The organism is Paraburkholderia sp. GAS334 (assembly GCF_050436625.1).
Classification (GTDB): domain Bacteria; phylum Pseudomonadota; class Gammaproteobacteria; order Burkholderiales; family Burkholderiaceae; genus Paraburkholderia.
In genome coordinates, this window is record NZ_JBNDMO010000004.1 from 173,014 (window position 1) to 230,202 (window position 57,189).

52 protein-coding genes, 2 pseudogenes and 1 riboswitch (2 of these 55 cut by a window edge) are annotated in these 57,189 nt (G+C 61.8%); of the genes and pseudogenes, 25 read left to right on the forward strand and 29 right to left on the reverse strand.

The window, feature by feature from the left end; all coding sequences use genetic code 11:
• A protein-coding gene (locus P3T21_RS09720) for a crotonase/enoyl-CoA hydratase family protein (protein ID WP_429255719.1) crosses the window boundary here: on the reverse strand, positions 1–236 show its 5' portion. 652 nt of this gene lie to the left of the window's left edge; the window shows 236 of its 888 coding nt (coding positions 1–236); it begins with the start codon at positions 234–236; its stop codon lies off the left edge, out of view.
• 538 nt (positions 237–774) lie between these two features.
• Complete coding sequence (locus P3T21_RS09725) at positions 775–2,238, reverse strand: M20 family metallopeptidase (RefSeq protein ID WP_429255720.1); 1,464 nt, start codon at positions 2,236–2,238, stop codon at positions 775–777.
• A 156-nt stretch (positions 2,239–2,394) separates the two neighbouring features.
• Here P3T21_RS09725 and P3T21_RS09730 point away from each other — a divergent pair, with 156 nt between their 5' ends.
• The 3 genes from P3T21_RS09730 (at position 2,395) to P3T21_RS09740 (ending at position 4,769) form a co-directional block, all read left to right on the forward strand.
• On the forward strand, positions 2,395–2,715 hold the full coding sequence (locus P3T21_RS09730) for a superinfection immunity protein (protein WP_429255721.1): 321 nt from the start codon (positions 2,395–2,397) through the stop codon (positions 2,713–2,715).
• Positions 2,716–2,742: 27 nt separating this feature from the next.
• Complete coding sequence (locus P3T21_RS09735) at positions 2,743–3,897, forward strand: epoxide hydrolase family protein (RefSeq protein ID WP_429255722.1); 1,155 nt, start codon at positions 2,743–2,745, stop codon at positions 3,895–3,897.
• 65 nt (positions 3,898–3,962) lie between these two features.
• A riboswitch (ZMP/ZTP riboswitch) is annotated at positions 3,963–4,085 on the forward strand.
• A gap of 51 nt (positions 4,086–4,136) precedes the next feature.
• Complete coding sequence (locus tag P3T21_RS09740; protein ID WP_429255723.1) at positions 4,137–4,769, forward strand: LysE family translocator; 633 nt, start codon at positions 4,137–4,139, stop codon at positions 4,767–4,769.
• 9 nt (positions 4,770–4,778) lie between these two features.
• Here the strand turns inward: P3T21_RS09740 and P3T21_RS09745 are convergent, their stop codons facing one another.
• The 11 genes and pseudogenes from P3T21_RS09745 to P3T21_RS09795 all read right to left on the reverse strand — a co-directional run bounded on the left by P3T21_RS09745 (position 4,779) and on the right by P3T21_RS09795 (position 14,218).
• Positions 4,779–5,060, reverse strand: a complete 282-nt coding sequence (locus tag P3T21_RS09745) for a YodC family protein (protein WP_429255724.1) — start codon at positions 5,058–5,060, stop codon at positions 4,779–4,781.
• An 809-nt stretch (positions 5,061–5,869) separates the two neighbouring features.
• Positions 5,870–7,369 carry an MFS transporter gene (locus P3T21_RS09750; RefSeq protein WP_429255725.1) on the reverse strand — a complete coding sequence of 500 codons (1,500 nt, stop codon included), beginning with the start codon at positions 7,367–7,369 and terminating at the stop codon, positions 5,870–5,872.
• A gap of 31 nt (positions 7,370–7,400) precedes the next feature.
• On the reverse strand, positions 7,401–8,027 hold the full coding sequence (locus P3T21_RS09755; protein ID WP_429255726.1) for a TetR/AcrR family transcriptional regulator: 627 nt from the start codon (positions 8,025–8,027) through the stop codon (positions 7,401–7,403).
• Between the two features lie 24 nt (positions 8,028–8,051).
• Positions 8,052–8,261 carry a hypothetical protein gene (locus P3T21_RS09760; protein ID WP_429255727.1) on the reverse strand — a complete coding sequence of 70 codons (210 nt, stop codon included), beginning with the start codon at positions 8,259–8,261 and terminating at the stop codon, positions 8,052–8,054.
• Between the two features lie 10 nt (positions 8,262–8,271).
• Positions 8,272–8,472, reverse strand: a complete 201-nt coding sequence (locus tag P3T21_RS09765; protein WP_429255728.1) for a hypothetical protein — start codon at positions 8,470–8,472, stop codon at positions 8,272–8,274.
• 479 nt (positions 8,473–8,951) lie between these two features.
• On the reverse strand, positions 8,952–9,665 hold the full coding sequence (locus tag P3T21_RS09770; protein WP_429255729.1) for a TetR/AcrR family transcriptional regulator: 714 nt from the start codon (positions 9,663–9,665) through the stop codon (positions 8,952–8,954).
• Between the two features lie 253 nt (positions 9,666–9,918).
• Positions 9,919–11,283 carry an MFS transporter gene (locus P3T21_RS09775; protein ID WP_429255730.1) on the reverse strand — a complete coding sequence of 455 codons (1,365 nt, stop codon included), beginning with the start codon at positions 11,281–11,283 and terminating at the stop codon, positions 9,919–9,921.
• 68 nt (positions 11,284–11,351) lie between these two features.
• Positions 11,352–11,612, reverse strand: a pseudogene (locus tag P3T21_RS09780) (hypothetical protein); the annotation flags it as partial.
• 62 nt (positions 11,613–11,674) lie between these two features.
• Positions 11,675–12,940 (reverse strand): CaiB/BaiF CoA transferase family protein, encoded by a 1,266-nt coding sequence (locus tag P3T21_RS09785; RefSeq protein ID WP_429255731.1) that lies wholly within the window; start codon positions 12,938–12,940, stop codon positions 11,675–11,677.
• 1 nt (position 12,941) lies between these two features.
• Positions 12,942–13,718, reverse strand: a complete 777-nt coding sequence (locus P3T21_RS09790; protein WP_429255732.1) for an enoyl-CoA hydratase/isomerase family protein — start codon at positions 13,716–13,718, stop codon at positions 12,942–12,944.
• Between the two features lie 203 nt (positions 13,719–13,921).
• On the reverse strand, positions 13,922–14,218 hold the full coding sequence (locus P3T21_RS09795; protein WP_429255733.1) for a DUF1330 domain-containing protein: 297 nt from the start codon (positions 14,216–14,218) through the stop codon (positions 13,922–13,924).
• Positions 14,219–14,380: 162 nt separating this feature from the next.
• On the opposite strand from P3T21_RS09795, the gene P3T21_RS09800 reads away from it, so the two are divergent.
• The 9 genes from P3T21_RS09800 to P3T21_RS09840 all read left to right on the forward strand — a co-directional run bounded on the left by P3T21_RS09800 (position 14,381) and on the right by P3T21_RS09840 (position 24,322).
• Positions 14,381–15,787 carry an NAD-dependent succinate-semialdehyde dehydrogenase gene (locus tag P3T21_RS09800; RefSeq protein ID WP_429255734.1) on the forward strand — a complete coding sequence of 469 codons (1,407 nt, stop codon included), beginning with the start codon at positions 14,381–14,383 and terminating at the stop codon, positions 15,785–15,787.
• A 117-nt stretch (positions 15,788–15,904) separates the two neighbouring features.
• Positions 15,905–16,789, forward strand: coding sequence for a 3-keto-5-aminohexanoate cleavage protein (locus tag P3T21_RS09805; protein ID WP_429255735.1), 885 nt, complete (start codon positions 15,905–15,907; stop codon positions 16,787–16,789).
• Positions 16,790–17,119: 330 nt separating this feature from the next.
• Positions 17,120–17,551: a tautomerase family protein gene (locus P3T21_RS09810; protein WP_429255736.1), complete on the forward strand. Its 432-nt coding sequence runs from the start codon at positions 17,120–17,122 to the stop codon at positions 17,549–17,551.
• A 393-nt stretch (positions 17,552–17,944) separates the two neighbouring features.
• Positions 17,945–18,964: a zinc-dependent alcohol dehydrogenase family protein gene (locus P3T21_RS09815; RefSeq protein WP_429255737.1), complete on the forward strand. Its 1,020-nt coding sequence runs from the start codon at positions 17,945–17,947 to the stop codon at positions 18,962–18,964.
• Between the two features lie 105 nt (positions 18,965–19,069).
• Entirely contained in the window at positions 19,070–19,696 is a 627-nt protein-coding gene (locus P3T21_RS09820) for a TetR/AcrR family transcriptional regulator (protein WP_429255738.1), read from the forward strand.
• Positions 19,697–19,840: 144 nt separating this feature from the next.
• A complete protein-coding gene (locus tag P3T21_RS09825) occupies positions 19,841–20,692 on the forward strand; it encodes a YciI family protein (protein WP_429255739.1) in 852 nt (283 codons plus the stop codon).
• A gap of 316 nt (positions 20,693–21,008) precedes the next feature.
• Positions 21,009–22,334, forward strand: coding sequence for an epoxide hydrolase family protein (locus P3T21_RS09830; RefSeq protein WP_429255740.1), 1,326 nt, complete (start codon positions 21,009–21,011; stop codon positions 22,332–22,334).
• Positions 22,335–22,742: 408 nt separating this feature from the next.
• The gene (locus P3T21_RS09835) at positions 22,743–23,135 is read left to right on the forward strand and encodes an MAPEG family protein (protein ID WP_429255741.1); all 393 of its coding nucleotides are present in this window, start codon (positions 22,743–22,745) and stop codon (positions 23,133–23,135) included.
• Between the two features lie 134 nt (positions 23,136–23,269).
• Positions 23,270–24,322, forward strand: a complete 1,053-nt coding sequence (locus P3T21_RS09840) for an alpha/beta fold hydrolase (RefSeq protein ID WP_429255742.1) — start codon at positions 23,270–23,272, stop codon at positions 24,320–24,322.
• 370 nt (positions 24,323–24,692) lie between these two features.
• Here the strand turns inward: P3T21_RS09840 and P3T21_RS09845 are convergent, their stop codons facing one another.
• Positions 24,693–25,256 (reverse strand): PadR family transcriptional regulator, encoded by a 564-nt coding sequence (locus P3T21_RS09845; RefSeq protein ID WP_429255743.1) that lies wholly within the window; start codon positions 25,254–25,256, stop codon positions 24,693–24,695.
• A gap of 268 nt (positions 25,257–25,524) precedes the next feature.
• Here P3T21_RS09845 and P3T21_RS09850 point away from each other — a divergent pair, with 268 nt between their 5' ends.
• From P3T21_RS09850 to treF, 4 genes are all read left to right on the forward strand, one after another.
• Entirely contained in the window at positions 25,525–26,433 is a 909-nt protein-coding gene (locus P3T21_RS09850; RefSeq protein WP_429255744.1) for an NAD(P)H-binding protein, read from the forward strand.
• A gap of 25 nt (positions 26,434–26,458) precedes the next feature.
• Positions 26,459–26,815 (forward strand): YciI family protein, encoded by a 357-nt coding sequence (locus P3T21_RS09855; RefSeq protein WP_429255745.1) that lies wholly within the window; start codon positions 26,459–26,461, stop codon positions 26,813–26,815.
• A 140-nt stretch (positions 26,816–26,955) separates the two neighbouring features.
• On the forward strand, positions 26,956–28,212 hold the full coding sequence (locus tag P3T21_RS09860; protein WP_429255746.1) for an MATE family efflux transporter: 1,257 nt from the start codon (positions 26,956–26,958) through the stop codon (positions 28,210–28,212).
• Between the two features lie 1,120 nt (positions 28,213–29,332).
• Positions 29,333–31,147 (forward strand): alpha,alpha-trehalase TreF, encoded by a 1,815-nt coding sequence (treF, locus tag P3T21_RS09865; protein WP_429255747.1) that lies wholly within the window; start codon positions 29,333–29,335, stop codon positions 31,145–31,147.
• A gap of 458 nt (positions 31,148–31,605) precedes the next feature.
• Here treF and P3T21_RS09870 read toward each other — a convergent pair whose 3' ends face one another.
• Together P3T21_RS09870 and P3T21_RS09875 are read right to left on the reverse strand one after the other, a co-directional pair.
• Positions 31,606–31,989 carry a hypothetical protein gene (locus P3T21_RS09870; protein ID WP_429255940.1) on the reverse strand — a complete coding sequence of 128 codons (384 nt, stop codon included), beginning with the start codon at positions 31,987–31,989 and terminating at the stop codon, positions 31,606–31,608.
• Between the two features lie 24 nt (positions 31,990–32,013).
• Positions 32,014–32,184: pseudogene (locus tag P3T21_RS09875) on the reverse strand (TetR family transcriptional regulator); the annotation flags it as partial.
• Between the two features lie 154 nt (positions 32,185–32,338).
• Here P3T21_RS09875 and P3T21_RS09880 point away from each other — a divergent pair.
• A complete protein-coding gene (locus tag P3T21_RS09880; protein ID WP_429255748.1) occupies positions 32,339–33,061 on the forward strand; it encodes a hypothetical protein in 723 nt (240 codons plus the stop codon).
• Positions 33,062–33,295: 234 nt separating this feature from the next.
• On the opposite strand, the gene P3T21_RS09885 is transcribed toward P3T21_RS09880, so the two are convergent.
• Positions 33,296–34,141 (reverse strand): isocitrate lyase/PEP mutase family protein, encoded by an 846-nt coding sequence (locus P3T21_RS09885; RefSeq protein ID WP_429255749.1) that lies wholly within the window; start codon positions 34,139–34,141, stop codon positions 33,296–33,298.
• Between the two features lie 196 nt (positions 34,142–34,337).
• On the reverse strand, positions 34,338–34,763 hold the full coding sequence (locus P3T21_RS09890) for an OsmC family protein (protein WP_429255750.1): 426 nt from the start codon (positions 34,761–34,763) through the stop codon (positions 34,338–34,340).
• Positions 34,764–35,102: 339 nt separating this feature from the next.
• Here P3T21_RS09890 and P3T21_RS09895 point away from each other — a divergent pair, with 339 nt between their 5' ends.
• The gene (locus P3T21_RS09895; RefSeq protein ID WP_429255751.1) at positions 35,103–35,414 is read left to right on the forward strand and encodes a DUF4148 domain-containing protein; all 312 of its coding nucleotides are present in this window, start codon (positions 35,103–35,105) and stop codon (positions 35,412–35,414) included.
• A 105-nt stretch (positions 35,415–35,519) separates the two neighbouring features.
• Here P3T21_RS09895 and P3T21_RS09900 read toward each other — a convergent pair whose 3' ends face one another.
• From P3T21_RS09900 to P3T21_RS09925, 6 genes are all read right to left on the reverse strand, one after another.
• On the reverse strand, positions 35,520–36,074 hold the full coding sequence (locus tag P3T21_RS09900; protein WP_429255752.1) for a carboxymuconolactone decarboxylase family protein: 555 nt from the start codon (positions 36,072–36,074) through the stop codon (positions 35,520–35,522).
• Positions 36,075–36,151: 77 nt separating this feature from the next.
• Positions 36,152–37,480 (reverse strand): aspartate aminotransferase family protein, encoded by a 1,329-nt coding sequence (locus P3T21_RS09905; protein WP_429255753.1) that lies wholly within the window; start codon positions 37,478–37,480, stop codon positions 36,152–36,154.
• Positions 37,481–37,612: 132 nt separating this feature from the next.
• Positions 37,613–38,473 (reverse strand): MurR/RpiR family transcriptional regulator, encoded by an 861-nt coding sequence (locus tag P3T21_RS09910; protein ID WP_429255754.1) that lies wholly within the window; start codon positions 38,471–38,473, stop codon positions 37,613–37,615.
• Positions 38,474–38,540: 67 nt separating this feature from the next.
• Complete coding sequence (locus P3T21_RS09915; RefSeq protein WP_429255755.1) at positions 38,541–40,823, reverse strand: amylo-alpha-1,6-glucosidase; 2,283 nt, start codon at positions 40,821–40,823, stop codon at positions 38,541–38,543.
• 282 nt (positions 40,824–41,105) lie between these two features.
• Positions 41,106–41,897: an alpha/beta fold hydrolase gene (locus P3T21_RS09920; RefSeq protein WP_429255931.1), complete on the reverse strand. Its 792-nt coding sequence runs from the start codon at positions 41,895–41,897 to the stop codon at positions 41,106–41,108.
• A gap of 115 nt (positions 41,898–42,012) precedes the next feature.
• Entirely contained in the window at positions 42,013–43,059 is a 1,047-nt protein-coding gene (locus P3T21_RS09925) for a rod shape-determining protein (protein ID WP_429255756.1), read from the reverse strand.
• A gap of 416 nt (positions 43,060–43,475) precedes the next feature.
• Between P3T21_RS09925 and P3T21_RS09930 the strand changes: the two genes are divergently transcribed.
• Positions 43,476–45,080: a DHA2 family efflux MFS transporter permease subunit gene (locus P3T21_RS09930; protein ID WP_429255757.1), complete on the forward strand. Its 1,605-nt coding sequence runs from the start codon at positions 43,476–43,478 to the stop codon at positions 45,078–45,080.
• A 37-nt stretch (positions 45,081–45,117) separates the two neighbouring features.
• Here P3T21_RS09930 and P3T21_RS09935 read toward each other — a convergent pair whose 3' ends face one another.
• On the reverse strand, positions 45,118–45,867 hold the full coding sequence (locus P3T21_RS09935; protein ID WP_429255758.1) for an AraC family transcriptional regulator: 750 nt from the start codon (positions 45,865–45,867) through the stop codon (positions 45,118–45,120).
• A gap of 135 nt (positions 45,868–46,002) precedes the next feature.
• Here P3T21_RS09935 and P3T21_RS09940 point away from each other — a divergent pair, with 135 nt between their 5' ends.
• The 4 genes from P3T21_RS09940 to P3T21_RS09955 all read left to right on the forward strand — a co-directional run bounded on the left by P3T21_RS09940 (position 46,003) and on the right by P3T21_RS09955 (position 49,999).
• The gene (locus tag P3T21_RS09940; RefSeq protein ID WP_429255759.1) at positions 46,003–46,917 is read left to right on the forward strand and encodes a glutaminase; all 915 of its coding nucleotides are present in this window, start codon (positions 46,003–46,005) and stop codon (positions 46,915–46,917) included.
• A gap of 169 nt (positions 46,918–47,086) precedes the next feature.
• On the forward strand, positions 47,087–47,803 hold the full coding sequence (locus tag P3T21_RS09945; protein WP_429255760.1) for a PadR family transcriptional regulator: 717 nt from the start codon (positions 47,087–47,089) through the stop codon (positions 47,801–47,803).
• A gap of 27 nt (positions 47,804–47,830) precedes the next feature.
• Entirely contained in the window at positions 47,831–48,667 is an 837-nt protein-coding gene (locus tag P3T21_RS09950) for a siderophore-interacting protein (RefSeq protein ID WP_429255761.1), read from the forward strand.
• A gap of 75 nt (positions 48,668–48,742) precedes the next feature.
• Positions 48,743–49,999: an MFS transporter gene (locus P3T21_RS09955; RefSeq protein ID WP_429255762.1), complete on the forward strand. Its 1,257-nt coding sequence runs from the start codon at positions 48,743–48,745 to the stop codon at positions 49,997–49,999.
• A 75-nt stretch (positions 50,000–50,074) separates the two neighbouring features.
• Here the strand turns inward: P3T21_RS09955 and mmsB are convergent, their stop codons facing one another.
• The 4 genes from mmsB to P3T21_RS09975 all read right to left on the reverse strand — a co-directional run bounded on the left by mmsB (position 50,075) and on the right by P3T21_RS09975 (position 55,513).
• The gene (gene mmsB / locus P3T21_RS09960; RefSeq protein ID WP_429255763.1) at positions 50,075–50,968 is read right to left on the reverse strand and encodes a 3-hydroxyisobutyrate dehydrogenase; all 894 of its coding nucleotides are present in this window, start codon (positions 50,966–50,968) and stop codon (positions 50,075–50,077) included.
• Between the two features lie 26 nt (positions 50,969–50,994).
• Positions 50,995–52,530 carry a CoA-acylating methylmalonate-semialdehyde dehydrogenase gene (locus P3T21_RS09965; RefSeq protein ID WP_429255764.1) on the reverse strand — a complete coding sequence of 512 codons (1,536 nt, stop codon included), beginning with the start codon at positions 52,528–52,530 and terminating at the stop codon, positions 50,995–50,997.
• Between the two features lie 107 nt (positions 52,531–52,637).
• A complete protein-coding gene (locus P3T21_RS09970; protein ID WP_429255765.1) occupies positions 52,638–54,329 on the reverse strand; it encodes an AMP-binding protein in 1,692 nt (563 codons plus the stop codon).
• A 50-nt stretch (positions 54,330–54,379) separates the two neighbouring features.
• The gene (locus P3T21_RS09975; protein WP_429255766.1) at positions 54,380–55,513 is read right to left on the reverse strand and encodes an acyl-CoA dehydrogenase family protein; all 1,134 of its coding nucleotides are present in this window, start codon (positions 55,511–55,513) and stop codon (positions 54,380–54,382) included.
• Between the two features lie 241 nt (positions 55,514–55,754).
• Between P3T21_RS09975 and P3T21_RS09980 the strand changes: the two genes are divergently transcribed.
• Together P3T21_RS09980 and P3T21_RS09985 are read left to right on the forward strand one after the other, a co-directional pair.
• Positions 55,755–56,786 carry an AraC family transcriptional regulator gene (locus P3T21_RS09980; RefSeq protein WP_429255767.1) on the forward strand — a complete coding sequence of 344 codons (1,032 nt, stop codon included), beginning with the start codon at positions 55,755–55,757 and terminating at the stop codon, positions 56,784–56,786.
• A 65-nt stretch (positions 56,787–56,851) separates the two neighbouring features.
• Positions 56,852–57,189 carry the 5' portion of an NfeD family protein gene (locus P3T21_RS09985; protein ID WP_429255768.1) on the forward strand. 1,204 nt of this gene lie beyond the right edge of the window, so the window shows 338 of its 1,542 coding nt (coding positions 1–338); the start codon lies at positions 56,852–56,854; its stop codon lies off the right edge, out of view.

The following is a 57,189-nucleotide window of genomic DNA, read 5'->3' on the forward strand; positions in this document are numbered from 1 at the left end:
AACATCGTCGGAATCAGCGAGCCGGTCACCCAGAAGTCGATCGGCAGTCTGGATTCACGCGCGGACCGGGCAAGGCTCAGGATGTCGTGCACGAGTTCTATGTTGAAACACGGACGGGGTTGCGCACGCAACATCATCCACATAACGTTGCGGCCTTCTTCGTAGTAGGCGGAAATTTGTGACAGATTGCCGGCTTCAATGAAGGGACGGCAGGCGTGATGGTTACGGAGATTCATTTTGGTCCTCATCAGGTTTTTAAATCCAGGTAAAGCAATGGGAGCCTAAAACAGACCGGAATTCCGTGGGGAGCGGGGGCTAACAGATCGTGGCAAATCCTTATATGGATTTCCATACTTGCGAATGGCCGGAAGGAATGCGCTGCTCGCCGGGTAGCCCGCCGGAGAACGATTTCGTGTATACCGTTGTGCCCCGGCGATGCTTCTGCGGCACTGGAGGAATTCCTCCAGACGGACGATGGACTAAAGCCGGTTGAGAGCGTGTGGCGTTATTTTTGCCGAAATCCCATGCATTGTTTATTCAAATCGCATAGGTAAAAAGTTCACGTATTTGACTATATGTGGCGAATTGCGGATTTAATTTGCGCAAAGAAGCGTTTGCCCTCATTGCAGGCATTGCGCTTTACAGATAAGGGACCGGGAAAAGGAAGAGGTCTGGGCCGACGAGCGAACCAGATGGTTGCGTCGTCATCGAAAGCGGCGGGCGGCCGCCAACGCTTCAGCGCAGCGCCTACCCGCCTGAAAGGTCGCTAACGATTCACGGCGCGGCGGAGATCACTTCCGCGACGGTGGCCGTCAATTTCTTCGCATACGGCACGTGTAGAAATTCGTTCGGACCGTGTGCATTCGACTTCGGCCCGAGCACGCCGCACACCATGAACTGCGACTGCGGGAAGCCTTCCTTCAGCACGTTCATCAACGGAATCGTGCCGCCCTGCCCGATGTACGCGCAGTCCGCGCCATAGTGCTGCTGCGACGCGCCATTGAGCGCCGAAGCGAGCCACGGTGCGAGATCGGGCGCGCTCCATCCGGTCGCCGCGCCCTGATCCGGTTTGAACGTGACCTTCGCGTTGTACGGTGGATCGAATTCGAGCAGCGCCTTCAGTTCAGCGACGGCGTTCGCCGCGTCAATCAAGGGCGGAAGGCGCAGCGACAACTTGAACGCCGTGCGCGGACGCAGCACATTGCCTGCATCGGCGAGCGACGGCAGGCCGGATGCACCGGTCACCGCGAGCGACGGACGCCACGTTGAATTGAGCAGCGCTTCCTGCGGATCGGTCGTGGTGGGCAACACCTGACGGCCATCCTGGCCGCACGCCCACGGAATTTTTTTCCAGACGTCGTCGCCGAGAATCCGGGCCGTGGCTTCCGCTTCGCGCAGACGCTCAGCCGGAATCGCGCAATGAAATCCCTTCGGCAGCAGATTGCCGCTCGATGCATCTTCGAGCCGCTCGAACAACTGGCGCATGATGCGAAAGCTGGACGGCGTGATGCCGCCGTAGCCGCCCGAGTGAATGCCTTCGTCGAGCACCTGAACTTCCAGATCGCCCGCGACGAGACCACGCAGTGACGTGGTGAGCCACAACTGGTCGTAATTGCCCGCGCCCGAATCGAGGCAGACCACGAGGCCCACCTTGCCGAGCCGTTCACGCAGCGCGTCGACATACGGCAGCAGATCGTAGCTGCCCGACTCCTCGCAGGTTTCGATGATGCCGACGCAACGCGGACGTTCGACGCCCTGCGCGTCGAGCGCCGCAAGCGCGGTGAGGCTTGCGTAGATCGCGTAGCCATCGTCAGCGCCGCCGCGACCGTAGAGCTTGCCGTCTTCGAACCTGGGCGTCCACGGGCCGAGGCCGTTGCGCCAGCCGTCGAATTCCGGCTGCTTGTCGAGGTGACCGTACAGCACGATGGTCTCGGTGCTACCCGAACGCGTGGCGGCCGTTTCGAAGAAGATCACCGGCGTGCGGCCCGGCAGGCGCACGATTTCGAGCTTGAGGCCGCGCACCGGCTGCTGTTCGGCCCATTGCGCGGCGTCGGTCACCACGCGCTCGATGTAGCCGTTCTTGACCCAGTCGGGATCGAACGCCGGGCTTTTGGCCGGCACCGCGATGTAGTCGGTCAGCGCCGGTACGATCTCGTCGTTCCACTTGCGGTCGACGAATTCCCGGAGCGCGTCGTGATTGACCTGTTGCGCCTGTTGAGTGGTGTCGTCAGAAATCATGATGGCAGTCCCGCGCGTGCAAAGTCTCAATGATAGTCCTCGCGCGGCGATCACGAAACGTTTCATAAAGCACTTCATGCGTTCGACGGAACCGCTGCACAATGACGATGTTCGCGCGACAATGACTCGATACGTCACGCTTCCGGGAGCTGCTTCATGGGAATCAGCCTGATCGTTCAGATCATCGGGGCCGCCGTCGCGCTCGCGGTTTATTTCCTGCCGGCGATTCTCGCGGACCGTCGCAAGCGCCATGACCTGCTCGTCATTGCGCTCTTCAATGCCGTGCTCGGATGGACGGTGTTCGGCTGGTTGCTCGCGCTTTACTGGGCGCTTCAGCCGAATCCGCCGGCCAACGTCGCGGGCGAGGTGGTCGCGACACGGCGTATCGTGACCATGCGCGGTTTCTCGAAGAATCTGATCGAACGCGTGCAGATGCGCGCTTCGCGCACCTCGACGCGCGACCGGTCGACGAAGTAGCCACGCAGCACTGACCGGAGAGGCCCGATGCAGGTGACACCGTTCCTGATTGCGATCCCCGATACGCAGGTCATGGCGCTCAGCGCACGGCTGCAGCATACGCGCTGGCCCGATCACTACGACGGCGCGCCGTGGGCGCTCGGTGTCGATCCTGCGTACGTGCGCGAACTCGCGCATCACTGGGCGAACGGTTACGACTGGCGTACCGCCGAGCAGCGCCTGAACCGCGAGCCGCAGTTTGTCTCACAGGTCGGCGGGCTGAATATCCACTACGTGCATCGGCGTGGCGTCGGACCGAGACCGTATCCGCTCGTTATCACGCACGGCTGGCCGGGGTCGTTCATCGAATTCATGGAACTGCTGCCGCACCTGTGCGATCCGGCATCGGTCGGCGCGGACCCGGCCGATGCGTTCGACGTCGTGGTGCCCTCGCTGCCCGGCTTTGGCTTTTCGGAGCGACCCGTGAAGCCCGGCACGTCCGCGTTCGCGACTGCGGATCTATGGGCCGAACTGATGCACGGGCTCGGCTACGAGCGCTTCGGTGCGCAGGGCGGCGATCTCGGCGCGGCTGTGTCGATCGCGCTCGCGTACCGGCATCCGCAGCACGTCGACGGCATCCATCTGAATTATTTGCCGAGTTCGTATGAGCCACCGCTCACCGCCGACGATCCCCCCATCACCCCGCGTGAACAGACTTTTCTCGATGCAAAAGCGATGTGGGCCGCGCTCGAAGGCGGCTACGCGCATGTGCACAGTACGAAGCCACAGACACTTGCCACGTCGTTGAACGACTCGCCTGCGGGGCTTGCTGCATGGATCATCGAAAAATTTCGCGCGTGGAGCGACTGCAATGGCGACATCGAAAGCGTGTTTTCGAAAGACGAACTGCTGACGAATCTCTCGCTCTACTGGTATACGCAGACGATCGCGTCATCGATGCGTTTTTACTGGGAGATGCGATTGAAGCCGCTTCGTTTTGCACATGGCGAGCGGGTGCGTCCGCCGCTTGGCTTCGCGCGCTTTCCGAAGGAAATCAGCCGGCCGCCGCAATCGTGGATCGAACGCGTGTTCGATCTCACGCAATGGGCCGACATGCCGCGCGGCGGGCACTTCGCCGCGATGGAGCAACCTGCGTTGCTGGCTGAGGAAATCCGCCGGTTTTTCAGGCCGCTACGGCGTTGAGTCGGGCTGAACGCCGCCCTGTCTGCGCGCGTTTTTACACAAAACGCTGGCGCATGGAATAATGGCTGGGTCCGCGCAACTGGCGCTGCAAGATGGAGACACCATCGGGGAACGCGGACCGTGGGGTTTCATGACGCGTTTCCGCACGCGTTTTCCTCACGTTTTTGCCGCGCGCCTGGGCATTGCCTGATCGTTGTGGATCACTCCGCGCTATCGACTAATTTTTACGGAGCCATGCAATGCCGCATCTTTCCAGTCTGTTGACTTTCGGACTTGTCTCGCTCGGGATGGCGCTTACGCCTGGCCCGAACATGCTCTATTTGATCTCGCGCTCGATCTGCCAGGGCCGTACGGCCGGCCTGATTTCGCTTGGCGGCGTGGCGCTGGGCTTCGTGTTTTATATGCTGTCCGCGGCGTTGGGTATTACCGCGCTGCTGCTCGCTGTGCCCTTCGCATACGACGCGCTGCGTTTCGGCGGCGCGCTGTATCTGCTGTGGCTCGCATGGCAGGCCGTGAAGCCGGGCGGACGCTCGCCGTTTCAGGTCCGCGACCTGCCCGCCGACAGCCCGCGCAAACTCTTCGCGATGGGCTTCGTCACGAATCTGCTGAATCCGAAGATCGCGGTGCTGTATCTGTCGCTGCTGCCGCAGTTTATCGATCCGCAGCACGGCAGCGTGTTCGTGCAATCGCTGACGCTCGGCGTCGTGCAGATCGCGATGAGCCTCACCATCAACGCAATCGCCGCCGTGATGGCGGGATCGATCGCGATGTTTCTCGCGCAGCGTCCGACCTGGATGGTCATTCAGCGCTGGCTGATGGGAACAGTGCTCGCCGGGCTTGCGGTCAGGATGGCGACCGAGGCGCGTCGATAGCGCGAAGGCTTAGCGTCCGTAACCGAATCGCGCGAACTGCTGCAGTTGTACGGAGCCGGCCGGAATGGAGCGCGGCTCCGGCCGCACGCGGTCGAAAGCGAATACGTCCTGGCGCAATTCGCCCTGCTCGTCGAACCACTGGCAGACGAGCCAGTCCCCTTCAGCCAGCGCGACGGGACCGACATGGGTCACGGTCATGCGCGGGCCGCCTGACTTCAGGGTCACCACATCGCCGACGCGGTGCGAGTCGGGTTGCGGCGTATCAGTAGTGTCGAGGGTAGCGCTCAGCATAAGTATCCCCGGTGCGAAAACTTTGATTGCGTCCAGCTGTCGGTGCTGTTCTGCGTGAAGCGGCAGCGAACTATACGTCGCTGTTTGCGACTCGACGCCGCGCGATGGCGAACGCCGGTCAAGCAGCAGCAGAATCGACAGTCTGGTCTTGAACGTCAATCTGGCTGAATCGGTGAAACGGATGAAACGGAATTGCCGTGGCCATTACCCTGGCCTTTTGCGACTTTGAACGTGAACCGTGATTTACGCACTGTCGTTCACAAAACCAGCCTTCGTCTTCAATCCCGATCTGCGAATCCCGATCATCGGATTGACGTTAGATTTTAAAATGCCTGCCAAGATTAACAATCGAATTTTTTTCAGGCAAGCATTTTTTCGGTAAACGCGCTTTATTACTTTCGGGAACACTTTGAAACACGCGGGTCCGCATGCGCGGCGTGCCATGCCGGTCAGTGACGCACTGCCGCATATCCCTTACTGACAGGCGCTTGCAGCCATTCGACCGGATGCACAGATTGCGTGCTCATCGGCGCGACTTGCCCCTCGATGGCGCAACAATTTCCGGGCCGGCTTTTTATGATTAATAAAATCGCTATTATGTCCTTCGCGAAGCAAGGGGTTAAACCATCCTTGAACACCAGGTGCATATATGGATTTTTTCAAGCCATTAAATATTCACATGAAATCCATAAAACGTTTTCCGCATTGCAATAAATAACCCTGGCGATTTTGACATCCGTGTGTCAATCGCTCAATCAACGCCATTCAGCGCTTTAGCCAGGTTTGATTGCAATGCGGGATAGCCCGGATCAGGCGGGCCGAGCCGCCATCCGCTGATGCCGGACCAGCAGCACGCTCAAACCAATACACACGAACAGCAGCGCGGTCGTAATGCCGATACAGACCTGGAACGCGTGCGCATACGCTTCTTGGGTCGTTTGCTGGCCAAGTACCCCGAAAAAAGCCCCGCTGATCGCAGCCGTGCCGAACGCGGCGCCGATCTGCAACGTCGATGAAACCACGCCCGAGGCCAGCCCGGCCTTTTCCGATATGACTTCCGCCAGCACGATGCGCATCAGCGATGGCAGCACGAGCCCGTGTCCGATCCCGGCGCACACGAGGCTCACATAGAAGATCGGCTCCGGTACCGCGCTCTGGCCGGCCGCCCACGTCGTCACCGAAAAGCCCACTGCCAGCATCGCAAAACCGAGCGTCAGCACATGGCTGCCGATCCGCCGGACGATCGCCGGTGAGAAAAACGGTCCGACGATAAAGCCGGTCGCGAACGGCATGATCGCGATGCCGGAGGCGAGCGGCGTCCAGTGCAGCCCCGTTTGCAGATAGATGCCGTACGTCAGAAAGAACGCGCTTTCACAATAGAACAGGAACGCGAGCACGAGGCCGGTCGCAAAGGCCGGATTGCCGAACAGCTTCAGGTCGACGAGCGGATGGCCTGCCGCGCGGTCGATCCGCCTTTCCGTGACGATGAAGAGCGCCAGCACCGGCACGCTGAGCGCGAACATGACGAAGGTCCACGCGGGCCAGCCGGCTTCGCGGCCATGCGTCATCGGATAGATGATCAGCATCAGCAGGAGCGACAGCAGTCCGACGCCCTTCAGGTCGACGCCCGTGCGCACGGCGGGCTGGCTCTCGGGGACAAACTTCCAGGTGCCGAAAAACGCCAGAATGCCGACCGGGATGTTGATCAGGAAGATGATCCGCCAGTCGAGCCCGAACGGGTGGTACGTGATCAGCGCGCCGCCGCCGAGCTGCCCGACGATCGACGACAGTCCGAACACGAAGCCGTAAAAGCTCATGACTTTCGTCTGCCGATGCGCCGGCACGACCGCGCGGATCGTCGCGAGCACCTGCGGCGCCATCACGGCAGCCGCGATGCCTTGCACGATGCGCGAAATCACGAGCATATGGCCGCTCGTCGCGAAGCCGCACAGCGCCGACGCCAGCACGAACGCCGCCATCCCGCCCATGAACATGCGCTTGCGGCCGAACAGATCGCCGAGCCGACCGCCCGTGATCAGCAGCACCGCGTACGCCGAAGCGTAAGCCGATACGATCAGTTGCAACTGCGCATCGGTTGCGTTCAGTCCGCTGTGAATCGAGGGCAGCGCAAGGTTGACGATGAAGTAGTCAAGCGGCGCGAGGAATGCACCGATGAACAGCACGGCGAGCGCGAGCCCCTGTCGCTCGAAGCGCGGCGGCGAGGCGGCAACGGGCGAGCCCATCGCGCCAACACCCGCGGTGCATACCGCAGCGCCGGATGCAGAAGACTCTATACGCTCATGTTTCATGACCGATCGTTCAATAATTAGCGAAAAAAAATCAGACCAGGGCGCGCATGGCCAGATCGACGATGGATGTCAGTTGCTGTTCGTCACGCGGCGTTTTGCCGAGCACGCGCAGCCCCTGCGTAATACACAACAGGAATTCGCCCACGGCTTTTTCGTCGAGCGTGGGGTTGAAGACGCCGCTTGCCTGACCGCGGATCACTGCCGCCGAGAGCAGCGTGATCGTGCGACGCTGGATGGATTCGATACGTTCGCGCAATGCGACATCGTCTGGAGACATTTCGAGCGTCGCATTCGTGATGAAGCAGGTGCGCTGCGCATTCAGCGCCGACGCGGCGCGCACGTGATGCAGCAAGGCATTGCGCAGCGCCTCTTCCGGCGGAACGTTGGCGTTCAGACGTTCGGCGAGCCGTGCAATCGATCCATCCGCGTAGTGGTCAAGCGCAGCCAGCAGCAGACCGTGCTTGTCGCCGAATACGCCGTAGAGGCTTCCTCGCAGCACGCCGGTGGCCTTGCAGAGATCGTCGACCGAGGTGGCGTGATAGCCGTGATTCCAGAAAACCTGGCCAGCACTGGCAAGCACCGCCTGCGTATCGAACTCACGCGGCCGGCCGCGGCAGCCGGTGGCGGCCGGTTTTCTGGAGACGTCGGGTTTGTTCATCGACCGTATATTATGACTATGCGTTCAAGAATTCAAGACTGCTTTTCGCACAATCCGGTGGATGCCCATTGTCCCTGCACAATAGAAGCCAAAAAACGCGCAATAGCTGCGATTGAAAATGGCTTTACGCTTGCGCCGGCAGTCGTACACGCCATCCAGGCTCACGACGCTGCCCCGCAGATCGAGCCCTACCGCCCGGGCGATGCGCGTGAGCCGCGGCAGCGCTTCGCGCAACAGCGGCGATTCATTGCGATTGCCCCGGGGCCGACACGAACGGCGCGATCACGTTGCAGTTGCGGTCGCACAGGGCAACGACCTTGCAGCCCTTGACCTTCTTGTAGCCGCTGAAGCCGAGGTTGTCGCCTCCCTTCTTCGCGGCGCTCGTAGTGCCATCGCCATGGATGATGCGCGTATCCAGGCGATCGTCGCAATGAAGTTGGGACACCGAACTCTCGAAAATGGCATCAAAGCATCCGTCCGCTTCCCAGCGCCGGAAGGCTCGATAGATGCGCGTGTAATGGATCTCGGGGCGGCCGTGCCGATCCTTCCCGATGGGCAGCTCCTTCCATTGGCAGCCGAGAGATAGAGCTCCTTCAGGATGTAGTTGAAGATTGTGTGCGCGCTGAGCTTTCGCGCCGGGCCGCGACGGCCCTTGCTCAGATGCGGCCAGACAAATTGCTCGAACTCCTCGACCCTCAATCTCGTTGGAATCTCTTGCCACGATTGGCTTTGGGCCCTTTCGACCTTCAAAGCATCGGGATTCTAGCCGATTCGAGCTAGGCGGCCGGAACCCATGCCCCCTGGCGCTTTCAGCCGATTCAGCCGGCTGGAAAAAACCCGCAACCAGTTGCAGGGATTTCGTACACGTTCAGAACGATATTCCAGGGCGCGCCATCGGTGCCTCGTTCTCGACGGCGATCATGACTACGCTTTGACGCGCTTTCGAGCTGGGCGCGTCACCACTGGCTTCTGAAACTGCGCGCATTGCTGAATCACGCTCTGGAGATGATCCGGACCCGCCGTGATGGCGCCAAGTAGCGTCATCACGACGAAGTCGATCAACTTTGGTATCGCCACTTTCGTGTCCGCGCGCGGCGCGCGGTTCGCCAGGATCAGCGTGGCGAGACCATGCTCCATACTCCACGCGGCATGGGTCACAAGCTTGAGATCGGAGTGGGCCCAACCACTCTCGATAGCCAGCGTCTCGATCGTCTCGGAAAACAACCCAAAAGACCTGTTACTTTCCTCGGCGAGTTCTGGATACGCCTGATGCGCCACGATGCGAGGCCCGATCATCAGACTGAACAGCCCATTGTGGCGTTGCGCGAACTCAACGTACACCCGCATCATCCTGTACGCTTTGGCAAGCGCCGTATCCTCGCTGTCACGGATCGCAACGCGTAGCGCAGCGAGGTCACGATAACCGCTTGCAGCGATCGTGGCCAGTAGTTCGTCGATACCCGCAAAATGTCGCGAGGGCGCGGCTTCTGATACGCCCACCATGCGCGCGAGGTACCGCAGGCTTAAGTCTTGTGCCGATACCTCCATGAGCGCGCTGCGCCCCGCTTCGATGAGCGCGTTGCGCAGATTGCCGTGGTGGTAATCCGCATTCTTCGCGATAGATGGCTTGGGACTCACGTGACCTTCGTTCGAGGAGCAAAACAAGGAAATGATTATAAATTCTGCGCAGAGAGGCACGCAATATCGCGGATCACGCGCTAAACAAGCGTGTGTCGCTATACGCATTCTAGCGGCTCAGTTGCGCGGCTGGGCGTCGGGATACATCGCATGCCTGGTCGCTCAGAGGCGCGCAGTGCCCGGAGCGGCTTTTCGGTGCACACCGCGGGCACTTGCCATGAGCACCTGCCGCGCCCACGTCGGCATCGACTAATCACGTTGCGCTTTTAACCGATATATCGCCAACGCGCGATCGCCTCCTGGCAATGCGCTGCACGCCGAACAGAAGAACAACGACGCCAAGTGCCTGGACACAGGCCACCATGATGAATCCACTCGCATAAGTTCCCGTTGCGTCGCGAACATACCCGATCAGAAAGGGCGTAACGAAGCCAGCGACGTTGGCGACGGAACTGATTAACGGCACGCCAACCATCAGCGACTTACCGCTGAGCAGGCCGACAGACATCTGCCAGAAGAGCGTTATACCCGCCCCCGTTCCCGCGAAGCCAAGAACAAGCAGGAAGAAAGTCGCGGTGGCACTACTGTGCCAGACAAAAACGAGCGCCGAGAGGCTTACCGCGGTGAAGACCGACGCCAGCGCACAGAAGAGCCGGCGGCGATGCGGGGCGCCCCCGATGCTGCAGATGAGCACATTGCCCAATGCTCCCAGGATGCAGGCACCCGCAACTGCGCGGCCAATCTCCTTGTACCCGCCGAATCCCGCCTCGCGAAGTATCGTCGGGGAGAAGAAAAACAGTGCCGCCGTGGCGGCAAGGAGGCAGAAGTAGGCGGCGCTCAGGATCCAGACAGCGGGGTTGAGTAACAGGGGACGCTCGTCTACGTCGATGTCATCTATCGTTTCGGCATTCTTCCTGAGATCGTCCTCGATGAGCATACGCTGTCGCGCCGAAAGCCACTTCGCGCCGCCGGGCAGATCCGGAAGTATCACGAACGCGACGCACGCCAACACGATCGTAGGGATAGCCTGAGTGAAGAACATCCATCGCCAGCCCTGAAAGCCGGCCAGTCCGTTTATGTGCTCGAGCACGAATCCCCCTGTCAAGCCAATCGCGACCGTCGAGAAGAGCGACCCTGAGTGGAAAATGCTGAAATTGCGGGTACGCCTTTTCCCCGGAAACCACGCATTGAAGTACAACACAACGCCTGGGTAGAAGCCGGCCTCGAACACACCGAGCAGGAACCTCAACGCATAGAACGTCGGTGCGCTGTTGATGAACGTCATCGCAACACTCGTGATGCCCCAGCCGCCGGCGACACCGGCAAGCACCGCGCGTGCACCGAACTTCTTTTGCAACATGGTCGTAGGCACGCCGAACAGCACATAGCCGACGAAGAAAAGCCCGGCGCCCAATCCATATACCGTTTCGCTGAATCGCAGATCCACGACCATCTGCAACTTCGCAAAAGCAACGTTCGAACGACTGACCCACGCCAGCATCCATAAGCCAAACAGTATCGGCAATATCCTCCATTGCGCCGAAGCGTAGGCCTTCCGCAACAGGTCGTTGTCATCTGATGATGACCCGTCTACACAGGATTGCTTCACCACTTCCATTCGGTTCTCCGACGTGTTGTGTTGATACCGGTAATACGGGGCGGACTGCAGCTATCAAAGGTCGCCGGTCACTTCTGCGACACGGTCTCGCGAACCGCCCGTTCCGTGGACGAATGCAGCAGCGCAAACAGTTCGCGTCGCAATGCCGACGAGGACGTCCGTCCCAACGCCATCCATGCATTCAATGTGTTCTGCCGCAGTGCGTCGTCTTCGGGCGAATGCAGCTCAATTGCATCCGCGTCGAGCAATCGATGCACATCAAGAACCGCATCGCCGATACGCACACCCATTCGCGGCATAAGATTTGCCTCTGTACGCAATACGCCGAGGGGAAGGTTCGCGCTTGGGCACGGGCTACCGCCCGTTAGCGCACCGCAACACGTAGTTGCGTTTAGTCGGACCGTGCTTCCGCAAGAGCAGCGGCGTCGATCTCCTTCACGGACGGTGGCGGGCCGCCGACCAGAATGCCCGCGTCAATCGCGTTACGAATCTCGCCTTCCGACAAGCCCGCGCCGCGAAACACCTGCTCGTTGTGTTCGCCGCGAAACGCCGGCTCGCTGCGCATTCCAAGCTCATCATCGGAAAAGCGCCATGGATAGCCGTGGATGAGATAGGAGCCGCCGCGGCGATCCGGGATCTCGTGCACCGCACCCCACTGCTTCGCCCAATCGGTCTCGGCCAGTTCCTTCAGGGTACGGATCTGGCCGATCGCGATCTTGGCCTCGTCGAGCTGGGCATCGAGCGTCCTGAGATCGCGGAACGAGAGCATCCACGTCTGGATCACTGCATGCAGTGTCTTGTAGTTCTGCAGGCGGCGCTCGGCGGTACTAAAGCGCGGGTCCTGCGCAAGGTCCATACGGCGCATGGCGCGCAAGTAATTCAGAAACGTGTTGCTGCCGATGATGCTTTGCGCCGCCACGAACTCTTCGCCGCGGGGGCCAACGAAATGCGGGCCATCGGATGCGCCGAGGATGCCCGGCTCGGCGCCCGTATCGATACCCGCGAGATCGAGGTGGGCGCGTTCGTTGATCGACATCATCACGGCAGCCATCGCGACGTCGATGTATTGCCCGCGTCCGGTTACTTCACGTTTGCGCACCGCCGCGAGCACGGCGATCGTCGCTTGCAGGCCCGCATAGACGTCCGCGTGCGACAGCGGATCGGTCCACTTGCGGCCGTCGCCCGCGCTGTCGAAATGGCGCAGCGTGTTGTGCGTAAATCCCGCTTCGGCCTGCACGGTCGGCGCGTAGGCCATGCGCGACGCCCAGGGGCCGCGCTGACCGTAGCCGGTGATCGACACGTAGACCAGCTTTGGATTGCGCCGGGAGAGCGTGTAGTAGTCGAGTCCGAACCCCTTGAGCGTGCCTGCCCGAAAATTCTCGACGATGATGTCCGCTTCGTCGCACAGGCGCAGCACAAGCTCGCGTGCGCGCGGTGCGTTCAGATCGATGCTGACGTTGCGCTTGCCGCTATTTTGCTGCGCGTAGTAGCCCGACATGCCGTCGCGATTCGGGAACGCAGCACGCGACACATCGGGTCGCGGCGGCTCGATCTTGATGACGTCGGCGCCGAGATCGGCCAGCGTCCGGGCGCACAGCGGACCTGCCAGCACCCGGGAAAAATCGACGACCTTGAGTCCTTCGAGTGGTCCGGCCATGTCAATTTCCTTCGAAAGTGGCGGTACCTGGACCGGAGGTTTCGAAGGCCTCCAGTCCACGCTTGAGATCCTGCGACGCCCAGATCGGCTTTTGCAGTTCGAACATCGCCTCGTCGGCAGCAGCGACACCCTCGTTGACCGCGACCCGTACGAGCTGCTTGGTTGCGGCATGGGCGATGGTCGGGCCGGCCGCCAGTTCCTGCGCAACGGACAGCGCGACTTCATCGAGTTTGTCGTCGGGCACAACGAGATTGATCAGGCCCCAGCGTTCGAGCGTCGCTGCGTCGTAACGGCGGCCGAGCATCGCGAGCTCCTTCGCGCGCGCCGGGCCGGCCCGCATCACCTGACGCTGGATGCCACCGAGCAGCGGATTCAAGCCGAGCGCGACCTCGACTGATCCGATTTTGGCCGATTCGGCGACCACGCTGAAGTCGCAGGCGAGCGCCACTTCGAAGCCACCGCCAAGGCATGTACCGTTCACCGCGGCAACGATCGGGATCGGTAGTGTCTCGAAGCCGCGAAGCACTTCAAGCGGATCCATCAGCCCCTTGCCTTGCCTGGCAATGCGATCCGGAAAAAGCGCCACTTCGGCACCGGCCGAGAAGTGCCGCAGACCGCTGCGCAGCAGGATCGCGCGCGAGCCGCGTTTCACCGCCTCGTCGAATTCATCGAGTAGCGCGCGATACAGCGTCGGCCCCATCAGGTTATGTGGGCGACGGTTCATCGTGAGAACCGTCACATGACCTTTGAGTCCTTTAAGAACAATTGCTTCGTCCATTCTTGCTCCATTTCGTCAGGTTCAAGTGTTTAACGATCTACATGTTAACAACAATAACATTTGAGTGACGCATTGATACCAGCGTTTTCCCTGACTGCAAAAAGTAAGGAGTGGAGAGGTTCGTTTCTCTGTCGTAGCAAAGACAATCAGACTGCGGCGAGACTCGACAGTGCGCTCGGCCTCGGTAGCCTCCAGTGAGCATTTCACTCGTCGACGCCTGCGACGACGCGCGCGTCCCTTTCGGCACCATCTCCCAGTACGGCCAACGCCTCCTGATAGGCCTCGCTCTGATAGGCGGCAAGAGCTTGCTCGAAACTCGGGAATTCGACTACGACGGTCCGCTCCTTCAGACCCGCTTCGAACGCAAAGACCTCGCCGCCTCGCACCAGGAACTTTCCGCCCGCCGCTCTTACCACTGCTGTCGCACGGGCGCCGTACGCCGCGAGCTTGCTCGCGTCATGAATCGCTCGATACGCTGCCACCCAATATCCTTTGGTCATTTCGCTTCCTCAGTTGAAAGAATACCCGACTATAGTAACATCGTTAACATTGAAATCTATGAGGGTTATTCCTGGCCTCAAAAACGGGTGCAAAGGATGAGATAACGGTGTTAACATGAAGCCATGCGATGACCCGATGCCAACCTTTTCGCGGAGAACCTCATGCCGTACACGACTATCAATCCTGCTACCGGCGAACTGCTCGCCACCTACGACGACATATCCGACCAGTTGCTCGAAGCGAAGCTCGCTGCCGCGCATCGCGCTTTTGAAACCGACTGGCGCCGCCGTCCGGTCAGCGATCGGGCACGCATTGTGTCGCGCGCCGCGGCGCTGCTGCGGGAAAAGGCCGACGAATACGCCGGCTATCTGACGCTGGAAATGGGCAAACGTAGCGGCGAAGCGCGCAAGGAAGTGGAATCGTCGGCGAGCATTCTCGACTACTACGCAAAGCATGCGCATGCGTATCTGCAATCACGCCCGCTCGCGGAAGCACCCGGCGCAGCCGTGCATATCGAGCCAATCGGCGTGCTCTTCGGCATTGAGCCGTGGAATTTCCCGTATTACCAGATTGCGCGTGTAGCCGGACCGCAACTGATGGTGGGCAACGTCCTGCTGCTCAAGCATGCGGAAAGCGTGCCGCAATCGGCGTTGGCCTTCGCTCGACTGTTCGAGGAGGCAGGCGCGCCCGAAGGCGTATATACGAATCTGTTTATCTCGATCGAGCAGGCCGGCCGCGTCATCGACGATCCGCGCGTCCAGGGTGTGACGCTGACGGGCAGCGAGCGCGCCGGCGCCGCCGTCGCCGAGCGTGCCGGCCGCAATCTGAAGAAGGTCGTGCTCGAGCTGGGCGGCAGCGACCCGTTCATCGTGCTCGAGGATGCGCCGCTCGACTGGGCGATCCAGAGCGCGGTCGCGGGCCGCATGCTCAATGCGGGTCAATGCTGTGTTGGTTCCAAGCGCATCATCGTGGTCGGCAAGGCGCGCGGCGACGCTTTCCTCGAAGGCTTCGCGAACCGGATGGCAGCGCTCGAGACAGGCGATCCAGCCGATCCGGCGACCGCCGTCGCCCCGCTTTCGTCCGAGCGCGCGTTGACGCTGCTGCTTGAGCAGATCGATCGCGCGGCTTCGCACGGCGCGCGCATCGTGTGTGGCGGCACGCGCGTCGAGCGCCCGGGCTTCTACTTGCAACCGACTGTTCTGACCGACATCTCGCCGCAAAATCCGGTCTTCGCCGAAGAACTGTTCGGCCCGGTCGCCGCCTTCCACGTCGTCGAGGACGAAGCCGCCGCGATTGCGCTCGCCAACGGCACGCCGTACGGTCTCGGTGCGTCGGTGTTCACCGCGGATACCGAACGCGGCGAGCGGGTTGCCGCGCAGATCGACAGCGGCATGGTGTTCATCAATCAGCCGTTCGGCACGGCGGCGGAACTGCCGTTCGGTGGCGTCAAGCGTTCAGGTTTCGGCCGAGAGCTTTCTCAGCTGGGCTTCGACGAATTCGTCAACAAAAAGCTGATCAGGGTTGCCCCCGTCGGGGCGGCACCGTTCGGCCCCGCGCGGGCCGCCTGAACGTACCTCGGCGCGCCGTCCACTCATTGTCATTTCCGTCGACGGGCGCCCGACGCTGGTCACATGGCGAGGGGCGCGATTGTGGCGCTTCATTCTTTTTTCCTTTGAACGAACACTATGACAAGCAAGACGATTATCAGTTGCGCGCTCACTGGAAGCGACGATACCCCGCGGCTGAGCCCTGCCGTGCCCGTGACGCCCGAGCAGATCGCAAATGAGGCCATTGCTGCATGTGAAGCCGGTGCGAGCATCGCTCACATTCATGTTCGTGACCCCAGAACTGGCGTTCCAAGCACTGAGCTGTCGCTCTACACAGAAGTCGTTTCTCGTATCCGCGATAGTGGGTGCCCGATATTGATCAATCTCACGACGGGCCCGGGCGCACGTTTCGTTCCAAGCGACGAAGACCCGAACCGGGGAAGTGAATTGAGTACGATGATGACGCCTGAGGCTCGCGTCCGGCATGTGCTCGAGTTGCGTCCGGAAATCTGCACGCTGGACGTAGCGACCATGAACTTCGGCAATCGCGCATTCGTGAACGTGCCCGACCACCTGGTCAAGATGGCAACCTTGATCGAGGAAGCAGGCGTGAAGCCGGAAATCGAGGTATTCGATCTCGGGCACTTGCGCCTCGCGCGCCACCTGATCGAAACGCAGGGGATTCTGCAGGCTCCGCTGTTCCAGTTGTGTCTTGGTGTTCCATGGGGAGCGGCCGCCGACACCGAAAGCCTTCTTCAGATGAAGCGGTATCTGCCCGAGAACGCGCATTGGTCGGCGTTCGGCATCTCGCGCGCCCAATTTCCGATCGTGGCACAAAGCGTGATTCTTGGCGGGCATGTCCGCGTCGGCCTCGAGGACAATCTTTATCTTGCCAAAGGGGAACTGGCGCCAGGCAACGCAGCGCTGGTCAAACGTGCGGTCAGTATCGTCAAAAGCATCGGCGCAGACGTGGCAACGCCTGACGAGGCTCGCAGCAAACTCTGCCTTCCCCGTCGCCAATAGAACAGGTGGAGAGCGTGCTACGGTACCGATCATCGGTGCGGTTCAGGGTCGAGGACGCCGGTGTTGGAGCGACGATGTGACTGCGCGCTTCTGTCCGATGAGTCGCAATTGATGGTTGTGAATCCGGCCTGGTTCTAAAGGGAGCCGATGGACAGCGGGACCGCCTTCCCTAAGAACGCTACGTTGCGAAGCGCATCGGTTTTAACCGGTAGCCTATCCCGGGGCTACCTATACCGCCGCCTCACTCATGTCTGGTTCATCCTTTTCCTGCAAGAGTCCTGGATGTTCTGACATAAGAAACGCGGCATCTATTGATGCAAGGAGACAAAAATGCCTTTGTGGAATATCTATCATCCGGTCGGCGCCTACACGGCAGATGACAAGCAGGAGATGGCAAAGCGAATCGCCGACATTTACATCATTCCTCGCTTCTACGTAGGCGTTCTGTTTCATGAACAGCCGAAAGACTCCTTCTTCATGGGGGGTGAGTCGCGAGGTGACTTTGTCAGAATCAGATTAGACCAATTCGCCAGACATATCTCCAAGGACGTTGAGTGGACGGAGTCCTGGCTGCGCAAGGCGAACGCTGCGATTGCGCCATTTGTCCAGGATCGAGGCTACCACTTCGAGTTGCATGTCGGCGAAACGCCGCGAGAACTGTGGTTGATCGACAGCATTCGACCACCTCGGCCTGATACGCAAGCTGAGAAGAAATGGAAGCTTGAAAACCGGGCGTCGCCATATGATCCGAGCGAAGGTTGAATCGATCAGTTACGTCTGAAACGACTCGGAGGCTGAACTCAACCGACTGCGGTGAAAGCCGGGCTTTCACTGCAGTCCCAACCTTCTGGTTTCCCGTCTCTCTCACGACGCGGCGCGATGCAGCGCGTTGCCGTCCGCTCTGGAAGTGCCTGGCATCAGCACCAATCGTTGCCACAAGCGCGCGAGACATTCTACGAACGGTCGCTCCAGTCATCGGCGGACATCGCGCGTTCATACCTTTAGACAATGGTTTTCCGTGGGGCTTGTGTCCATACTTGATTGCTATCATAATCAAGTTTCGAAGTTCGACTATGCGAGAGCCCGCAGCCCTGGCATCGCGTCGCGCCCGCGGGGGCATGATTCACACCGCAACTCGAGCGAAGGAGAAAGCACATGAAGGCCCTGGTCATCGAACACAACGGCGAGCCGTCAGAGGTAGTCCACTGGCTTGATTTGCCCGAGCCCACGCCCGGGCCAGGCGAAGTCCGCGTGAGGATGCTGCTGGCGCCGGTGCACCCGTCCGATTTGCACGTCATCCGTGGACGTTTCGCCCGTCAGCGTCAGCCCGAACTGCCGGCCTCGCCCGGGTCCGAAGGCGTCGGAATCATCGACGCCGTGGGCAGCGACGTGCCGCGCACGCGGGTCGGAGAGCGTGTGGTTTTGCTGGACGTGCCCGGAACCTGGAGAGAGCAGGTCATCAGTCCGGCCGCCCGCGCTATACCCGTACCGGCGGCGATTTCCGACGAGGACGCCGCACAGGCTCTCATCAACCCGATGACGGCATGGGCAATGACGATGTGCGAGCACCAGCTTGGACGCGGCGACTGGCTTGTCCAGAGCGCGGCGGGTTCGACGGTTGGTCGCCTCGTGCTGCAGATCGCGAAAGCGCAGGGGTTCCGCACCATCAACCTCGTACGCCGTGAAGAGCAGGTCGCCGAGATCCAGGCGCTTGGCGGTGACGTCGTGCTATGCACCGCGGACGAAAGCTGGCCCGAGCAGCTGAAGAAGGCCACTGGCGGCAATGGCATCGTGAACGCGATTGACTGCGTCGCCGGCCGCACGGGCGCCACGCTTGCGCGTCAGCTGGCCCCGAACGGATGCCTGCTCGTCTACGGAGCCTTGTCGTCGCACCGTCAGAACGACCCGGCGGCCTTCGAGATGCCGATTTTCGCCCCGGCGCTTATCTACTCGAGTGCCGAGGTGCGCGGCTGGCTCATCTTCTCGTGGCTCGCACGCAAAGGGGTGAGTGAAGGCAGCCAGACGCTGCGCAGCCTGCTCGATCGCATGGCCGAGGGCAGCTTGAAGCCGCCGGCAGCGCGCCGCTACCACGTCGATCGCGCACTCGAAGCCTTCACGGCCGCGGAGAGCGCCGCACACGACGCCAAACCGCTGCTAGTGTTCGCGGAGCGCTGAGCTTCGCCCGTGTCACCGTCGCAGGCGGCTTTGCGCCGCCCGGCGGCCGCGGATGAAGCTTGATCGAAGGTTGAAGTAAGACGGCATCAATCAGGCGCGATATTCGTGAGTTATTCGCTGTCCCCGTTTCTGGAGAACACCGTGGTGTATGTAAAACGCGAGCAATCCGACGAAAACCGCGAAGCGCTGCTGGCCACGGCTAGCCGGCTGTTTCGCGAACGAGGTATCGATGGCGTGGGCGTCGCGGAAATCGCGCGCGAAGCCGGGCTGACACATGGGGCGCTGTACGCGCATTTCCGCTCGAAGGACGATCTTGCGACGGAAGCCTTTTCGCAGGGCCTGGCGCTGAGCCGCGAAGCGTTCCGGGGCAAGGCAGCGCGTCGCAAGCACAGCGTGTTGGGGTATCTCGACTATCTGCTTTCGCCGCTAAGACGCGACGAGCCCGGCATGAGTTGTCCGATGACGGCGTCGGCGAGCGAAATCGGGCGGCACGGAAATGACATCAGTGCGCGGTTTGCCAAAGGGTTTCAGGACAAGGCGAGTGCATTCGAGGCCGTGCTGGACGAAGCGATCCCCGGGGCCGAACGGCGCCGTCTGGCGATGACCATCGTCGCAGCGGAAATCGGGGCTATGGCCGCCGCCCGTGCCGTCGCCAAGAGCGACCCTTCGTTATCCGATGAAATATTGAAGGCGGTGCATGCCGTGCTGTTGAAAGCATCGAAGGGGCAGTAAGGCGACATCCGACATCTGGCTGCGCAACGTCACCCGACAATGCGCCGGGCGTTCGTCGCGGGGTGGCCTGCCAGCGAGCTCATGGTCGGATTGAAGAACACTAACCAACCCTCATCAACGGTACTCGAACTCAAGAGCAACATCGTGTCACAAGATCTGTCGCGCCGCCGCTTCCTCGTATCCGCCGCCGCAGGCGTTGCAAGCCTCGCGCTTGCCGACATGTCCCCGGCCATGGCAGTGTCCTCGTTCTCCAAAGGCGCTGCCGTGCAAGGGTCTCCACTTCCCACGCTTCCTGAAGTCCTCGCAGGGAATCCAGGCTCAATGAAAGTCGTGAACTACGCGACGTACGTTCAGGACCGGCACAGGGTGGACGCGTCCCGAGCCGAGCATCAGGCTTATGCGGATGCGCTCCGCGAGCACGACCGGCTGGTGATCGGCGGCCCGCTGCTCGACGACGACGGGCGGCCCCGCGGCGTGCTGCTCGTTTATGAGGTTGCGTCGAAAGAGGAAGCCGAAATGTTGGTGCAAAGAGATCCGTTCGTTCTGAATGGTGCGATTGCGGACTATCGCCTGGCCGAGTGGACCGTGCTGAACAGCAACGTCGAGTTGCTCGCTGCCGCGCTCGTCGCGACGGATCGGCGTGTTCTGCTCAAAGAACCGCGTGCATCTGGCGCTACGCCAGTCGATTCAGACGCGCACGCCGCGCGAACCTACGTCAATTACGTGAAATACGTTTCTGATCGCTCACACGTCGCGCGGGTGAGGCCGGCGCACCGGTCGTATGCGCGGACGATCAAGGCAAACGGCAAGCTGATCATGGCGGGTTCTTTTGCGGACGACTCGGGCGCGCTGTCCATTTATCGGGCGCAGTCGAAAGACGAAGCGATGGCGCTGGTACTAGAGGACCCGTACCACGCAGAGGGCGTGCTCGAAACGTACGCGCTTTCGGAGTGGCGGCTGTTCGGGTTGAACGCGGGATTGATTCAGAGGCATTGAAGCGCAGTCACTTGTTGGCCATTCCTTACGCTGGTTGTCACTTGGAACTGCGATTGGCCTACTGTCATGGCTGAGGGGTGGTCGTGGGTCGCTTCGGCCAATGAATTGTCAACAGACTTGCGTCGGTGAAAGGGAGGACAAAACGACAACGAGTGTCGTCCGCTTCAGTGGTTACGACCTCAAGCTCCCGCGATAACTGGAGCAATGCGCACTTTAGCTGGTCGGGTCGTGATCGAAATCAGGAATATCAGCGAGTGGTGCGGCAATGTCCATATGCCTAGGAGTGCTACCAAGGTTTATTACAAGTAGGAGTTTCATGCCAAACGATATCTCACCCAAGACCCGGTCGCGCCGTCGTTTTATTGGAGTGGCGGCGGGGACAGTTGCTGCGGCCTCATTGAGCCGGCTTGCTTCCGCAGAAACGAATCAGGCTATCACTGAAATTGCACAATCGACCGGCGGTGACAAGACCGCTATTCGTCCACTTCGTGTGCATGCGCCGGAATCGCAACTCATCGATTTGAAAAGGCGTATCAAGGCGACAAGGTGGCCTGAGCGTGAAACGGTAGCGGATGCGTCGCAAGGGGTGCAGCTCGCGACGATGCAGAAACTCGCGCGTTATTGGGACACAGATTATGACTGGCGCAAGGTCGAAGCGAGGCTGAACGCCCTGCCCCAATTCGTCACCGAGATCGATGGGCTCGATATTCATTTCATCCACGTTCGTTCAAAAGACGCGAATGCATTGCCGGTCATCGTCACGCACGGGTGGCCCGGTTCGATCATCGAGCAGTTGAAGATTATCGATCCACTGACCAATCCGACCGCCCATGGCGGGACTTCATCGGACGCTTTCGATGTCGTGATTCCGTCGCTCCCAGGTCACGGGTTTTCAGGCAAGCCGACTACGACCGGCTGGGATCCTGTTCGCATCGCCCGCGCCTGGGTCGTACTGATGAAGCGTCTCGGATACACGCGATATGTTGCGCAAGGCGGCGATTGGGGGAATGCTGTCACGGAGCAGATGGCCCTGCTCGCACCGCCGGAACTGCTTGGCATTCACACCAACATGCCGGCCACCGTACCCGACAACATTGCGGAAGCACTCAAGTTCGGCAAGCCGGCGCCGGCCGACCTCTCAGCCGACGAGAGGCACGCGTACGATCAACTCGACTCTTTCTACAAGCACGGCCTTGGCTACGCCCAGGAAATGGCGAACCGCCCGCAGACGCTGTACGGGATTGAAGACTCACCTATCGGCCTCGCCGCTTGGATGCTCGACCACGACGCCGGCAGCCAGGCACTTATTGCACGGGTGTTTGACGGTCAGTCCGAGGGGCTTACGCGAGACGACATCCTCGACAACGTGACGCTCTATTGGCTAACAAACACGGCAGTCTCGTCGGCTCGACTGTATTGGGAAAACAAGCTCAACTTTTTTGCCCCGAAGCACGTTGCCATCCCGGTTGCCGTTAGCGTTTTTCCAGATGAGATCTACGCTGCCCCGCAGAGCTGGGCAGAGAAAGCGTATCCCAAACTGATTCATTACAACCGTCTCCCCAAAGGGGGGCACTTTGCGGCCTGGGAGCAACCGCAAGCCTTCTCGGACGAGGTTCGCACGAGCTTCCGGTCTCTGCGCTGAACTCAAAGGTCGGTGCGGGGCCCGAGATTCGGAGGAAGCCTCGAATTGACGGTGCGTGCGGACACGATCTTCATCGCGGAGTCTGCCACGTTTGGGCATCCGGAGGCAGACCCCGGGCATCGTCACAGTACTCGGTGGCGTGTACCGGTTCGCGGAGCGCGACGGCCGCTCAGGCGCTCCGAATGCGCGATTACCTCTTCTTGTCCGAAAATGAGGGGCTTTTGTCATTCAGGTCCAATGGATGGAATCTCTCATGAACCTGTCAGACTACTTTACATTAGGATTACCAATGAGTTTTATCTGCAATTCGAAGGCAAATGTGGTTCATCTGAACGTCGCCGCGCTGACCCGACACCGGGGCAGTCACCCCAGCATCGCTGGATTCAACTGCCAAGCAAGGGGTATTGAATGAACAGCACTGCCCTAGCCTGCACCGCTGCCCTCGGTCTGCTCCTGTTCTCGCTTGGATTCGCCATCTCGGTCGTGCGCAGTCGCGTCGGCCAGCTGAGCGGCTACCCGCCTGAGCCTGACCGGCTGCTCACCAAACTGGCTCGCGCTCACGGCAACACTGCCGAGTACGCGCCCTTCTTCACAGTGCTTTTTCTGTTCCTCGGCTCAAGGAATCCGCCTGACTGGCAGCTCTGGTGCATGGAAGGCGCAACGGCCTGCCGCCTGCTCCTGGTGGTTGCGCTACTTGCATGGCCCACCATGTCGAAGCCCAATCCGGCCCGGGCTATCGGGGCGTTGGGAACCTACGCGTTCGGGGTGGCTCTCTGTGTCGCATTGCTCATCGGTCGTTAGCCCTCTGGCCGTGTCGCGTCGTCTGTTTCGCCGCTCATCGCAACGGATACGCGATCGGCGAAACATTCGTGTTCAGCGGAAAGAAGGAAGCGCGGGACGCGCACGTTGAACCAACTTGAAGAGGAAAAATCCCGATGTCGAATCCGATCAACATCCGTCGCCGGCGCTTTCTTGGGACCGCCGCCGTCAGCGTCGGCGCAATGGAAATGGTCCTGTGCGGGGTTGCGCACGCGCAGTCCGGTCATGCGGAAGTGCCCGCTGCAGATGCAAACACGCTGGTGTCGACTGCATCGTTCACCAACATCAAGCAGATCGATGCCGGCGTGCTGAACGTCGGATATGCTGAAGTCGGGCCGGCCAATGGCCCGGTCGTGATCTTGCTCCATGGCTGGCCTTATGACGTCCACAGCTTCGCCGACGTCGCGCCTCGGCTCGCGTCCGCAGGCTATCGGGTAATCGTTCCGTACCTCCGCGGCTATGGCACGACGCGTTTTCTTTCCGGCAATACGGTCCGCAATGGCCAGCAGTCGGTACTCGCCGTCGACCTCATCGCGCTGATGGATGCGCTGAAGATTCAGAAGGCGATACTCGGCGGCTTCGACTGGGGCCCGCGCACAGCCGATGTCGTCGCCGCGCTGTGGCCAGAACGCTGCAAGGCATTGGTCTCGGTGAGTGGCTATCTGATCGGTAGCCAGGCGGGCAACAAGGCGCCCTTGCCGCCGAAGGCGGAACTCGCATGGTGGTATCAGTTCTACTTCGCGACGGAGCGCGGCAGGCAGGGCTATGAAGCTAATCGGCACGACTTCGCGAAGCTCATCTGGCAACTTGCATCGCCGAAATGGAACTTCGACGATGCGACGTTCGAGCGATCTGCAGGTGCTTTCCAGAACCCGGATCACGTTGCGATCGTGGTCGACAACTACCGCTGGCGATTGAGTCTCTCGAACGGAGAGCCGCAATACGACGCGCTGGAAGCGCGTCTCGCGGCCGCGCCGGTCATCACCGTGCCGACGATCACCCTCGAAGGCGACGCGAACGGCGCGCCCCATCCGGAGCCTGCGGCGTATGCGAAGAAGTTCGTCGGCAAATACGGGCACCGCACCGTCACAGGTGGAATCGGCCACAATCTGCCGCAGGAGGCGCCCAAGGCCTTTGCAGACGCAGTGATCGAGGTTGCCAGCTACTAAGCGACCACGTGTTGCGCCTTAAAGACATTTGACCTGGCGGCTCTGCGAAAACAGCTGTGGCGTCGGTCATTTGACCGATACCGTTCCGCGCGGGCTGCCTGAAATGCTTACGAGCCACCCTACACGTCTGAGGGGATTTCCGTCATGAAGAGTCTGTTGAAGATATGTCTCACATCGGCGTTGTTGCCTGGCAGCGTGTTTTCGCTCAAGGCAGCGAATGCTGCAGAATCCGCTCAGTTCGCTAGCGGAAACTAGTTGCAGACCAGTTGCGCAGCAGTCATCTCGGCGTTCGTGATTGTGGCGCCTACTCCGCTCGGTACCTCTACGGGGAAAATTCAAGCCGTGCACCCGGCCTGAATTTGGCCGGGCATCAGGCTGGCCTGTGAGCGATCATTTCCGCCACCTCGTCACACCACGCGATATAGGCCTGTTCCGCCAGCACACCGCGGCGCGTCACCAAAAGCGGTCCCAGCTGGTGCTCGGTCAGCACGGCCTGCCTTTCGAGAAAGAATTCAAGCTGGGCCTGGTGGTCCGCACGCACCTCACGGATCTGCTGCAACGCTGTCTGGCGCGGCAGCAGATCAAAGCACAGCACCCGCAGTATCTGCTCGTCCTTGATGGCCGGGCGCGGCGAACCACTCGCCACCCAGGCCGTCAGCTTCTCTAGTCCGGCAACTGTCATGGTGTAGATCGAGCGCTCCGGCCCTCGCATTCCCGGCAAGCGCTCCGATGTGATGAGTTCATCCTTCTCCAGTTCGCGCAAAGCAGGGTACACCGAGCTGTGTTCAACCGACCAGCAATGTTGGCCCGCCATCTGCAGCCATTTCGTTAGTTCATAGCCGGAACGCGGCTGGTTATGTATGCCGGCAAGAAGGACATACTTCAGAGGCTTTTCCTTGCTTGCCGCGGCTTCCTTCTGATCGCTCACTCGCATTGCTCCTTGATTCCGTCAACGCCCATCATTCTTTGACTATGTTTTTTTTGACATAGTAAAAGAACGATGCCACTATGTATTTTTCCACATAGATGATTTTATCAGGAATGCGGCCCTCGTTTCGCCCAAGCAGCGATCGCGCTAACCGCCGCAGCGTTGACCGCATGCGTCCGGTCCACCGTGTCAAATCCTCCTGACGCGGGCGATTCCTGAGGTCCGTGGCTCATGTTCGTTAGTCATTTTGCTCATTCGTACAAGGAAGAAAAGCATGCCTCAGGAAACCATTCTCGTCACCGGCGCCGCCGGCAGCGTCGGCTCAACCGCGCGCGCGGCCATCGCCATCCTGCTGGAACAGGGCCATCGCGTACGCGCCATGGTGCGCAAGCTGGACGCACGCGCTGACATGCTGGGTGAGCTGGGCGCCGAAGTCGTGGTCGCCGACATGCTTGACATTGTCGCTGTGCGCGCAGCTATGCAAGGCTGCTCAATGGTGTATTTCACGATGTCAGTTTCGCCCGACTATCTGGAAGCGGCCACCAACGTCGCGGTCACAGCCAAAAGCCTGGGTGTGAAGGCCTTCGTCAATCTGTCGCAGATGACGGTATCGCAGATGAGCGAGACGGAGACTACCAGTAGCCCGCAACAGAGGCAGCACTGGCTCGCAGAACAGATGCTGCGCTGGTCCGGCCTGCCGGTGGTCTACCTGCGTCCAACCGCTTTCTTCGACGGCATGTTCCTGCTACAGGCGGCCAAAAGCATCCGCGACGACAACGCCATCCGCCTGCCGTTCGCTGACGGCAAGACCTCGCCGATCGCCGCCGCCGACGTGGGGGCAGTCGCCGCTGCTGTGCTTGCCAACCCGGAGCCGCATATTGGCAAGGTCTACGAACTGACTGGTCCCCAGTCTCTGACGATGGCCGAGCTCGCACAGGAGTTCAGCGGCGCTCTGGGCCGCACCATCCAATACGTCAACGTGCCACCGCAGATCTGGGAGGCCAAGCTTCAGGAGGTTCAACAGCCGGCGCATCTGACCGCACACCTGGTCGTCATGGCCCAGTTGCATCGCGAGAACCGCTACGACCGCATGACCGACAGCTTCGAGCAGTTGGTCGGCCGCGCGCCGATTTCCGCTGCCGAATTCGCTCGCCGCCACGCGCCCGCGTTCACCCCTGCCTGATCCTCGCTATTAAAGGGAAACAATAATGGAATTCGTTCTCGCCTTTCAACAGCCACCAAACGTCTATGAAACCTACGCCGATCTGCTCAAAGGGCAGCAAGTCTCGCTCGCGTGGAAACAGTACATGGGCGCCTTGACGGCCGCTGGCGTCATGCGGGCCGGCACGCAACTCGATCCGCGTAACGCCAGCACGGTGCGGATGCGGCACGGCCAGCGCCAGGTCCAGGACGGCCCATCCCCGGAGGCGCACGCACTGTTCGGCGGCTTTGTGGCGATCAATGTCGAGACGCAGGCAGAGGCTTTGCATTGGGCCGAACTTAGCCCCAGCTCATCGGCCGGATACACGGAAGTGATCCCGGTCCTGCCGATCATCCGTGCGTAGGTGCCCATAAGATCATGCCCGCTACTCTTGCCAATCAGGCTGAGAAAATTTCTTCTCCTCCTGTCAACCTGCCGGCCAACGAACTGTTCCACGGTCCGCTGTTGTCAAACTTGATCCGCCTTGCCTTGCCGACAGTCGCCGTGCTGTTCATGACGACCTTGCTAGGTGTCGCCGAGACCTATTTTGTCAGCTCACTGGGTCTGAAAGCGATCGCCGCCGCATCGCTGGTGGTTCCCGTCATGATAATGATGACCACAGTATCGAGTGCCGGCATTGGCGGCGGCGTGTCGTCGGCCATCGCCCGCGCCACAGGCGCCCGCCGCCAGGACGAAGCGGAAAGCCTGGTCTGGCATGCGGTGGTCATCGCCGTCATAGCCGGCGGACTGTTCTCCTTGATGCTGTTGCTGGCCGGCCCGGCGCTGTACCGCAGCCTTGGCGGCAGCGGGCCATCGCTGAACCAAGCGATACGCTACTCGAACATCCTGTTCGGAGGCGCGATCCCGTTCTGGATTTTGTTGCTGCTGCAGGCGTCGCTGCGCGGCGCCGGTAATGTCAAGGTGCCGGCGATGATCATACTGGGCGGCGCGGTCGCTGGCCTGATACTGTCACCGATGCTGATCAACGGCTGGTTGGGTGCGCCGCGCATGGGTGTGCCAGGCGCCGGCGTCGCCCAGGTCCTGTGCAACATCGCGGCGCTGGGCGTGGTGGTCGTCTACATGCGTTCGCCCTCGTCGACGCTGCGCCTGCGCCGCTATCCACTGCAGCGCAAGCATTTCAGTGCGATTCTCGGCGTCGGCTTGCTGTCGGCGATCAACGCCGTCATGTCGGCTATGTCAGTCACCGCGCTGACGGCTGCCGCCGGTGCCGTGAGCGTTGTCGCGATCGCCGGTTACGGCATTGCCTCCCGCCTCGACATGCTGCTGGTGCCGGTGATGTTCGGATTCGGCACTGCCGCGATCACGCTGGTGGGCACGAACCTGGGCGCAGGCAACGTGGTGCGTGCGCGGCGCGCGGCGATCGTGAACGTACTGTTCGTTGCCGGCGTGGCTGGCCTGGTCGGACTCGTTGTCTCGCTCTTTCCGCAGCTCTGGATGGGCCTCTTTACCAACGATAGCGCCGCTATGGCGGTCGGCGCGCAATACCTACATTTGGTCGCGCCTTTCTATGCGTTGATCGGCGTGATTTTCGAACTCTACTTCGCAGGCCAGGGGGCACGCCGCATTTTCTGGCCGATGACCGCGAGCGTGGTGCGTTTCGTATTTGCGCTGGCGGCGATGGTGCTGGTCCTGCAAGGCTACGCGAGCCTGCACACTGCTTTCGTACTAGTGGCAGTCAGCATCGTCGTGGCGGCGACCATCAGCTTGCTTGGGTTCGTGCGAACCCGCTGGGATCGTTAGACACCAGTTGGAGTCTACGACGCCTCAGCTCTCACCCGCGTGGCTTCTACAGTTATACCTGGTGGGCAAGTCGAACACATCGGCTTGCTGTCCGCTTATCCAAACGAAGAAACTCGTCATGTCGACGATCCGCTTCTACTACAAGACCGTTGTGAAGCACGAGCGGTTTGTCGCCGGCCTCACGGACTTCGGACCTGAAACAGTCAAAGCTATGCGCTTTCCTGGGTTCAGGAAGACCAGCGCGTCGTCACGTGACGCTAAGGTTCTCCATTCACCAAGTTCGTTAGCTCTCCGGTCGCTTCCCTCGCGCTGGAAGATCAACGCAGCTTCGATCGCGTGTCCGAATAGGCTGACGACGCGGACTTGAGCAGATCTATGAGGTTCTAGAGTTAAAGGAAGCTCACAGGCATGTGACGCGACGCCTGCAGCCCAATGATAGGCTGCGACAAGAATGCTCCCGATAGCCCGAGCTGCCCAACTGATAACAAGGGTTTGCCGCGAAGACGATTTAGTTTGATCAGCATGCATCTTGAAGGGCGGACTCCAGTCGATGTTCTATATTTATCTCGATGCAAAGGTAACCCACGTAACGTTTTTATCGGCACGAATATGAGGCACTTGAACGGTCGACGCGAGTCCACACAAGAAATTCTTGTCGCATGAAATGAATTGCCGGCAATCCTGGTTGGAACGTCGAATGACGAACGTCAAGCCCGTCGACCGCGGCACCGGTGCACGCGCTAACGATCTGATCCCGAGCGGTGCTGAGCGCCTGGGTCAGGCTTGGTTGAGCGAAGACGACGAGCGTCGTGATCGATGCCCAATACCCTTCAGGCGGCATAGCAAGGCGGGCTGCGCCGTAGCTGGGTATGCAGCCGGTCAGCGTGTGCGCGAAACGGCGCGCTTAGGGCACGTGCATCAGAGCTTTTATCCATCGTTGCTGTCGAAAGGCCATCCGTCTTGCATCCGATAGAACCGGTTGTTAGAGAAGATCGAACGAAGTGCTGATGACGCCGCGCATCTGCGTCGTCGGGTCCATGCAGGCTCAACGAGGAACGCTACTTGCTGATGCGACGTGTTCCGTCTGCACTGCCCTTTGATTGCCGGGAGCGATATTCCGATGCCGCAAGCCACTATCCGTCGAACGTGGACCGCCGCCTTCACCGCTGTCCTGCTTTCTTTCCAATTGCTGTCCGTCGCTGCGCAAACCTTACCAGCGGATGCGTCGATAGCCGCAGCCTCCGCACCGGTCAATTCTGCCCATGCAAGCGCCCCGGCAGTGCAATCCGCATCGCCCGTCGTACCCGTGCCGCCATCCGATCTGTACGGTGCGCTGTATCGCGACGTCGAACTCGCTCATCTCTATCCCGACAGCAAGACATTCGCCGACATGTTGCCAAACGGCCCGCCACAAAAAATCGTCGCCGATTATGTGAACCAGAAGGCGGTAGCGCCGTTCGACCTGGAACAGTTTGTCGCGACGCGCTTTACGTTGCCCGCACGCCAAACGATAGACTACGTGTCCGATCCCAACCAGAGCGTCACCGCGCATATCGACACACTGTGGACCGTCCTTCGACGCGATCCCGACGCGAGCGCGAGCCCCTGGTCGTCGTTGTTGCCGCTTCCTTACCCGTACATCGTGCCGGGTGACCGCTTCGATGAGATCTATTACTGGGACTCCTACTTCATCATGCTCGGTCTTCAGCAGAGCGGCCGGCAGGACTTACTGAGAGACGAACTGAACAACTTTGCGACGTTGATCGACCGTTACGGGCACATCCCGAACGGCAACCGTACTTATTACCTCAGCCGCTCGCAGCCGCCATTCTTCGCACAGATGGTGCGGCTAGCCGCAGATCACGAAGGGGATCAGGCCTATCTGCGCTATCTGCCAGAACTGCTTAAGGAATACGCGTACTGGATGGACGGCCGGGACCGGATCGCGCCTGGCGGCGCTTATCGTCATCTTGTGCGCCTTCCCGATGGGACGCTGTTGAACCGCTATTGGGACGATCGCGCAGCGCCGCGCGATGAGTCCTTTAAGGAAGACGTCGTCGCCGCGCAGCAGACACCGCAGCGCAACCCGGAAGACCTGTGGCGCAACCTTCGCGCGGCGGGCGAAACCGGCTGGGACTTCAGTTCACGCTGGTTCGCCGACGGTAGAACGCTTGCCACTGTCGAAGTGACGTCACTGATTCCTGTCGATCTGAATAGCCTGCTCGTCGACCTCGAACGCACGCTCGCGAAGGCCTACCGCGTACAGGGCGACGCGACGCACGCGGAGAACTTCGAACAGCGCGCGGCAGTACGTGCCGACGCTATCCGCAGGGTACTGTGGGACCCGCAACTCAGCGCGTTCGGCGACTACAACTTCGTCGCACAACGGCTCACGCACCGGCTGAGCGCGGCCACTGTCTATCCGCTGTACACCGGCATCGCGACAAAGGCACAGGCGATGGCCGTCGCTGTGACGTTGCGCGACCGGATGCTTCGACCTGGCGGCCTCGCGACCACAACCGTCCAAACGGGACAACAGTGGGACGAACCGAATGGCTGGGCTCCATTGCAGTATCTTGCAGTGACAGGCCTACGACGCTACGGAGAGACGGTCGTCGCCAACCAGATCGCCACACGATGGATACAGACGAACGTCGCGTACTACCAGCACACGGGAAAGCTGGTCGAAAAATACGACGTCGATGCGCAGGCCGGCGCGACGTCCGCTGGCGGCGGCGAGTACCCGTTGCAGGATGGTTTCGGCTGGACGAACGGCGTATTGCGCACGCTAATGGCCATGTACCCGACCGCGGTCGGGAAATCCACGCGGCCTGTCGATGTGCCTTCAGGTCCGCGCGGCGTATCCGAGGCAGCAGCGTCTGCATCTGCTGCGCCGAAGACCACACACCGTTTGCGCGCGACGCCGGCGGACTAGTGAAAGCGACGGAAAGACTGGGCACACGCTGGTTGCGCAAATCTGTTGTGCGAGTCCAGTTTCCACTGGTCTTTTTCGCGTCGCTGCGTTCGCTGGCGGGCGCGGGATATTCTCAACTTGCTGGGTCGACGGCACACTTGCTTCAAAAGACGACTGATGGATCTGAGTCCGGCCCGAAAAGTGACAGGCACAGTGGAACGGATGCACAGCGATACGCCTGGCGTTTGGGTAGGTCGGCCTGGTCTCTGATGTTTTGCGCCCCAACGCACGAGTCAGTCGAGCGGCCGCCTCATCGAATCGCACTATCGATATCGATCGGTCGAAACCGGCCGAGCACTGCCCCATTCAGTTGACCGTACTCGACCCATCTCCGCCGTTCGCACAGTCCTCGGGTCAACGGCGGCTTCTGGCTTGAACGAGACTGTCGCAGTCCAAGCATTCACAACGACGTGCTTGCTTCAAATCGCAGTAGGGTTGGCCTGCATGATCAGCACCATTGTGTTTGCGAGAATCTGCCGTGCAAGGACGGCGTCACCCACCGCACGCGACATACTCACCGCGCCGACGATGGCGGTGAGAATCGCCGTTGCGCGGGCAGTCGCCGCCTCGCCGCTGCCGATGGTCTGCGCAATCTGCTGCACGTTTCTGTTGAACTGTTCGGCAATGACCTGCTGGACCTGCGGTCCTGCGTAGCGGGCTTCTCCGGCGAGCGTGCAAATACCGCAGCCGCTCGTCGGATCGGCCACATGCGCTGGATCAAGCCACGCGTCCACCACTTGCTCAAGAGTGGGTTTCTTCTTGCGCGAAAAAAGCGCATCGAGCCTCGTCTGACCTTTATCCATGGCGCGCCTGGCCGCCTCGGCAATCATTGCGTCGCGCGATTCAAAATGTCCGTAGAAGGCCCCTTTAGTGAGGCCCGCGTTCTGCATCAACTCCGCCACAGCAACGCTATCAAGCCCTCGTTCGCTTATCTGACCTGCGGCCGCGTCCAGGATGCGCTCTCGGCTGGCCGCCTTCTCTGCTCGTGAATGTCCCATTGTTTCAATAGTTTCAACAAAGAGTTGCTTGACAATCTGCAGTACGGTCGCAATACTGTTTCTGCAGTACGATGGACCGGCACATTATAACCCGCCGGACAGGATGAGCCGCGTGAATTGGCGGCAAGGCATATCAGTAAAAGGAGAGCAATTGATGAGCGCATTACTTGAACAAGCAGTCGAGGCCCACGGGGGGATCGAGAACTGGAGGAAGCTCCGCGCCGTTTCCGCCAGACTGGATATCGGCGGTGCCATATGGCAGGTCAAGGGGCAACCCGATATGTTCCGGGACGTCGAACTGGAGGCGGACCTGCGAACGCAACGCCTTGCGATGACGTCGCAGACTGCCGGTTGGAAAGGCCATTTCACGCCGGACCTGGTGCGAATCGAATCGTTGAAAGGAGATTGGATCGAAGAGCGCCACGCGCCAAGGACGTCGTATGAAGGCCATACCGTGCAGACCCAATGGGACCGCCTGCATGCGTTGTACTTTGGCAGCTATGCCCTCTGGAGCTACCTGACCATACCGTTTCTCTATACATACCCCGGCTTCCGTACAGAAGTGTTGCCCGAATGGGAAGAGAACGGAGAGGTGTGGCAGCGGCTGAAGGTGACCTTCCCGGACTCGATTGCGAGCCATAGCCGGGAGCAGATCTCCTATTTCGGCAAAGATGGCCTGCTGCGCCGCCACGATTTCACAGTGGATGTGATGGGCGGCGCACCCGCTGCCAACTACGCATCGAACTATCAGAACGTTGGCGGCATCATCGTCCCGATGTCGCGTCGCGTCTATGCCCACGACACGGCAGGACAAAAGATCGATGACCCGCTCCTCGTGTCCATCGATTTTCGTTCGGTTGCATGGCGCACGGACTGAGCCTGTGTTCTGAACAGTCTTGTCGCGTTGTGGCGCGTACTACCAAATCACCAATGCCATTGTGTCGGCCGCGGAGATGGTGGGATCGGGCGAGATGTCAGTTCCCATCGCGACGGAATACGGACTCGAGGAAATCGGTGCTGCGATCGTCCATGCCGAGAAGGGCGGAAAAGTTCTGCTGACGGTGGCCCGCCGCGAGATCCCGCGCAGCGGCCGCTGCTGTCCGTCACCGTGCTACTGCCCACCCCACGTTCTAGACGCCGCGGCGAAGAGCGCGTTGATGTCCTTGTTGTTGGCTGCGTCGCTGGAATAGGTGAACGTGCCGTGCTCCTGGATCTCGCCGGCCGCGCGCAGCAGTGCGCCTAGCGCGGCGCGCGCCAGCGATCCACCGACGCTGATGCGCCGCACACCTAACGCAGCAAGATCATCCACGCTGAGCAGCGCGCCCTGCAACCCCATCAGCACGTTGACCGGACGATCGACGGAACGCACCACTTCCGCGATTTCGTCCCGCGTTTTCAGACCCGGTGCGTAGAGCACGTCGGCGCCGGCTTCCTGATACGCCTGGAGCCGCCGGATCGTGTCTGCCAGATCGGCGCGGCCAACCAGGTAGTTCTCCGCGCGCGCGGTCAGCGTGAAGGGAAACGGCAGCGCTTTTGCTGCTTCGACTGCAGCCCGTACACGTTCAGCAGCGAAATCGATCGCGTACAGCGGATCATCTGCACGACCCGTTGCGTCTTCGATCGAGCCGCCCACCACCCCGGTTGCCGCAGCCTGGCGGATCGTTTCGGCGGCCTCTTCCGGCGCATCGCCAAAGCCGTTTTCGAGGTCGGCACTCACCGGCAGATCGGTCGCCGAGGCGATCTCCGCCAGATGCACCATCATCTGTTCGCGACCGATCGAGTTGTCCGGCAGGCCGCGCGTGAACGCGTAGCCGGCGCTGCTCGTCGCGAGCGCCTTGAAGCCCGCGAGCGCCAGCAGCCGTGCGCTGCCGATGTCCCACGGGTTGGGAATGACAAACGTCTCCTTGTTCTCGTGATACGTCTTGAGAAGCTGTGCTTTTTCTGTCTGGGATTTCATCGCGGATTCCGTTGAAGGTCGGTGGCCAGGTCCATGCAGATAATGCACGCGATCCGGGCCCGCACGAATTCGGGAAAATCGGGAAGACTCAGGAAAACCGGGAAAGATTCGTGAATACCGCCAGTGGGCGCGGACGAACTGGAAGCGATCCGGACATCCGCGCAGTTTGGCGTCAATAGCGAACGAAGGCCAGCGCTCAGCTTTCGAGCGTCGCGCTCATCGAGACCTTCGCGTTCAACACCTTCGATACAGGGCAGCCCTTCTCGGCATCCGCGGCAGCTTTTTCGAAGGCCGCCTTGTCGGCACCTGGAATCTTTACCTTGACGTCGAGATGGGACGCCGTAATCGCAAAACCGCCGTCGACCTTGTCGAGCGTGACGGTCGCCGTGGTGTCGATGCGCTCGGCCTTGAGGTTCGCCTTGCCGAGTTCCGCCGAGAGTGCCATCGAAAAGCAGCCCGCATGCGCGGCCGCAATCAGCTCTTCAGGATTGGTGCCCACGCCACTTTCGAAGCGCGTTGCGAAGGAATATTGCGTTTCTTTGAGAACCGTACTTTCAGTAGAGATTGAGCCCTTGCCGTCCTGCAGGCCGCCTTGCCAGACTGCTGATGCCTTGCGCTTCATCGCTTCTCTCCTGTAGTGCGCTGCCTGCACGGCCGTGACGTCGCTTTCCTGCGTTCCGCAACGGCTTCGCCCACGGGTTTTGCGGATCGGCAGATGTCACGTGCGCCATGCGTCAGACAGGCGCGGGCGTAAACCGACTTTCATCATAGGCGCTTCCCGATGTAAGCGCCGTGACGCGGCCAGGCGTTTTTCGACGCCCCTTTATTTTATCAAAATCCGTAACAATTATTATCCGGATTCGCGCTTTTTCACGCAGACGTCGGGGAATAGACTTGATTCAACGGTTCAGGCAGGGCGATTAAGCCACAAAGAACCCATAATCAAACTCTGGAGGTTGTCATGAAATCCCTTCTTTCCGCAGTACTCGTGGCATCGGTTCTCGCTATTCCGGCTGTCTCGTTCGCACAGCAGGCCAATGCGCCGCTGACCCGCGCGCAGGTTCGCGCCGAAGTGGTCGCCGCACAGAGGGCCGGTCTGCTGAACCAGAACGACACGACTTATCCGAAGCTGTATTCGGCACAAACGGCGACGCCCGCTTCGGTGACGCCGCAGCAGAATGAGGCCGTGGGTGGCGTGAAGACGTCGGCATCGCAATCGGGCGACCGTCCGGCGCCTGAAAGCGGCATCTTCGCGACTTATCGCGGGAATTAAGCCTCAAGCTTCTGGTTGCAGCAGTAGCAGGAACAGAAACGCCCCGACTGGCAAATGCCAGTCGGGGCGTTGTGTCTTGCAGGAAGCGCGTGCGGCGCGGTCGGTTTACTCCGCGAACGGCAGACTGTCCTGCCCTTGCGCGCGCATGCCAAATACGTTCAGCGTCATTGCCACAAGCGCGTAATAGCCGAGCAGACCCACGAGGTTGATCGTCACCTCGTGACCGAAACGCTCGACGGCCTTCGCATACGTCGCATCGGATACGCGCTTCGCGTCGTACAGTTCGTTGGCAAAATCGAAGATGAGCGCGTCGTCGGGATCGTCGAACGCAGGACGTTGCCCCTGACGGATCATCTCGGCGACCGGTTCCGGCAAGCCCGCTTTCAGCGCGATCGGATAGTGAATGTACCACTCGGCCTGCGCCTGCCAGCGCTGGGCCGTTACCAGAATCGCGAGCTCGGAAAGACGCAACGACAACCCGGTCTGATAGCGGCAGAATGCACCGAGACGTTGCGCGTGCTGCGCGAGCTCCGGGCTGTGAATCCAGCCGAGAAACGGTCCATTCAGATTGCCACGTGGGCCCGACAGGATTTCGTCGAGAACGGCTTTCTGTTCGGGCGTCGCGCGCGATGGGTCGAAGTCGGGTAGACGGTTGGTCATCGGTCAGTGCGAATTAACGGGTGTCGGGAGTGCGTCGGTCCAGCGTGCGGTCGGGGACCGCCGTCCGGTGCGCCAGGTCACTGCGCGGGCAACGCGGCATCGATCGCATCGGCCAGCCGGCTGACGATATTGCCGATGTCGCGCGCCGTGCAGATGAACGGCGGCGCGAGCAGCACATGGTCGCCGTTCCTTCCATCGACCGTGCCGCCCATCGGATACACCATCAGGCCGCGCTCAAACGCTTCCGCCTTGATCTTTGCGTGAAGCTTGAGTGTCGCATCGAAAGGCGTTTTCGTCTCGCGGTCGCGCACCAGTTCGACGCCGACAAAGAGCCCGCGCCCGCGCACGTCGCCGATATGCGGATGTCCGGCGTAGCGTTCGCGCAGCAGCGCACGCAGCTGTTCGCCGCGCGCCAGCACGTTGACGAGCAGGTTGTCGTCGGCGATCACGCGCTGGACTTCCAGCGCGGCTGCGCAAGCCACCGCGTGGCCGATATAGGTGTGGCCGTGCTGAAAGAATCCCGAGCCGCCAGTGATGGTCTGGTAAATCCTGTCGCTCACAAGCGTCGCGCCGATCGGTTGATAGCCGGCGCCGAGGCCCTTTGCGATTGTCAGCAGATCGGGCGCGACGCCGTCTTCCTCGCATGCGTACAGATGGCCGGTGCGGCCCATGCCCGACATGATCTCGTCGAGGATCAGCAGCACGCCGTACCGGTCGCACACCGCGCGGATCTTGCGGAAATATTCGCGCACCGGCGGCACAGCGCCCGCGGTCGCACCCACCACCGTTTCGGCGACGAAAGCGGCAACCGTCTCCGGGCCCAGTTCGAGGATCTTCTGCTCGAGTTCGTCCGCGAGACGCTGCGCGAACGCTTCTTCGCTTTCGTCGGCACGCTGCTCACGATAGGCGTAGCACGGGCTCACGTGATGCGCCTCGATCAGCAGCGGCAAAAACGGCTCGCGACGCCATGCATTACCGCCGATCGCCAGCGCGCCGAGTGTATTGCCGTGATAGCTCTGCCGACGCGCAATGAAATGTCGACGCTGCAACTCGCCCTTCTCGACGAAATATTGCCGCGCGAGCTTGAGCGCCGCTTCGATTGCCTCCGATCCACCCGACACGAAATACACATGTTCGAGGCCTTCAGGTGCATCGGCAACCAGACGGTCGGCGAGTTCTTCGGCCACCTCAGTCGTGAAGAACGACGTATGCGCGTAAGGCAGTTGTTGCGCCTGCCGCTTCATTGCATCGATTACCCGCTGGTTGCTGTGACCAAGACACGAGACGGCTGCGCCGCCGGACGCATCGATATAACGCTTGCCGGTCGAATCGATGATTTCGATGCCGTCGCCGGCGACGGCCACGGGCAACGCCTTCTTCGGCATCCGGTGAAATACGGTGGACATGCGATTCCTTTTGACGATCGATGCGATTCAACATGCGATGTGCATTTATACATCAACGCAACATATGTTGTCAAAACGGATGCGACCGCACAAGCGCGAGCCGCCTGACGGGCGACTCAGAAAGAAAGCACATCACACCACGTAAGCGCCCTTCGCGTGCAGCGAGCGTTCGGCCTGCTCGAGCTGCTCGACGGCGCCCGCGCCTTCGAGCGCGAGCAGATGCGCGACCAGCGATTCGGCGATCGCCGTCGCCGCGACGAGCGACGGAAAAAACGACGGGCTTTCGTGTGAAAAGATCAGCACCTTGTCGGCGTTCAGCGCGATTGGGGAGACGGCGCTGTCGGTAATCGCGATCAGCTTGCTGCCTTTTTCGAGCGCGGCTTCCGCGACGCGCACCGCTTCGACCGAATACGGCGCGAAGCTGACAACGATGGTCGCGCTATCGCGATCGATGCCGCGCAACTGCATTTCCAGCGTGCCCGCTTCGCCGGTCAGCAAAGACACGGATGAACGGAACAGCCTGTAGCCATACACAAGCCCGAACGCCACGGCATAACAGGAGCGAAAACCCGCGACATGGACGTGCGGTGCGCGACGCAGCACGCGCGCGGCCTCCACGGTGATGCGCGCGTTGTGCGCGGCGGTCAGTTCGAGATTGTGCTGCTGCGCGACGAGCAGATCGTGCGCGAGCGCGTCTTTGGCATTCCCCTTGACGAGCGATCGTGCGCGGCTCGTGAGCGGCTCCGGCCGCGTGCGTACACGCGCCACGAACAGATCGCGCAGTTCGTTCCAGCCAGGAAAACCCAGCTGCTGTGAGAGCCGCACGAGCGACGCCGGTTGCACCTGCGCGCGCTCGGCCACCTTGCGCATCGACGAAACCGCGACTTCGTCAGGATGATCGAGCAGAAATGCCGCGCCCATCTGGAATTGCGGGCTCAGTTCGGAGAAGCGCGCCCGGATCAGGGCGGCGAGCTGGTCGAAACTGTCGGGCATGCGATGTACCGGGGAAGGGGTTGACAACAAATGTTACCACCCGGTGCATCGCACGCGACGCCACTTTCTACAGCAACGCGACCACCCGCACGTCGCCCTGCTCCGCCGACGCCACCACCTTGCCGGCCACGCGCCGGAACGTGATCGACACCGACGAGTCGCCCACCTTCAGATCGCTGACTTCGAGCCAGTCGATACCTTCCGGCAGCATCGGTTGCTCGATCAGCACCTCGCGCTTTTCCGCGTCAATTGTGATGCCGAGACACGCTTCGAGCATCATGAACGGCGAGCCGGCAGCCCACGCCTGCGGCAGACACGCGACCGGATATGCGGTCGGCGGCTCGCCGCGACGGCGCGGGAACCCGCAGAAGAGCTCCGGCAGGCGCATATCAAAGTTGACCGCCGCCTGGAACAGCGCCTGCAGCAATCGCACCGCCGCGCCCTTCGCGCCATAGCGCGCGAGGCCGCGCGCGCACAAGGCGTTGTCGTGCGGCCAGACGGAGCCGTTGTGATACGCCATCGGATTGAAACGGGCCTGGTCGGCGGCAAGCGTGCGCACGCCCCAGCCGGTGTGAAACAGCGCCGATTCGAGTCCACGCGCGACCGCTTCGCCGCGCTCCTTTGCAGCCAGCCCGAACGCGAGCAGATGCCCGGCATTCGATGCCATCACGCGGCACAGGTCGCCCTGACCGTCGAGCGCAATACCGTAGAAGCCCATGTCTTCCATCCAGTACTTCTCTTCAACGCACGCGCGAATCGACGCCGCGCGTTTCGCGTAGCCCGCGGCATCGTCGGTCTGACCGCGCAGCGTGGCGAAATGCGCCATCGTGTCGAACGCGGCGCTCGCATACGCCTGCACTTCGACGAGCGCGATCGGGCCATCGGGGAAGCGGCCATCCGCGTGAAAGACGGAGTCGTGGCTGTCTTTCCAGCCCTGGTTGGCGAGGCCGCCATCGGATGCGCGCTGATAGTCGAGCAGACCGTAGCGGTTCTTGTCACAGACGCCGGAGACCCACGCCGCGGCCCGCACCAGCGCGGGCCACAGTTCGTCGATCAGACCGTGATCGCCAGTGCGCGCCACGTAAGCGCCGGCCAGCACGATAAAGAGCGGCGTGGTGTCGACGCCGCCGTAGTACAGCGCGAACGGCACTTCGCCGGTCGCGGCCATCTCGCCCTTGCGCATCTCATGCATGATCTTGCCGACCGCGGCATCGCGGAACGCGGAATCTTCGCGCGCCTGATGTTCGGCGAGAAAACGCAGCACGCCGCGCGCGAGGCCTGGTTGCAGCCACAGCGCTTGCAGCGACGTGATGACTGCATCGCGACCAAATGGCGTCGAGAACCACGGAATGCCTGCATACGGATACGGCCCCGTCGCGAGATCGGTGGTGAGCAGACCGAGGTCGGCGAGCGAGCGATCGATCCATGCGTTGAAAAGCGGGTTGCTGGAACGCACGCGCGCGGTGACACGGCGTCGCTCACGCATCACCAGGTGAGCGTCGACGAGCGCGGCGCGTACCGCAGCGCGCCCTACGCGCGGACGTGCGGCGTCGATCTGGGACAGATGCGCGTCGCTCACGCCGTGTGTCGGCGCCGATATCTGGGCGCCGGGCGCGGCCGCTCCTTGCGCTTCGACCTTCACCGCCACCGACAGATAAATCGACACGCACGCCTGGGCCGGCAACTGCACCGAAAAGTCAGCGCGGTCGGCGAACAGTTTGGTCGGTGCCGGAGAAAACGCGATGCGCACGCGGCGCGCGACGTCGTCGAGTCCGACATAACCGAGCAGCACATCGCCATTTTCGACACGTGGCGCTTCGATCGTGCCCTGCTTCGGCCGCTTGAGACCGCGCACTTCGAACATGTCGCGGAAATCGCTCGCGAAGGAGACGGACAGCGGCACGACTGCATCGCTCGTGCCGTAGTTGGTCAATTCGATGGCTTCGTTCAGCACGGTGCCCGACAGCACGCGCACGCGCTGCACGTGAATCACGCCTTCGGGCGTGCTCGTGCCGCCGAGCGGCGGCAGCGGACGGTTCGTCAGATGGGCGGTGAACGCAGTGTTGTCGCTGCTGACGCTGCCCGACAGCAGTGAAGGCGCGCGTCCGCCAAACGTGAGCCGCAGGCCGGACAGTACGCGCATATCGTTGACGAACAGGCCGTCGTCGCGGCCCGTGATGTCGCCGAGCGGGTCGTTGACGATAAACGTGTCACCCGATTTCAGCACGTACTGATTCGCGGTCGCGACGGTCAGGTTCTCCGGCGGAATGAAAACGGCATCCGCTTCGGGCGCGTAAATGTCCGGCTTGCCCGCATGCGACAGTCCACCGAGTGCTTCTGGATCCTGCATCAGCTTCTCTCCTTCCGGTTAGCGTCGTACCGATTGTAGAAGGTCTTCGAGAATCACACGAATAGACGACACCTGCGTTGCGTCAGGATTGAACGGCGGGAAGGACGTTTCGACGCGCGAGGCGGATCGCGCGTGAGTCAACAGGCGTCGGCGAAAGCGGCGCGCGAAGCGTACATTTTCAGGCCCGCGTGTTTTAGCCAGGTGAACGGCTCGCCATGACGATAGCGATAAATCATCGCTATTTGCGCAGGGAATCTGCGATTCGCTGGAAACGCGGCGGCTTTAGCGCGCTTCGCTCACGTCGCCGATGAATGCATCGACGTAGCGATTGAACGCCGCCGGGTGCGCGAGATTCATGCCGTGCGATGCGCCCATCACCGTTTCGCGTCGCGCGTCGGGCAGCCACGCGGCGAGCGCGTCGACCGTGCGATGGAACATGCCGGGGCTTTTCTCGCCGTCGATCAGCAGCACCGGGCAGCGGACTTCGGCGGCGTCTTCGGGTGTGTAGGGCGGCAACGGATCGCGGAACTGCGGCGCAAGCGTGTGCGCGTTATCGGTCGCCATCCGGCGAAAACCCGCCGTGCTCTTTGCCCAGAAGCCAGGACGGCTCACCGAATCGACGAAGAGTTGCAGCCCCGCTTCCACTTCGCCTGCTTCGATCAGGTGTGCCGCACGGGCGCGCAAGGCGTTGACCGGCTCCGGCAGGCTGGCAGGGGGACGGCCGGCGATCTGCAACGGCCCGCCCGGATCGGCGAGTGTCACTGTGCGGACCTGCTGCGGATGGCGTCGCGCGCAATGAAACGTCACGCAGCCGCCGCGCGAATGTCCCACGACGTGTGCCGGACCCGCGCCGAAGCGATCGATGAATTCCGCGACTTCGTCGGCGTGCTGGCTCCAGCTGAACGGTATGCCGGCGGGTGTCCCGGTGGCCGGCCAGTAGTGCGTGAGGCTGACCGCGACGCATCGATAGCGTGCCGACAGGCCGCCGAGCTGCGGCTGCCAGTACCGGTAATCACACAGCGAGCCATGCACGAACAGCACCAGTTCGCCCTCGCCGCGCGCGACGTAAGGCATACGCAAGCCGTTCTTCAATTCGATGAACGACGGCGACAAAGTGGGATCAGGAGAATTCACGGAAGGGAAATGAAAGCGGCGCGCTTTTGAAAAGCGCGCCGCCTGCAGCAGGCGCTCAGTCGAAAGCGTGCGAATGGAGCAGTGTAGACGCCGCGCCCGCGCCGCGCACGGCACACGTCAGCGGTTCGTCGGCGACCCGCACATCGAGGCCAAGCTGGTTCGCGAGCCAACGGTCGAGATTGGCGAGCAGCGAACCGCCGCCCGTCAGCACGATGCCGCTGTTGGCGATATCCGTGACAAGCTCCGGCGGCGCGCATTCGAGCGCCGTCTTCACCGCGCCGATCACATGCCCGAGCGGCGAGACGATCGCATCGGCGATATCCTGGCTGGTCAGCTGGACCGTGCGCGGCAGGCCGTCGTCGAGGCTGCGGCCGGTCGCGTTCATGCGTTCGGTCGGCACGTCGCGCATCGCAGTGCCGATGGTCTTTTTCACGTGCTCGGCGGTCTGGTCGCCGAGCACCACGCCGTAGACGCTGCGCACGTAGTTGACGATCGCCAGGTCGAACTGGTCGCCGCCGACGCGGATCGAGCCGCTATACGCCATGCCGCCCAGCGCGATCACGCCGACTTCGGTCGTGCCGCCGCCGATATCGACGACCATCGAACCCGTCGCTTCCGACACCGGCAACCCCGCGCCCACCGCCGAAGCCAGCGATTCGCCGATCAGGTTCACTTTCCATGCGCCGGCCGCCGTGGCAGCTTCGCGGATCGCGCGACGTTCGACCTGGGTCGCGCCCGCCGGCACGCAGATCGTGAACGATGCACGTCGCCCGAAACGCGGCATCGTGCTCGACATGTCGACGAACTGGCGAATCATGTGTTCAGCCGCGGCGAAATTGGCGATCACACCGTGGCGCATCGGTCGCACCGCTTCGAGATTGCCGGGTACGCGCCCGAGCAGCTGTTTCGCTTCCTTGCCCACCGCCGCCACGCGCTCCTGACCGGCCGCTGCATGCTTCTGAAAGCACACCACGGAAGGCTGATTGAGCACCACGCCATTGTCCTGCGTGTAGATCAGCGTGTTGGCCGTGCCGAGGTCCACCGCCACGTCGGGGCTGAAGAACCGTTTGAAGAAGGATTGTTGCGGCATCGCTCTGGCCATGGGCAGGCTCTACTGGTGTAGGCGGCCGTCCGCTGCCGGAGCGGCCAGATGTCCGTCGGCAATGCAGTGAGCCTTGGCAGGCGAAACCGCGATCGCGCGTCGGGTGCTTTTTCGGGCTATTAACCCATTAACGGCACCCCGCTCAAAAAACTTTAGGGGGCGCGCGATTTTACACAAAATTACACTTCGAATTAAATTATTACCGGTTGGCTAAATGCTCTACATGGGCGTTTCGCGAATGCTTTTTTTAGTTCGGCGGTGAACATCCGCTGTAACGCGGGCCACGCTGCCAGCGGCGCAGCATGCGGGGCAACTGTCGGACTGGACCACATCAGCGCACGATTGCAGGTATCCTTTTCAGGCCCTTTTCTACTGCTGCTCCATGCGCGACATGGAAGCCTTCACTGGAGAATCGCTTGAGCCAGCCACCCGCCGCACCGGGTTCGCCGGGCGCGCCCGCCGGACCAGCCAGACCGGCTGCGACCGCGCCCGCGCCGCTACAGGGCGGCCAGCTGGCGCTCGCAACGCTCGCCGTCGCGCTGGCGACGTTCATGAACGTGCTCGATTCGTCGATTGCGAACGTCGCGATACCGACGATCTCGGGCAACCTCGGCGTCTCGGTCGACGAAGGCACGTGGGTCATCACTGTGTTCGCCGCCGCCAACGCCGTGTCGATTCCGCTGACCGGCTGGCTCACGCAGCGGCTCGGGCAGATCAGGCTGTTCGTGGGCGCGATCCTGATGTTCGTACTCGCGTCCTGGCTGTGCGGGATTGCGCCGACGCTCCCGGTGCTGCTCTGCGCCCGCGTGTTGCAGGGCGCAGTGGCCGGGCCACTGATTCCGCTCTCGCAGGCGATCCTGCTCAGTTCGTGGCCGAAGGAAAAATCGTCGACGGCGCTGGCGCTCTGGGCGATGACCGCGACGGTCGGTCCGATTGCCGGCCCTGCGCTCGGTGGCTGGATCACCGACAGCTATTCGTGGGCGTGGATCTTCTACATCAATATCCCGGTCGGCATTTTCGCGGCGGGCGTCACGTGGATGATCTACCGCAATCGAGAAAGCGCTACCCGCAAGCTACCCATCGATGTGGTCGGCCTCGGCCTGCTGGTCGCGTGGGTCGCCTCGCTGCAGATCATGCTCGACAAGGGCAAGGACCTCGACTGGTTCTCGTCGCCGGTGATCGTCGTGCTCGCGGTCACGGCGCTGATCACTTTCGCGTTTTTTCTCGTCTGGGAGCTGACCGAAGAGAATCCGATCGTCGATCTACGGCTCTTCACGCAGCGCAATTTTCTTGGCGGGACGATCGCAATTTCGGTTGCGTACGGTGTGTTCTTCGGCAATCTCGTGCTGCTGCCGCAATGGATGCAGGTGTACCTGAATTACCGTTCGGTCGATGCCGGCCTTGTCACCGCGCCGCTCGGCATCTTCGCGGTGATTCTCGCGCCCGTCATGGGGCGCGTGCTGCCGCGCTCCGATGCGCGCATCATCGCGACGCTCGCGTTTGTCGGCTTTGCCATCGTCTTCTATATGCGCTCGAAATATGTGATCGAAATCGACACCTGGCATCTGGTGATGCCGACGCTGTTGCAGGGCATTCCGATGGCGATGTTCTTCGTGCCGCTGACGGCGATCATCCTGTCCGGCCAGCCGCCGCAGAAGATACCGGCTGCAGCGGGGTTGTCGAATTTCGCGCGGGTATTTTGCGGCGCAGTCGGGACGTCGATTGCCGGCAACGCGTGGAATAACCGCACGGTGCTGCATCACGAGCGACTGACCGAGCGCGCCAGCATCAACAATCCGCTTTTCAGCCAGCAGATCGATTCGACGCAATCGATACTGCATCTGAATACGCAGTCGGCGCACGCACTGTTCGATTTTCAGCTGAATACGCAGGCCGCGATGATGGGGCTGAACGACATCTTCTTTGTATCAGCGATTATTTTCATTCTGATCATTCCGCTGATCTGGATCACGCGGCCGGCCAAAGGTGGCGGCGGTGGCGGCGCGTCTGGGGCGCATTGAGGCGGCCTGGGGTGGCCAGGATAAGCCGCGTCGCGGGCTAGCGGAAATACCGTGCAGGTGTCTCGCCCAGCGCCTGCCGGAACACCGCGATAAACGACGACACGTCGTTGTAACCCACTTCCAGCGCCACCTGCGTGACACTCGCGCCATGACCCAGCCGGGTGAGCGCGCACAAGAGACGCATCTGCTGCCGCCACTGGCCGAACGTCAAACCCGTTTCCTTGACGAAAAGACGCGCCGCCGTACGCGCGGTCACGCTTGCATCCTCGGCGAGATCGTCGAGCACGTCGGGTCGTGCCGGGTTCGCCAGCAGTGCGTTGGCCATATGCTGGATGCGCAGATCCTTCGGCCAGTTGAGCGCCAGCGGCACGGGCGCCAGTTCGGGCAGCCGGTCCAGAATGACGCTGACAATGCGCGCCTGCGGACCTTCCGCGGGATAGTCGGCGCCGAATTCCGCCGCGGCCGTCAGTAACGCGTCGGTCAGCGGATCGATCGCGACCACGCAGCATTGCGCCGGAACCGGCGCCGCGTCGCCGTCGACATATAACGTACGCAGCGCGGCGTCCATCGCGCACGACACCCGATGCAACACGCCCGCCGGCACCCACACCGCGCATTTCGGCGGCGCGACCCACATGCCGGCTTCCGTGCGCACGGTCAGGACGCGGTCGCGCGCGCCGACCAGCCGCGCACGCGCATCCGTGTGCCATATGCCCTCGCCGGCCAGACATCGCTCCGCCATCACGAAGATGGCGCCGCCGGCCAGTTCCGGATTGATCACGTTCATGACTGTCCGTTTTGCCCTGTTGCCCATTAAAACGGAGCAAATCTAGCATGCAAAGCGAACGCGTGCAGTGCGACCGCCAGCGAGCCGCCGGCCGCGCATTGCCGCTAGAATCGCGACATTCAACCGCTCTCATCCATGAACTATTCAGGCATCCTCGACCAGATTCATCGTGATCTCAAGCCCTGGCTGGGAACGGGACGCGTTGCCAGTTACATCCCCGAACTGGCGAGCGTTTCCGCCGACCGCTTCGGCATGGCGATCGTCAGAACCTCAGGCGAGGTCTTTCGCACCGGCGAAGCCGATACGCGCTTTTCGATTCAGAGCATCTCGAAGCTGTTTGCCTGCACGCTGGCATTCCAGCTGCTCGGCGATGCGCTCTGGCAGCGCGTCGGCCGCGAGCCGTCGGGCACCGCGTTCAACTCGCTCGTGCAGCTCGAAGCCGAACAGGGCAAGCCGCGCAATCCGTTTATCAATGCCGGTGCGCTGGTCGTTACCGATGTGCTGTGCCGCCGGTTTGTGAAAGCAGAAACGGCGCTGGTCGAATTTATCCGGCGCCTGACGGGCGAGCGCAGCATCGGTTACGACCTGGCCGTCGCACAGTCGGAGTTGCAGCACGCGCATCGCAATCGCGCGATGGCGCACTTCATGGCGAGCTTCGGCAATCTGGAAATGCCGCCGGACATGGTGGTCGATGCATACACCCGCCAGTGCGCAATTTCGATGAGCTGCGTCGAACTCGCGCGCGCGGCGCTGTTTTTGAGCAACCGCGGCGTGGTGCCGTCGACCGGCGAACACGTTGTCGACGCCAGTTCCGCCAAACGCCTTTCCGCGTTGATGCTGACCTGCGGCACCTACGACGCCGCAGGCGACTTCGTCTACCGCGTCGGCTTGCCGGCGAAAAGCGGCGTCGGTGGCGGCATCGTGGCGGTGCTGCCCGGCGAGATGGCCGTGTGCGTGTGGTCGCCGGGACTTGACGCGAACGGAAATTCGCTCGCCGGCACGCTCGCGCTGGAATGGCTCACCACTTACACCGAGCAGTCGATCTTCTGACCGGACGCCGCGGCTGGTCTGGCTGCGGCGGCTTTTCCCTTCCCTTGCCCACGGCATCGCAAAGCGTTTTGCGATGCGGCACCACGCCGTCTTTCTCAAATTTGATCTTGACACTCTATCTTTCGATATATATCTTAAGATATGTTTTACGACAAACGGAGTGTCGACCATGCGTCATCACCACCCGCATCATCACGATCATTCGTCCTGGCACGACCGCTGGGCCTACGCTGAGCGCTTTTCACTGTCTTCGCTTCACTCGCTGTGGCATGCGATCGGGCGTCACCCTCACCGGCGCGGCGGCGGGCCGTTCGGTGGCGGTCCCTTTGGCGGCGGCCCCGGTGGCTTCAGCGGCGAAGGCGATGGGTTTCCGCGCGGCCGCCGGTTCACGTCCGAGGACCTGCAGCTGCTTCTGCTCGCGCTGCTCGCCGAACGGCCGAGCCACGGCTACGAACTCATTCGCGCGCTCGACGCGCGCTCGAACGGTTTCTACTCGCCGAGCCCGGGCATGGTGTATCCGGCGCTGACGTATCTCGAAGAAGTCGGGCACGTCACGGTCGAAGTCGAAGGCAACCGCAAGCGTTACGCGCTTTCGGAAAGCGGCCAGCAGTACCTCGCGGCCAATCGCGAGCGCGTCGATCTGATGCTCGCGAAGCTCATCCATATCGGGCGCAAGATGGATTCGGTGCGCCGCGCGTTCGCCGGCGAAGAACCGGCTGATCCGAGCGAAGGCGGCTGGGTGCCTGAATTGATCGAAGCGCGTCGCGCGCTGAAAAACGCGCTGGTTCTGCGCACCAGTGCATCGCCTGACGAGCAGCGTCGCATCGCCGCGATCCTCGCGCGCGCCACGGCCGAGATCGAAGGCAAAACCGGCGATGCGCCCTGAGCCCCTCGTTTATCTGGAGAACACCGCATGCTGAATACGCGTTCTGATCTGGCGGTGGTGCGCGTGCGCCATCCGCTGAAATTCCGTCTGCTTCAGGTGTCGCGCGTCGAACCGCTGACGCCGCATCTGGTGCGCGTTACGCTGACCGGCGACGACCTGCGCGACTTCACGTCTACCTCGTTCGACGATCACATCAAGGTGTTTTTCCCCGCCCCCGGCGAAGACAAACCCGTGCTGCCGGTAGCGGGCCCGGACGGCCCGGTGTTCGCCGAAGGCCAGCCGCGCCCGGTCGCGCGTGATTACACGCCGCGGCGCTTTGATCGTGAAGCGGGCGAACTCGTCATCGATTTCGTGATTCACGCGGTCGGGCCGGCTTCGACGTGGGCCGCAGAGGCACGCGTCGGGCAGTATCTCGGGGTCGGCGGCCCGCGCGGTTCGTTCGTCATCCCGCAAGGGTACGACTGGCATCTGCTGATCGGCGATGAAACGGCGTTGCCCGCCATCAGCCGTCGTCTGGAAGAACTGCCGGCCGGCACGCGCGTCGCGGCCGTGCTCGAAGTGCGCGATCCGTCGGCGCGCATCGAGTTCGATACAAAGGCCGATCTGTACGCGGTCTGGTGTTATCAGAACGAGCAGGCCGGGCAGGCCGAAAGCAGCGCGAACGAAAGCGGTCTGTTGAAAGCCGTGCGCGAAACGTTCCTGCCGGAAGGCGAAGGTTACGTCTGGGCAGCCGGCGAATCCGCGACGATTCGCGCGGTGCGCCAGCACCTCACCGCTGAGTGCGGCATCGAAAAATCGCGTATCCGTGCGGCCAGTTACTGGAAGCGCGGCGCGGCAGCCGTGCACGAATCGATCGACGATTAATGTGTCCAGCCATTCTCAGGAAAGAAACGATGGCGACGTCCGTCGCTATCGAAAAGAACAACCAGGATGCCATCGATGTACGCCTTGAATCCGACCCGTGAACGCAATCTGCTGTGGCTTCTGGCGTTGACGCAGTTCACCGTCATCATGGACTTCATGGTGATGATGCCACTCGGCCCGCAGATCATGCATGCGTTCACCATCACGCCAGCCGCATTCGCGACTGCCGTATCGGCGTATTCGTGGTGTTCGGGATTGTCCGGCCTGTTCGCCGCGACGTATATCGATCGCTTCGACCGGCGTCGTCTGTTGCTGGCTGTCTATGCGCTGTTCGCGCTGTCGAATCTGGGGTGTGCACTGGCCGGCAGCTTTTCGCTGCTGCTGGTCGCGCGTGCCTTTGCGGGTCTGACGGGCGGCGTGCTGGGCTCCGTGATCATGGCCATCGTCACCGACGTGATCCCGCCCGCGCGACGCGGCGCTGCGACCGGCACGATCATGACCGCGTTCTCGCTGGCCGCGATCGCCGGCGTACCCGCAGGCGTGATGCTCGGTGCGCACTTCAGCTGGGCCGCGCCGTTTGTGCTGCTGGTCGCGCTGTCGCTCGCGATCTGGTTTGCGTGCATGCGCATCGTGCCTTCGCTCTCCGAACATCTGGCGCGTCAGGCGCCACCGCTGAAAGAAGTGCTGCCCGATCTCGGCCGGCTGCTCGTTTTTCCGCGACACCTGAACGCCTTCGCGCTGACGTTCGTCATGATGGTCTCGCAGATGCTCGTGATCCCGTTTATTTCGCCGATGCTGGTCGCGAACCACGGCGTCGAGCCGCAGCAGCTGTCGTGGATCTATATGGCGGGCGGCGCGGCGACGTTCTTCACGTCGCGGGCAATCGGCCGCTTCGCGGACCGCTATGGCCGACGCCGGGTATTTCGAATTTTTGCCGTGCTCTCTGTGCTGCCCGTGCTGTTCGTGACGCATCTGCCAGCGATGCCATTCCTGCTAGTTGTGCTCTTCTTCCCGTTCTTCATGGTTGCGGTATCGGGCCGCATGATACCGATGCAGGCACTGATGACGACCGTTCCCGCGCCCGGGCATCGCGGCGCATTTCTCAGCGCCAACAGCGCCGTGCTGGCGCTCGGCACGGGCTGCGGTGCATGGCTTGGCGGATTGATGCTGTCGGTCACGCCGGCGGGGCATATCGATGGTTACGGCATGAACGGCTGGGGGGCGGTCGCGCTCGTGCTGGTGGCGCTTGTGTGGATCAACCGTGTGAAAGCCGCGGACGAGCCGGCTTCGACTCTGGATCCGGGCAGCGCGGAGGTGCCAGCGAGCCGGTAGAAAGCGCGCAGGCGCAGCGGGACGCTTGCAGACATCATCAATGCACCGCTGCAACGTGCCAGCCGACGCCCTTCGTCACGCGTCCTTGTCCTGACGATAAAGCTTGATCACCGCCGAGAAGTCGAGCCGGCCCGCGCCTTTCGTACTCATCGTCTGATACAGCTGTTGCGCGAGCGCGCCGAGATAGACCGGCTGGCGCGCGAACTTCGCGGCATCGGTGGCAAGGCCCAGGTCTTTCAGCATCAGGTCCGTGCCGAAGCCGCCCGTATAGCCGCGCGATGAAGGCGCCGTTTCGATCACGCCAGGAAACGGGTTATATGTGTCTGAACTCCAGCAGCGCCCCGTCGACGTATTGATGATGCCGCCCAGCACGTTCGGATCGATGCCTAGCGCAACGCCTAGCGACATTGCTTCCGCCACGCCAGCCATCGTGATACCGAGCAGGAGGTTATTACAGATCTTCGCGACCTGCCCCGTGCCCGTATCGCCGCAATGGACGATGTTTTTCCCCATCGCCAGGAGTACCGGTTTCACCTGCTCATACGCCGCGACGCTGCCGCCGACCATGAACGTCAGCGTGCCCGCTGCCGCGCCGCCCGTGCCGCCCGACACGGGTGCATCGACGAACGTGTTGCCGTGCTTCGCGGCAAGCTCAGCGCACGTCTTGACGGTCGCCGGATCGATCGTGCTCGAATCGATGATCGTCACGCCTTTCGTGATGCCGGCGAGCACGCCGTCTTCGGCGGTGAGTACGCTCTGCACATGGGCCGCGGCAGGCAGCATCGTCACCACGCATTCGACGTCAGTCACGGCTGCTTTCGCCGAACCGGCCGCCTTCGCGCCTGCGTCGACCAGCGTCTGCACGGCCTGCGCGTTCAGGTCGAATACGTTGACCGTATGCCCCGCCTTCAGCAGATTGAGCGCCATCGGCGCGCCCATATTGCCGAGTCCGATAAAACCGATTTTCATGGTGCTGTCTCCGGAAAGATCGTGGTTTAGCGCAGGCTGATCGTCGTGTTGACGCCATCGTTCACGGTCGCGTCATCGAACCAGCGCGCGGTAACGGTTTTCGTCTGCGTGTAGAACTGCACCACCTGTTTGCCGTAAGGGCCGAGATCGCCAAGCTTCGAGCCGCGTGAACCTGTGAAGCTAAACGAAGGCACGGGCACCGGAATCGGAATGTTGATACCGACCTGGCCAATATCGATGTCGCTCTGGAACTTGCGCGCCGCCGCGCCGCTCTGCGTGAAGAGACCCACGCCGTTGCCAAACGGATTGCGGTTGACGAGTTCGATCGCTTCATCGAGCGTCGCCACACTCAGGACGACCAGTACCGGTCCAAAGATTTCGGTGCGGTAGATTTCCATGTCGGTTGTGACGTCGGTGAAGATCGTCGGGCCGATAAAGTTGCCGTCCTCGTAGCCGGGCACCTCAATGCCGCGGCCGTCGAGCGCCAGCGTCGCGCCCTCCTTCACACCTGCTTCGATCAACCCGAGAATGCGCTGCTTCGCTGCGCGCGAGACGACCGGACCGATATCCGTGTTCGCTTCGCTGCCTGCGTTGACCTTCAGCGTCTTCGCTTTTTCTACGAGATCCGGCAACCATTGCTGCGACGCGCCCACCAGCACGACAGCCGACGTCGCCATGCAACGCTGCCCCGCCGCGCCAAACCCTGCGCCAGCCAGTGCGTTGAGGGTCTGCTCGCGGTTCGCGTCGGGCAACACAACTGCGTGATTCTTCGCGCCCATCATCGACTGGACGCGCTTGCCATGCTCGCTGCCGAGGCGATACACATGCGTGCCGACGGCTGTCGAGCCGACGAACGAAATCGCCTTGACCAGTTCATGCGTACACAGCGCATCGACGACTTCCTTGCCACCATGCACGACGTTCAGCACGCCCTTCGGCACACCGGCTTCGAGTGCGAGTTCGACGAGTTCCATCGTCGACATCGGATCCTGTTCGGAAGGCTTCAGCACAAACGTATTGCCGCAGACGATCGCCATCGGAAACATCCACAGCGGAATCATCGCCGGAAAGTTGAATGGCGTGATACCCGCGCAGACGCCGACCGGTTGACGCAGCGTGTACGTATCGACGCTGCCCGCGACGTTCTCCGCGAATTCGCCCTGCTGCAAGGTGCCGATCGAACATGCATGCTCGACGACTTCGAGGCCGCGGAAGATATCGCCTTCGGCATCCGGAATCGTCTTGCCCTGCTCTCTGCTCAACGTCTTCGCGATGCGCGGCATATGCTCGCGAATCAGCGCCTGATACTTCAACATGATGCGCATGCGCGCGCCGATCGGCGTGTTCTTCCACGTCTTGAACGCGTCATGCGCTGCGCGGATCGCCGCGTCGACTTCGTCGGCAGTCGAAAACGGCACGCGTGCGAGCACGTCCTGCGTCGCCGGGTTGACGATGTCGCGCCATTCGCTGGATTTCGATTCGACGAATTCGCCGTTGATCAGCAGTTTGACAGTGGCCACGTTTGCCGGTTTGCTGGCGATGGTCGAAGAAATTGCGCTCATGCTGGATCTCCTGTGCGATGGCTGCAAACGCAGCCGGACAGCAATGCAAAAAATGACGGGCGGCGGTCAAGCCGCGAAAAGTATCCTGTTTAGCGGGCTAAACGTGTCTAGCGCAGATCGGGAAAATCCTCTTCCCAGTATTCGTCGGGTAGACGCGCGGGTTCGGCCTCGCGCTCCAGCTCGCGACGCCGCAGTTCAACGCGGCGGATCTTGCCCGAGATGGTCTTCGGCAATTCGCTGAACTGGAGCCGGCGAATCCGTTTGTATGGCGCGAGTTTTTCGCGCGAGAACGCGAACACGGCGCGCGCCAGTTCGGGGCCAGCTTCGTAGCCCTGACGCACGGTCACGAACGCCTTCGGCACCGACAGTCGCAGCGCATCGGCACTCGGCACGACCGCCGCTTCGGCAATCGCCTCGTGTTCGATCAGTATGCTTTCCAGTTCGAAAGGGCTCAGCCGGTAATCGGACGACTTGAACACGTCATCCGCGCGGCCGACATAGACGTAGTAGCCATCGTCGCGCCGCATCGCGACATCGGACGTGTGATAGAAACCGTTGCGCATCGCCTGCGCGGTGGCCTTTTCGTTGTTCGCGTAGCCGGTCATCAGGCCGAGCGGACGTTGTGCGAGCGGCAACGCGATTTCGCCTTCGGTAGCGGGCTGATCGTCTGCATCGACGAGTTCGATCCGGTAGCCCGGCAGTGGTCTTCCCATTGACCCCGGCACGACCGGTTGACCCGGCGAGTTGCCGATCTGGCAGGTCGATTCCGTCTGACCGAAACCATCGCGAATCGTCACGCCCCACGCGTGACGCACCCGCTCGATGACCTCGGGATTGAGCGGCTCGCCCGCGCCGACAATCTCGCGCAGCTTCACGGGATACGACGCAAGCGGCTCCTGCACGAGCATGCGCCAGACAGTCGGCGGCGCGCATAGCGTCGTGACGTTGAAACGCACCAGTGCATCGAGCGCTTCCTTCGGCACGAAGCGCGGATTGTTGAAAATGAACACGCAGGCCTGCGCAGTCCAGGGCGCAAAGAAGCAGCTCCACGCGTGCTTCGCCCAGCCCGGCGAACTGATGTTCCAGTGAATGTCGCCCGGTTGCAGACCGATCCAGTACATCGTCGACAGATGGCCTGCCGGGTAGCTCTGATACGTATGCTCGACGAGCTTCGGCTTCGACGTCGTGCCGGAGGTGAAATAGAGGAGCATCGGATCGCTGGCGTGCGTCGGGCCATCGGGCTCGAATGACGGCGACGCATCATAGGCACCGCCGAGATCGATCCAGCCTTCGCGCGGCGTGCCGACAGAAATGCGCTCGACACCCGCATCGATGGTGTCGAATTTGGCGAGCTCGCCGCTATCGACCACCACGTACCGCGCGCCGCCGATCTGCACGCGATCGCGCACGTCATCGGGCGATAGTTGCGTGGCAGCGGGCAGGACGATCGCGCCGAGCTTCATCGCCGCGAGCATCACGTCCCAGAGTTCGATGCGATTCGGCAGCATCAGCAACAGACGGTCGCCGCGCCCAACGCCGATGCCACGCAGAAAGTTCGCCATCCGCGCCGAGCGCTCCGACATCTGCGCATACGAGTAACGCGTGCCCTCGCTCCCCGCGCCATCGACGATCATCAGCGCCGGGTTGTCGTTCCCACGCGCGATCAAGTCGAAATAGTCGAGCGCCCAGTTGAACTCGCCGAGCACGGGCCACGCGAACTCGCGATACGCGCTGTCATAGTCCGTGCGATGGCGAAACAACAGGTCGCGCGCCGCCAGATAGCTTTTCGCTGCAGTCATCGTCGTCTCCTGATTGGCGCACAGGCGCTCTATGTCGGGTCATTCTGCACTTAAACGTGTCGCGCGATCACCATTCTTTGTACTTCGCTGGTTCCTTCGTAAATCTGGGTAATGCGGGCATCCCGATAGTGGCGCTCGACCGCATAGTCTTCGAGGTAGCCGTAACCACCGTGAATCTGGATCGCCTTCGAGCACACCTCTTCGGCGAGTTCGGACGCGTAGAGTTTCGCCTGAGACGCTTCCGACAGACAAGGCAGCCCTTCGCTGCGCAGCCGCGCAGCGTGATGCACGAGCAGGCGTGCGGCGTTCAGACGTGTCGCCATGTCGGCAAGCATGTTTGCGATGGTCTGATGGTCTTTCAGCGCCTTGCCGAACTGGATGCGCTCGTTCGCGTAGGCGCGCGCCGCGTCGAAGGCCGCGCGCGCGATACCGATTGCCTGCGCCGCAATGCCGATACGCCCGCCTTCCAGGTTCGACAGCGCGATCCGCAGGCCTTCTCCCGGTGCGCCCAGCAGATTCGCTTCAGGCACGGCGCAGTCGTCGAGCGAGATCGGGCACGTATCCGACGCGCGGATGCCGAGTTTGCTTTCCGGCTTGCCGACGTTGAAACCCGGCGTCCCAGTCGGCACGATAAAGGCCGAGAGTCCACGCTTGCCGCGATCCGGATCGGTGACGGCGAATACGATCGCGACATCGGCGCGCGAGCCATTCGTCACGAACTGCTTGCTGCCGTTGATGATCCACCGGCCGTCGCTCAACATGGCGCGCGTGCGCAGGTTATTCGCCTCAGAGCCGGCCTGCGGTTCGGTCAGACAGAACGCGCCGATACGTCGTCCGGTTGCGAGGTCGTGCAGATAACGGTCTTTCTGCGCGTCGGTGCCGAAGTTCAGGATCGGACCGCAGCCGACGGAGTTATGCACGCTCATCAGCGTCGCGCATGCCGCGCAGCCCGCGGCGATTTCTTCGAGCGCGAGCGCATAAGCCACATAATCGGTGTAGGAGCCGCCCCATTCGGCGGGCACGATCATGCCGAGAAAGCCGAGCTCGCCCATCTGCGTGACGACTTCCGGTGGCAGTGCGCCGACGCGGTCCCACTCGCCCGCATGCGGCGCGAGACTGTGGACCGCGAAGTCGCGTGCTGCATCGCGGATCATCCGTTGTTCGTCGGTGTAGAAATCGTGCATCGGATCCGCCTTGCGTGGTGCGCTAATGTTGCGTGTGTGTTGCATCCGGCGTATTCGATGCCCGGCCGTTTCGCTGTGCATGACGCGCCGCGAAGGGTTGGCCTGCACGGTGTCGTCTTGTTGCGCTGCAGCGGCGCAACGTGCGAACAACGCCATCCGCCGGGAAAAGTGTAGGTAGTCCGGCGCCCGGGTTCGATGCTCAGCCCGCTCAATCTCGGTGAGCGCATTTACCATAGTCAGAATGAAAAACGAAAAGGGCACCATCTCCGTCAGCCTCGTCGAAGAAACGCTCGCGCTGGCGCGCTCGCGCGGGCTCGACGTGCAACCTGTGATCGAAGCGGCCGGCATCGCGCCACAGGTGCTCGCTTCGCCGAAAAGCCGCGTGACGTCGGCGCAATACGGCGCGTTGTGGGCCGGCATCGCCCGCGCGCTCGACGATGAGTTCTTCGGCCAGGATTCGCATCCGATGAAAAGCGGCAGTTTCATCGCGATGACACAGGCAGCGCTGACGGCGCGCACCGGTGCGCACGCACTCGCGCGCGCCGTCGGCTTCATGCGGCTGGTGCTGGACGATCTCCACGTACGGATCGTGCCGGATGCCACGCGTGTACGACTCGAATTCACGCATCGTGAAGGCACACCGGCACCCACCATGTTCGCCTGTGCGACGTACTTCATCCTGGTCTACGGCCTCGTTTGCTGGCTTGTCGGGCGACGCATTCCGCTGCTACAGGCACGCTTTCGCTGCGCCGAACCACCGGCCGCGCACGAATACCGGCTGATGTTCTGCGACGACATGGCGTTCGATCAGGACGCATCCTTCGTCGATCTCGCACCGGGTTTTCTGGACCTGCCGGTGGTACAGACCACACAATCGGTGAAGGCCTTCCTGCGCGATGCGCCCGGGAGCTTCGTCGTGAAGTACCGCAACCCCGGCTCGCTTGCGGCGCGCGTGCGCAGGCTGCTGCGTGCGCTGCCGATGTCCGCATGGCCCGGCTCCGACGAGATGGCGTTGCGCCTGCATGTTGCAGAAGCAACGATGCGGCGCCGGCTCCGGCAGGAAGGCTATACGTACCAGTCGATCAAGGACGACCTGCGGCGCGACATCGCAATCGGCGAACTGCAGGACACGGACCGCACGATCGCCGACATCGCGACGAGCGTGGGTTTTGCCGAACCCAGCGCGTTCTACCGCGCTTTTCGCAAATGGACGGGCATGCGTCCGACCGACTACCGCATCACGTCGCTCACGCAGCCAGCGGTTCCGGACTAAGCTATAGGTATCAGGCCAGTCCTTTTGGGCCGGCGCTTGCCGACAAGGTGCGCCGGCTGTCCGCGATGAGAACGTACCCGCTTCTCCTGTTCCGGCAGTCTGGTCCGCGCCGTCCATCGACCCGCGACGGCTTTGCGGCCCGGTGTTTCCGGTTTCTGCGCGATGCAGCCGCGTCGGGATTCCTGCTGGTTTTCGCGGCCTTACTTCAGCATTCGGCCTCATTTGCGGCCGCCGGAGCGGCACGCGTCGTCGTGATTCCGGTCAACGGGGCGATTGGCCCCGCCACCGCTGACTTTATCGTTCGCGGGCTCGCCCACGCTGCACAGGATCACGCGCAGCTCGCCGTGATCCAGCTCGACACCCCCGGCGGCCTCGATACGTCGATGCGGCAGATCATCAAGGC

What these genes read in the sequence shown, in the direction of transcription:
- P3T21_RS09785 (WP_429255731.1), bottom strand. Translation starts at nt 12,940, where the DNA reads ATGGCCGGACCACTCGAAGGACTCAAGGTCGTCGATTTTTCCCGGGTG.
- P3T21_RS09790 (WP_429255732.1), bottom strand. Translation starts at nt 13,718, where the DNA reads ATGGACGAAGCAATTGTTCTTAAAGGACTCAAAGGTCATGTGACGGTT.
- P3T21_RS09835 (WP_429255741.1), top strand. Translation starts at nt 22,743, where the DNA reads ATGAACAGCACTGCCCTAGCCTGCACCGCTGCCCTCGGTCTGCTCCTG.
- P3T21_RS09830 (WP_429255740.1), top strand. Translation starts at nt 21,009, where the DNA reads ATGCCAAACGATATCTCACCCAAGACCCGGTCGCGCCGTCGTTTTATT.
- P3T21_RS09920 (WP_429255931.1), bottom strand. Translation starts at nt 41,897, where the DNA reads ATGCCTTACGTCGCGCGCGGCGAGGGCGAACTGGTGCTGTTCGTGCAT.
- P3T21_RS09945 (WP_429255760.1), top strand. Translation starts at nt 47,087, where the DNA reads ATGCGTCATCACCACCCGCATCATCACGATCATTCGTCCTGGCACGAC.
- mmsB (WP_429255763.1), bottom strand. Translation starts at nt 50,968, where the DNA reads ATGAAAATCGGTTTTATCGGACTCGGCAATATGGGCGCGCCGATGGCG.
- P3T21_RS09740 (WP_429255723.1), top strand. Translation starts at nt 4,137, where the DNA reads ATGCCGCATCTTTCCAGTCTGTTGACTTTCGGACTTGTCTCGCTCGGG.
- P3T21_RS09735 (WP_429255722.1), top strand. Translation starts at nt 2,743, where the DNA reads ATGCAGGTGACACCGTTCCTGATTGCGATCCCCGATACGCAGGTCATG.
- P3T21_RS09870 (WP_429255940.1), bottom strand. Translation starts at nt 31,989, where the DNA reads ATGGATAAAGGTCAGACGAGGCTCGATGCGCTTTTTTCGCGCAAGAAG.
- P3T21_RS09975 (WP_429255766.1), bottom strand. Translation starts at nt 55,513, where the DNA reads ATGCACGATTTCTACACCGACGAACAACGGATGATCCGCGATGCAGCA.
- P3T21_RS09970 (WP_429255765.1), bottom strand. Translation starts at nt 54,329, where the DNA reads ATGACTGCAGCGAAAAGCTATCTGGCGGCGCGCGACCTGTTGTTTCGC.
- P3T21_RS09955 (WP_429255762.1), top strand. Translation starts at nt 48,743, where the DNA reads ATGTACGCCTTGAATCCGACCCGTGAACGCAATCTGCTGTGGCTTCTG.
- P3T21_RS09885 (WP_429255749.1), bottom strand. Translation starts at nt 34,141, where the DNA reads ATGAAATCCCAGACAGAAAAAGCACAGCTTCTCAAGACGTATCACGAG.
- P3T21_RS09895 (WP_429255751.1), top strand. Translation starts at nt 35,103, where the DNA reads ATGAAATCCCTTCTTTCCGCAGTACTCGTGGCATCGGTTCTCGCTATT.
- P3T21_RS09900 (WP_429255752.1), bottom strand. Translation starts at nt 36,074, where the DNA reads ATGACCAACCGTCTACCCGACTTCGACCCATCGCGCGCGACGCCCGAA.
- P3T21_RS09935 (WP_429255758.1), bottom strand. Translation starts at nt 45,867, where the DNA reads ATGAACGTGATCAATCCGGAACTGGCCGGCGGCGCCATCTTCGTGATG.
- P3T21_RS09795 (WP_429255733.1), bottom strand. Translation starts at nt 14,218, where the DNA reads ATGACCAAAGGATATTGGGTGGCAGCGTATCGAGCGATTCATGACGCG.
- P3T21_RS09880 (WP_429255748.1), top strand. Translation starts at nt 32,339, where the DNA reads ATGAGCGCATTACTTGAACAAGCAGTCGAGGCCCACGGGGGGATCGAG.
- P3T21_RS09965 (WP_429255764.1), bottom strand. Translation starts at nt 52,530, where the DNA reads ATGAGCGCAATTTCTTCGACCATCGCCAGCAAACCGGCAAACGTGGCC.
- P3T21_RS09805 (WP_429255735.1), top strand. Translation starts at nt 15,905, where the DNA reads ATGACAAGCAAGACGATTATCAGTTGCGCGCTCACTGGAAGCGACGAT.
- P3T21_RS09905 (WP_429255753.1), bottom strand. Translation starts at nt 37,480, where the DNA reads ATGTCCACCGTATTTCACCGGATGCCGAAGAAGGCGTTGCCCGTGGCC.
- P3T21_RS09840 (WP_429255742.1), top strand. Translation starts at nt 23,270, where the DNA reads ATGTCGAATCCGATCAACATCCGTCGCCGGCGCTTTCTTGGGACCGCC.
- P3T21_RS09815 (WP_429255737.1), top strand. Translation starts at nt 17,945, where the DNA reads ATGAAGGCCCTGGTCATCGAACACAACGGCGAGCCGTCAGAGGTAGTC.
- P3T21_RS09855 (WP_429255745.1), top strand. Translation starts at nt 26,459, where the DNA reads ATGGAATTCGTTCTCGCCTTTCAACAGCCACCAAACGTCTATGAAACC.
- P3T21_RS09910 (WP_429255754.1), bottom strand. Translation starts at nt 38,473, where the DNA reads ATGCCCGACAGTTTCGACCAGCTCGCCGCCCTGATCCGGGCGCGCTTC.
- P3T21_RS09890 (WP_429255750.1), bottom strand. Translation starts at nt 34,763, where the DNA reads ATGAAGCGCAAGGCATCAGCAGTCTGGCAAGGCGGCCTGCAGGACGGC.
- P3T21_RS09775 (WP_429255730.1), bottom strand. Translation starts at nt 11,283, where the DNA reads ATGGAAGTGGTGAAGCAATCCTGTGTAGACGGGTCATCATCAGATGAC.
- P3T21_RS09925 (WP_429255756.1), bottom strand. Translation starts at nt 43,059, where the DNA reads ATGGCCAGAGCGATGCCGCAACAATCCTTCTTCAAACGGTTCTTCAGC.
- P3T21_RS09810 (WP_429255736.1), top strand. Translation starts at nt 17,120, where the DNA reads ATGCCTTTGTGGAATATCTATCATCCGGTCGGCGCCTACACGGCAGAT.
- P3T21_RS09745 (WP_429255724.1), bottom strand. Translation starts at nt 5,060, where the DNA reads ATGCTGAGCGCTACCCTCGACACTACTGATACGCCGCAACCCGACTCG.
- treF (WP_429255747.1), top strand. Translation starts at nt 29,333, where the DNA reads ATGCCGCAAGCCACTATCCGTCGAACGTGGACCGCCGCCTTCACCGCT.
- P3T21_RS09800 (WP_429255734.1), top strand. Translation starts at nt 14,381, where the DNA reads ATGCCGTACACGACTATCAATCCTGCTACCGGCGAACTGCTCGCCACC.
- P3T21_RS09915 (WP_429255755.1), bottom strand. Translation starts at nt 40,823, where the DNA reads ATGCAGGATCCAGAAGCACTCGGTGGACTGTCGCATGCGGGCAAGCCG.
- P3T21_RS09940 (WP_429255759.1), top strand. Translation starts at nt 46,003, where the DNA reads ATGAACTATTCAGGCATCCTCGACCAGATTCATCGTGATCTCAAGCCC.
- P3T21_RS09980 (WP_429255767.1), top strand. Translation starts at nt 55,755, where the DNA reads ATGAAAAACGAAAAGGGCACCATCTCCGTCAGCCTCGTCGAAGAAACG.
- P3T21_RS09755 (WP_429255726.1), bottom strand. Translation starts at nt 8,027, where the DNA reads ATGAACAAACCCGACGTCTCCAGAAAACCGGCCGCCACCGGCTGCCGC.
- P3T21_RS09845 (WP_429255743.1), bottom strand. Translation starts at nt 25,256, where the DNA reads ATGCGAGTGAGCGATCAGAAGGAAGCCGCGGCAAGCAAGGAAAAGCCT.
- P3T21_RS09725 (WP_429255720.1), bottom strand. Translation starts at nt 2,238, where the DNA reads ATGATTTCTGACGACACCACTCAACAGGCGCAACAGGTCAATCACGAC.
- P3T21_RS09950 (WP_429255761.1), top strand. Translation starts at nt 47,831, where the DNA reads ATGCTGAATACGCGTTCTGATCTGGCGGTGGTGCGCGTGCGCCATCCG.
- P3T21_RS09850 (WP_429255744.1), top strand. Translation starts at nt 25,525, where the DNA reads ATGCCTCAGGAAACCATTCTCGTCACCGGCGCCGCCGGCAGCGTCGGC.
- P3T21_RS09750 (WP_429255725.1), bottom strand. Translation starts at nt 7,369, where the DNA reads ATGAAACATGAGCGTATAGAGTCTTCTGCATCCGGCGCTGCGGTATGC.
- P3T21_RS09730 (WP_429255721.1), top strand. Translation starts at nt 2,395, where the DNA reads ATGGGAATCAGCCTGATCGTTCAGATCATCGGGGCCGCCGTCGCGCTC.